57 protein-coding genes and 1 pseudogene (2 of these 58 running past the window's edge) are annotated in these 55029 nt (G+C 68.0%); 31 read left to right on the top strand and 27 right to left on the bottom strand.

Annotation, left to right across the window (positions count from 1 at the left end):
- On the top strand, positions 1 to 434 hold the 3' portion of the coding sequence (locus CWC60_RS18810) for an ABC transporter permease (RefSeq protein WP_109795459.1). The gene continues 7 nt to the left of window position 1, outside the view; only the last 434 of its 441 coding nucleotides appear in the window; the start codon falls outside the window, past its left edge; its stop codon occupies positions 432 to 434.
- On the opposite strand, the gene CWC60_RS18805 is transcribed toward CWC60_RS18810, so the two are convergent.
- The 15 genes from CWC60_RS18805 to phnF all read right to left on the bottom strand — a co-directional run bounded on the left by CWC60_RS18805 (position 431) and on the right by phnF (position 13869).
- Complete coding sequence (locus tag CWC60_RS18805; RefSeq protein WP_420891173.1) at positions 431 to 1414, bottom strand: zinc-dependent alcohol dehydrogenase family protein; 984 nt, start codon at positions 1412 to 1414, stop codon at positions 431 to 433. The genes CWC60_RS18810 and CWC60_RS18805 overlap by 4 nt on opposite strands.
- Positions 1415 to 1493: 79 nt before the next feature.
- A complete protein-coding gene (ureG, locus tag CWC60_RS18800) occupies positions 1494 to 2138 on the bottom strand; it encodes an urease accessory protein UreG (RefSeq protein WP_109795457.1) in 645 nt (214 codons plus the stop codon).
- Entirely contained in the window at positions 2135 to 2818 is a 684-nt protein-coding gene (locus CWC60_RS18795) for an urease accessory protein UreF (protein WP_206420036.1), read from the bottom strand. The genes ureG and CWC60_RS18795 overlap by 4 nt, the downstream gene beginning before the upstream one ends.
- Before the next feature lies 1 nt (position 2819).
- Positions 2820 to 3311: an urease accessory protein UreE gene (locus CWC60_RS18790; RefSeq protein ID WP_109795455.1), complete on the bottom strand. Its 492-nt coding sequence runs from the start codon at positions 3309 to 3311 to the stop codon at positions 2820 to 2822.
- 145 nt (positions 3312 to 3456) lie between these two features.
- Complete coding sequence (ureC, locus tag CWC60_RS18785) at positions 3457 to 5169, bottom strand: urease subunit alpha (protein WP_109795454.1); 1713 nt, start codon at positions 5167 to 5169, stop codon at positions 3457 to 3459.
- Positions 5169 to 5477 carry an urease subunit beta gene (locus CWC60_RS18780; protein WP_109795453.1) on the bottom strand — a complete coding sequence of 103 codons (309 nt, stop codon included), beginning with the start codon at positions 5475 to 5477 and terminating at the stop codon, positions 5169 to 5171. Before CWC60_RS18780 ends, ureC begins: the two co-directional genes overlap by 1 nt.
- A 9-nt stretch (positions 5478 to 5486) precedes the next feature.
- Positions 5487 to 5789 carry an urease subunit gamma gene (locus CWC60_RS18775; RefSeq protein ID WP_109795452.1) on the bottom strand — a complete coding sequence of 101 codons (303 nt, stop codon included), beginning with the start codon at positions 5787 to 5789 and terminating at the stop codon, positions 5487 to 5489.
- 19 nt (positions 5790 to 5808) lie between these two features.
- On the bottom strand, positions 5809 to 6681 hold the full coding sequence (locus CWC60_RS18770; RefSeq protein ID WP_109795451.1) for an urease accessory protein UreD: 873 nt from the start codon (positions 6679 to 6681) through the stop codon (positions 5809 to 5811).
- The gene (urtE, locus tag CWC60_RS18765; protein ID WP_109795450.1) at positions 6656 to 7351 is read right to left on the bottom strand and encodes an urea ABC transporter ATP-binding subunit UrtE; all 696 of its coding nucleotides are present in this window, start codon (positions 7349 to 7351) and stop codon (positions 6656 to 6658) included. Before urtE ends, CWC60_RS18770 begins: the two co-directional genes overlap by 26 nt.
- A 4-nt stretch (positions 7352 to 7355) precedes the next feature.
- A complete protein-coding gene (gene urtD / locus CWC60_RS18760; RefSeq protein WP_109795449.1) occupies positions 7356 to 8108 on the bottom strand; it encodes an urea ABC transporter ATP-binding protein UrtD in 753 nt (250 codons plus the stop codon).
- A 5-nt stretch (positions 8109 to 8113) separates the two neighbouring features.
- Positions 8114 to 9253, bottom strand: coding sequence for an urea ABC transporter permease subunit UrtC (urtC, locus tag CWC60_RS18755; RefSeq protein ID WP_109795546.1), 1140 nt, complete (start codon positions 9251 to 9253; stop codon positions 8114 to 8116).
- A 2-nt stretch (positions 9254 to 9255) separates the two neighbouring features.
- Entirely contained in the window at positions 9256 to 10860 is a 1605-nt protein-coding gene (gene urtB, locus CWC60_RS18750) for an urea ABC transporter permease subunit UrtB (RefSeq protein WP_109795545.1), read from the bottom strand.
- 139 nt (positions 10861 to 10999) lie between these two features.
- Positions 11000 to 12283: an urea ABC transporter substrate-binding protein gene (gene urtA, locus CWC60_RS18745; RefSeq protein WP_109795448.1), complete on the bottom strand. Its 1284-nt coding sequence runs from the start codon at positions 12281 to 12283 to the stop codon at positions 11000 to 11002.
- Positions 12284 to 12516: 233 nt separating this feature from the next.
- The gene (gene ppa / locus CWC60_RS18740; RefSeq protein WP_109795447.1) at positions 12517 to 13041 is read right to left on the bottom strand and encodes an inorganic diphosphatase; all 525 of its coding nucleotides are present in this window, start codon (positions 13039 to 13041) and stop codon (positions 12517 to 12519) included.
- A gap of 81 nt (positions 13042 to 13122) precedes the next feature.
- Positions 13123 to 13869, bottom strand: coding sequence for a phosphonate metabolism transcriptional regulator PhnF (gene phnF / locus CWC60_RS18735; RefSeq protein ID WP_109795446.1), 747 nt, complete (start codon positions 13867 to 13869; stop codon positions 13123 to 13125).
- 111 nt (positions 13870 to 13980) lie between these two features.
- On the opposite strand from phnF, the gene phnG reads away from it, so the two are divergent.
- The 7 genes from phnG to CWC60_RS18700 are packed head-to-tail and all read left to right on the top strand — an operon-like array spanning position 13981 to position 19239.
- Positions 13981 to 14454, top strand: a complete 474-nt coding sequence (gene phnG / locus CWC60_RS18730) for a phosphonate C-P lyase system protein PhnG (RefSeq protein WP_109795544.1) — start codon at positions 13981 to 13983, stop codon at positions 14452 to 14454.
- Positions 14451 to 15047 (top strand): phosphonate C-P lyase system protein PhnH, encoded by a 597-nt coding sequence (phnH, locus tag CWC60_RS18725; RefSeq protein ID WP_109795445.1) that lies wholly within the window; start codon positions 14451 to 14453, stop codon positions 15045 to 15047. The genes phnG and phnH overlap by 4 nt, the downstream gene beginning before the upstream one ends.
- 4 nt (positions 15048 to 15051) lie before the next feature.
- On the top strand, positions 15052 to 16155 hold the full coding sequence (locus tag CWC60_RS18720) for a carbon-phosphorus lyase complex subunit (RefSeq protein WP_109795444.1): 1104 nt from the start codon (positions 15052 to 15054) through the stop codon (positions 16153 to 16155).
- 4 nt (positions 16156 to 16159) lie between these two features.
- Positions 16160 to 17038 carry an alpha-D-ribose 1-methylphosphonate 5-phosphate C-P-lyase PhnJ gene (locus CWC60_RS18715; RefSeq protein ID WP_109795443.1) on the top strand — a complete coding sequence of 293 codons (879 nt, stop codon included), beginning with the start codon at positions 16160 to 16162 and terminating at the stop codon, positions 17036 to 17038.
- Positions 17035 to 17814 (top strand): phosphonate C-P lyase system protein PhnK, encoded by a 780-nt coding sequence (phnK, locus tag CWC60_RS18710; RefSeq protein WP_109795442.1) that lies wholly within the window; start codon positions 17035 to 17037, stop codon positions 17812 to 17814. Before CWC60_RS18715 ends, phnK begins: the two co-directional genes overlap by 4 nt.
- 10 nt (positions 17815 to 17824) lie before the next feature.
- Positions 17825 to 18529, top strand: a complete 705-nt coding sequence (gene phnL / locus CWC60_RS18705; RefSeq protein ID WP_109795441.1) for a phosphonate C-P lyase system protein PhnL — start codon at positions 17825 to 17827, stop codon at positions 18527 to 18529.
- Positions 18529 to 19239 (top strand): DUF1045 domain-containing protein, encoded by a 711-nt coding sequence (locus CWC60_RS18700; protein ID WP_164516632.1) that lies wholly within the window; start codon positions 18529 to 18531, stop codon positions 19237 to 19239. Before phnL ends, CWC60_RS18700 begins: the two co-directional genes overlap by 1 nt.
- 13 nt (positions 19240 to 19252) lie before the next feature.
- Here CWC60_RS18700 and CWC60_RS18695 read toward each other — a convergent pair whose 3' ends face one another.
- The 3 genes from CWC60_RS18695 to CWC60_RS18685 all read right to left on the bottom strand — a co-directional run bounded on the left by CWC60_RS18695 (position 19253) and on the right by CWC60_RS18685 (position 22648).
- On the bottom strand, positions 19253 to 20098 hold the full coding sequence (locus CWC60_RS18695) for an SMP-30/gluconolactonase/LRE family protein (protein ID WP_206420034.1): 846 nt from the start codon (positions 20096 to 20098) through the stop codon (positions 19253 to 19255).
- 10 nt (positions 20099 to 20108) lie between these two features.
- Positions 20109 to 22388 (bottom strand): arylsulfatase, encoded by a 2280-nt coding sequence (locus CWC60_RS18690; protein WP_109795439.1) that lies wholly within the window; start codon positions 22386 to 22388, stop codon positions 20109 to 20111.
- 80 nt (positions 22389 to 22468) lie between these two features.
- On the bottom strand, positions 22469 to 22648 hold the full coding sequence (locus CWC60_RS18685; RefSeq protein ID WP_206420033.1) for a helix-turn-helix domain-containing protein: 180 nt from the start codon (positions 22646 to 22648) through the stop codon (positions 22469 to 22471).
- A 269-nt stretch (positions 22649 to 22917) separates the two neighbouring features.
- Between CWC60_RS18685 and CWC60_RS18675 the strand changes: the two genes are divergently transcribed.
- Entirely contained in the window at positions 22918 to 23904 is a 987-nt protein-coding gene (locus CWC60_RS18675) for a sodium-dependent bicarbonate transport family permease (protein WP_109795436.1), read from the top strand.
- Here CWC60_RS18675 and CWC60_RS24430 read toward each other — a convergent pair.
- Positions 23901 to 23990: pseudogene (locus CWC60_RS24430) on the bottom strand (hypothetical protein); the annotation flags it as partial. The gene CWC60_RS18675 and the pseudogene CWC60_RS24430 overlap by 4 nt on opposite strands.
- A gap of 3 nt (positions 23991 to 23993) precedes the next feature.
- Positions 23994 to 24797, bottom strand: coding sequence for a shikimate dehydrogenase (locus CWC60_RS18670; protein ID WP_109795435.1), 804 nt, complete (start codon positions 24795 to 24797; stop codon positions 23994 to 23996).
- An 88-nt stretch (positions 24798 to 24885) separates the two neighbouring features.
- Here CWC60_RS18670 and CWC60_RS18665 point away from each other — a divergent pair, with 88 nt between their 5' ends.
- The 7 genes from CWC60_RS18665 to CWC60_RS18635 all read left to right on the top strand — a co-directional run bounded on the left by CWC60_RS18665 (position 24886) and on the right by CWC60_RS18635 (position 32122).
- Positions 24886 to 25662 (top strand): SDR family NAD(P)-dependent oxidoreductase, encoded by a 777-nt coding sequence (locus CWC60_RS18665; protein ID WP_206420032.1) that lies wholly within the window; start codon positions 24886 to 24888, stop codon positions 25660 to 25662.
- Between the two features lie 29 nt (positions 25663 to 25691).
- Complete coding sequence (locus tag CWC60_RS18660) at positions 25692 to 26495, top strand: ZIP family metal transporter (protein ID WP_206420031.1); 804 nt, start codon at positions 25692 to 25694, stop codon at positions 26493 to 26495.
- 81 nt (positions 26496 to 26576) lie between these two features.
- The gene (gene phnC / locus CWC60_RS18655) at positions 26577 to 27401 is read left to right on the top strand and encodes a phosphonate ABC transporter ATP-binding protein (protein ID WP_109795434.1); all 825 of its coding nucleotides are present in this window, start codon (positions 26577 to 26579) and stop codon (positions 27399 to 27401) included.
- A gap of 61 nt (positions 27402 to 27462) precedes the next feature.
- Positions 27463 to 28368 carry a phosphonate ABC transporter substrate-binding protein gene (phnD, locus tag CWC60_RS18650; protein ID WP_109795433.1) on the top strand — a complete coding sequence of 302 codons (906 nt, stop codon included), beginning with the start codon at positions 27463 to 27465 and terminating at the stop codon, positions 28366 to 28368.
- A 78-nt stretch (positions 28369 to 28446) separates the two neighbouring features.
- On the top strand, positions 28447 to 29295 hold the full coding sequence (phnE, locus tag CWC60_RS18645; RefSeq protein WP_109795432.1) for a phosphonate ABC transporter, permease protein PhnE: 849 nt from the start codon (positions 28447 to 28449) through the stop codon (positions 29293 to 29295).
- A complete protein-coding gene (gene phnE, locus CWC60_RS18640; RefSeq protein WP_206420030.1) occupies positions 29292 to 30641 on the top strand; it encodes a phosphonate ABC transporter, permease protein PhnE in 1350 nt (449 codons plus the stop codon). The genes phnE (CWC60_RS18645) and phnE (CWC60_RS18640) overlap by 4 nt, the downstream gene beginning before the upstream one ends.
- Positions 30642 to 30730: 89 nt before the next feature.
- Complete coding sequence (locus tag CWC60_RS18635; RefSeq protein WP_109795431.1) at positions 30731 to 32122, top strand: SLC13 family permease; 1392 nt, start codon at positions 30731 to 30733, stop codon at positions 32120 to 32122.
- 6 nt (positions 32123 to 32128) lie between these two features.
- On the opposite strand, the gene CWC60_RS18630 is transcribed toward CWC60_RS18635, so the two are convergent.
- Together CWC60_RS18630 and CWC60_RS18625 are read right to left on the bottom strand one after the other, a co-directional pair.
- Complete coding sequence (locus CWC60_RS18630) at positions 32129 to 32722, bottom strand: TetR/AcrR family transcriptional regulator (RefSeq protein ID WP_164516631.1); 594 nt, start codon at positions 32720 to 32722, stop codon at positions 32129 to 32131.
- Between the two features lie 22 nt (positions 32723 to 32744).
- Positions 32745 to 34076 carry a phenylacetate--CoA ligase family protein gene (locus CWC60_RS18625; protein WP_206420028.1) on the bottom strand — a complete coding sequence of 444 codons (1332 nt, stop codon included), beginning with the start codon at positions 34074 to 34076 and terminating at the stop codon, positions 32745 to 32747.
- A gap of 130 nt (positions 34077 to 34206) precedes the next feature.
- On the opposite strand from CWC60_RS18625, the gene CWC60_RS18620 reads away from it, so the two are divergent.
- The 5 genes from CWC60_RS18620 to CWC60_RS18600 all read left to right on the top strand — a co-directional run bounded on the left by CWC60_RS18620 (position 34207) and on the right by CWC60_RS18600 (position 38872).
- Positions 34207 to 35466 (top strand): aromatic ring-hydroxylating oxygenase subunit alpha, encoded by a 1260-nt coding sequence (locus tag CWC60_RS18620; RefSeq protein WP_109795429.1) that lies wholly within the window; start codon positions 34207 to 34209, stop codon positions 35464 to 35466.
- A complete protein-coding gene (locus CWC60_RS18615) occupies positions 35466 to 35957 on the top strand; it encodes an aromatic-ring-hydroxylating dioxygenase subunit beta (RefSeq protein WP_109795538.1) in 492 nt (163 codons plus the stop codon). The genes CWC60_RS18620 and CWC60_RS18615 overlap by 1 nt, the downstream gene beginning before the upstream one ends.
- A gap of 11 nt (positions 35958 to 35968) precedes the next feature.
- The gene (locus CWC60_RS18610) at positions 35969 to 36778 is read left to right on the top strand and encodes an enoyl-CoA hydratase/isomerase family protein (RefSeq protein ID WP_109795428.1); all 810 of its coding nucleotides are present in this window, start codon (positions 35969 to 35971) and stop codon (positions 36776 to 36778) included.
- 103 nt (positions 36779 to 36881) lie between these two features.
- The gene (locus CWC60_RS18605; RefSeq protein WP_109795427.1) at positions 36882 to 37823 is read left to right on the top strand and encodes a cyclase family protein; all 942 of its coding nucleotides are present in this window, start codon (positions 36882 to 36884) and stop codon (positions 37821 to 37823) included.
- Positions 37824 to 37834: 11 nt separating this feature from the next.
- On the top strand, positions 37835 to 38872 hold the full coding sequence (locus CWC60_RS18600) for a uroporphyrinogen decarboxylase family protein (protein ID WP_109795426.1): 1038 nt from the start codon (positions 37835 to 37837) through the stop codon (positions 38870 to 38872).
- Positions 38873 to 39107: 235 nt separating this feature from the next.
- Here the strand turns inward: CWC60_RS18600 and CWC60_RS18595 are convergent, their stop codons facing one another.
- The 3 genes from CWC60_RS18595 to CWC60_RS18585 all read right to left on the bottom strand — a co-directional run bounded on the left by CWC60_RS18595 (position 39108) and on the right by CWC60_RS18585 (position 42215).
- Entirely contained in the window at positions 39108 to 39449 is a 342-nt protein-coding gene (locus CWC60_RS18595) for a GYD domain-containing protein (RefSeq protein ID WP_109795425.1), read from the bottom strand.
- Positions 39450 to 39463: 14 nt separating this feature from the next.
- Positions 39464 to 40339, bottom strand: coding sequence for a TIGR03620 family F420-dependent LLM class oxidoreductase (locus tag CWC60_RS18590; RefSeq protein ID WP_109795424.1), 876 nt, complete (start codon positions 40337 to 40339; stop codon positions 39464 to 39466).
- A gap of 118 nt (positions 40340 to 40457) precedes the next feature.
- The gene (locus tag CWC60_RS18585; protein WP_109795423.1) at positions 40458 to 42215 is read right to left on the bottom strand and encodes a flavin-containing monooxygenase; all 1758 of its coding nucleotides are present in this window, start codon (positions 42213 to 42215) and stop codon (positions 40458 to 40460) included.
- A gap of 195 nt (positions 42216 to 42410) precedes the next feature.
- Between CWC60_RS18585 and CWC60_RS18580 the strand changes: the two genes are divergently transcribed.
- The 10 genes from CWC60_RS18580 (at position 42411) to CWC60_RS18535 (ending at position 53706) form a co-directional block, all read left to right on the top strand.
- Positions 42411 to 43214 carry a cysteine hydrolase family protein gene (locus CWC60_RS18580; protein WP_109795422.1) on the top strand — a complete coding sequence of 268 codons (804 nt, stop codon included), beginning with the start codon at positions 42411 to 42413 and terminating at the stop codon, positions 43212 to 43214.
- A 139-nt stretch (positions 43215 to 43353) separates the two neighbouring features.
- Positions 43354 to 44013, top strand: a complete 660-nt coding sequence (locus CWC60_RS18575) for a GntR family transcriptional regulator (protein WP_109795537.1) — start codon at positions 43354 to 43356, stop codon at positions 44011 to 44013.
- 333 nt (positions 44014 to 44346) lie between these two features.
- Entirely contained in the window at positions 44347 to 45966 is a 1620-nt protein-coding gene (locus CWC60_RS18570; RefSeq protein ID WP_109795421.1) for an ABC transporter substrate-binding protein, read from the top strand.
- Between the two features lie 13 nt (positions 45967 to 45979).
- Positions 45980 to 47008, top strand: a complete 1029-nt coding sequence (locus CWC60_RS18565; protein WP_109795420.1) for an ABC transporter permease — start codon at positions 45980 to 45982, stop codon at positions 47006 to 47008.
- Positions 47009 to 47011: 3 nt separating this feature from the next.
- Positions 47012 to 47854: an ABC transporter permease gene (locus CWC60_RS18560; RefSeq protein ID WP_109795419.1), complete on the top strand. Its 843-nt coding sequence runs from the start codon at positions 47012 to 47014 to the stop codon at positions 47852 to 47854.
- Positions 47855 to 47864: 10 nt separating this feature from the next.
- A complete protein-coding gene (locus tag CWC60_RS18555) occupies positions 47865 to 49613 on the top strand; it encodes a dipeptide ABC transporter ATP-binding protein (RefSeq protein ID WP_109795418.1) in 1749 nt (582 codons plus the stop codon).
- Positions 49614 to 49615: 2 nt separating this feature from the next.
- On the top strand, positions 49616 to 51448 hold the full coding sequence (gene atzF, locus CWC60_RS18550; protein WP_241147954.1) for an allophanate hydrolase: 1833 nt from the start codon (positions 49616 to 49618) through the stop codon (positions 51446 to 51448).
- Positions 51429 to 52112, top strand: a complete 684-nt coding sequence (locus CWC60_RS18545; protein WP_109795417.1) for a cysteine hydrolase family protein — start codon at positions 51429 to 51431, stop codon at positions 52110 to 52112. Before atzF ends, CWC60_RS18545 begins: the two co-directional genes overlap by 20 nt.
- Positions 52112 to 52315, top strand: a complete 204-nt coding sequence (locus CWC60_RS18540; protein ID WP_109795416.1) for a DUF4089 domain-containing protein — start codon at positions 52112 to 52114, stop codon at positions 52313 to 52315. The genes CWC60_RS18545 and CWC60_RS18540 overlap by 1 nt, the downstream gene beginning before the upstream one ends.
- Positions 52315 to 53706, top strand: coding sequence for an AtzE family amidohydrolase (locus CWC60_RS18535; RefSeq protein ID WP_109795415.1), 1392 nt, complete (start codon positions 52315 to 52317; stop codon positions 53704 to 53706). The genes CWC60_RS18540 and CWC60_RS18535 overlap by 1 nt, the downstream gene beginning before the upstream one ends.
- Before the next feature lie 4 nt (positions 53707 to 53710).
- Here CWC60_RS18535 and CWC60_RS18530 read toward each other — a convergent pair whose 3' ends face one another.
- Together CWC60_RS18530 and CWC60_RS18525 are read right to left on the bottom strand one after the other, a co-directional pair.
- Positions 53711 to 54628: an ABC transporter permease gene (locus tag CWC60_RS18530; protein ID WP_109795414.1), complete on the bottom strand. Its 918-nt coding sequence runs from the start codon at positions 54626 to 54628 to the stop codon at positions 53711 to 53713.
- Positions 54625 to 55029, bottom strand: partial view of an ABC transporter permease gene (locus tag CWC60_RS18525; protein WP_109795413.1) — the 3' end only. The gene runs 669 nt beyond the window's last position; 405 of the gene's 1074 nt are visible here — the last part of the coding sequence; its start codon lies off the right edge, out of view — the gene reads right to left on this strand; the stop codon is at positions 54625 to 54627. Before CWC60_RS18525 ends, CWC60_RS18530 begins: the two co-directional genes overlap by 4 nt.

The following is a 55029-nucleotide window of genomic DNA, read 5'->3' as shown; positions in this document are numbered from 1 at the left end:
ACGATCATCGCGGCCACGGCCATCACCACCATCACGGGCCCGGCCACAATCACGATCACGCCGCGCCGACCCACCTGCATTCCCACATGGAGGGTGAGGACCGGGCCGACGAGATCGCCATGCTGGCCGGGCAGTTCCTCGAGGGTTTCCGCGAAGCCTCCGACAAGGCCAGCTATCTGCGCCTCGCCGGGGTGCCCCTGGAAATCGGCAGCGAGAGCGGCGGCAAACCGCTCCGGCTGGTCGACGTAACCGTGGAATCGGCCTGGCAGGTCGGCGCGGCCTCGCCGGGCTTCGGCGGCGGCGATCTGGTCTACATGCCCTTTCCGGGGCAGATGATCCGGGAGCGGGTCAACTGTCGCCTGACCTATGTCTCGCTGACCGAGCGACGCGACGTCGACCTGCGCCGCTTCCTGGCGGAGAAGGTCCGGGATTAGGGAATGAGGACCGCCGCGCCGTTGATGCGGCCCTCGCGCAGGTCGTCCAGGGCCCGGTTGGCGTCCGCCAGCGGATACTCGGTGACGTGCGTCGCGATCGGCACTTCCGCCGCCAGACGCATGAATTCCTCTCCGTCGGCGCGGGTCAGGTTGGCGACCGAGCGCACCACCCGCTCGCCCCAGAGGATCCTGTAGGGAAAGGCCGGGATGTCGCTCATGTGGATGCCGGCGCAGACCACCGTGCCGCCCTTGCGCACCGCCCTGAGCGCCGCCGGCACCAGTGGCCCGACGGGCGCGAAGATGATCGCCGCGTCCAGCGGCTCGGCAGGGCTCTCGTCGGAACCCCCGGCCCAGGCGCAGCCGAGACTCCTGGCGAATTCCTGCGCCGCCGCGTCGCCTTCGCGGGTAAAGGCGTGCACCTCCACGCCCTTCGCGACCGCCACCTGGGCGATGATGTGGGCGGCGGCGCCGAAGCCGTACATGCCGAGCCGCTTGGCTTCCCGGACCATGGCCCAGGAACGGTAGCCGATCAGCCCGGCGCAGAGCAGCGGCGCGGCTTCGGCATCGCCGTAGCGGTCCGGCAGCGGGAACACGTAGCGAGCGTCGGCGACGCAGTATTCAGCATAGCCGCCCTGGATGGTGTAGCCGGTAAACCCCGGCGCGTCGCAGAGGTTCTCGAGACCCTCGCCGCAGTAGAAGCAGGTCCCGCAGCTATGGCCGAGCCATGGCACGCCGACACGGTCACCCTTTGCCAGATCCGACACACCGGAACCCAGCGCATCGACGGTTCCGACGATCTCGTGGCCGGGAATGACGCCCTGCGGCACGTCCGGCAGGTCCCCGTCCACGACATGCAGGTCCGTGCGGCAGACCCCGCAGGCGGCAATCTTCACCCGCACCTGACCTGGCCCGGGCTCGGGCAGCGGAACCCGGCTCGCGTCCAGAGCCGCACCGGTGCGTGGCAGCGTCATCGCAGTCATATCGGACATGGTATTCCCCGTCACGGTTCCTACCGGACCATCATCTGCCCCAGTGCACGCGAATCAAGCGACGTGTCGCTCAGCCGGCGAGGCGGTCGGACTCCGCGGCGCCGAGACCGCCGCGGCTGACGACGAAGTCGCGGATCGCCTCGACGCCCTCGCCGAAGCGGATGCGGGCGAAGACGAAGGGCCGTTCGCCGCGCTGCGCCTTCGCGTCCCTGTCCATGCGCCCGAGATCGGCGCCCACCAGCTCGGCCAGATCGGTCTTGTTGATGATCAGCATGTCGGAGCGGGTGATGCCCGGCCCGCCCTTGGCCGGGATCTTGTCGCCCGCCGAGACGTCGATGACATAGAGCGTGATGTCGGCAAGCTCCGGGCTGAAGGTCGCCGCCAGGTTGTCGCCGCCCGACTCGATCAGGATGACGTCCAGATCGGGAAACCGCTCCGTCATTTCGGCCACGGCGGCGAGGTTGATGGAGGCGTCCTCGCGGATCGCCGTGTGCGGGCAGCCGCCGGTCTCGACGCCCATGATCCGCTCGGGCGGCAGGGCGCCGGTGCGGGTCAGGATCTCGGCGTCCTCCTTCGTGTAGATGTCGTTGGTGATCGCGGCCACGGAGTAGTTCCGGGTCAGCGCCTTGGAGAGCTGCTCCATCAGGGCGGTCTTGCCGGAACCGACGGGACCGCCGATGCCGACGCGGAGAGGACCGTTGGGGGACTGGCTCATGAGCGGAACAACCTCGTTCTCTGGGTTTCGTGCTGCATGGATTTCAGGTCCGCGACGAAACCGGCGCTGGCGACGCTGGCGAGCGGCGTGGCCAGCGCGGCTCCCGCGACCTTCGGCAGAAGCGGCTCCACGGCGCGCGTCAGGCGCAGGCCGTCGGTCTGGCCCAGCGGCACCAGGCGCACCACCGCCGAGATCAGATTGCCGGCATAGGCATGCAGATAGGCCACCGCCGCCTCGGTCAGAGGCAGTTCATGGCCTGCCGCGGTGACGCCGACGGCCACGGGATAGGCCACGGGCCCGTCATGGACGCGCGCCAGCATTTCCAGCGCCGGCGTCGGCCAGGCGGCATCCACCGCCTTGAGGAAGGCGCGCCCCTGGGACTCGGTCTCCAGCGCCAGCTCCGAGGTGGCCGAGAGCGCCGCGGCGGTCTCCGCGGTTTCCGCCAGCAGCGACTCGTCGCCGTTCGTCACCGCCCGCCAGGCGTGGGCCAGCAGCGTGGCGTCGGTTCGTCCCGCGCCTCGCGTGACAAGATCGACGATCCACTCCTCCGCGCTCCGGCGGTCGCGGATCAGATTGTCCTCGACGGCGGCCTCCAGCCCGTGGCTGTAGGTATAGGCCCCGACGGGAAAAGCCGGGGAAAGCCAGCTCATCAGGCGAAGCAGGTTGATATCGGACGGCATCTCAATGACCTCCATGACTGGAACGCGGGGCATGGCCATGATCGTGCGCGTGGACTGGGCCGTGGCCATAGGCCCCGCCCTCGGGTTCGAACGGCGCGGTGACATGCGCCACCTCGCCGCCAAGCCCTTCTACCATCGCCTCGATGACATGATCGTGGCGGATGCGCAGCTTTTCCCCCTTCAGTTCCGTCGGCAGGTGGCGGTTGCCCAGATGCCAGGCGATGCGGACCAGGTGCGCCGCGTCGCGGGCCGTGATCTCGGCCAGGCGCTCCGGCGCGGCGGCGACCGCGACGATGCGACCGTCCGTGAGCCGGAGCCCGTCGCCCTCCTTCAGGGCCGGCACCTCGGCGAGATCGAGCAGAAAGGCCAGCCCTCCCTCGCCAGCGATCGACAGCCGCCGGCGCCGCCGGTCCTCCAGATCGAGGACGACGCGGTCCGCGGCAGCGGCCGGCTCGAACGATCCGGCAGGAATGGTCTCGTGGCATTTCAGCATGGCTTCGCTCCGGGACGGCGCCCCGGGCGAAAACCCGGGGCCCATGCCTGAGAACTGCAGCCTTTCCCATGCCCCCGGAAACGCTCCGGTATGGGTCCTCGGATCAAGTCCGGGGACGCCCCCGTACTGAATGCGGCACCCCCCATCAGAACAGGAAGTACCGCTGGGCCATGGCGAGCTCGGCGGCGGGCTCGCAGGTCAGCAGCTCCCCGTTGGCGCGGACCTCGTAGGTCTCCGGATGGACGTCGATCTCCGGCGTCATGTCGTTGAGCACCATCGATTTCTTGCCGATTCCGCCGCGCACGTTCTCTACCGCCAGCACGCGCTTGGCCAGCCCCAGGCTCCCGCCGATGCCGGCGTCCAGCGCCGCCTTCGAGACGAATGTCACCGAGGATTCGGTCAGCGAACGGCCGTAGGACCCGAACATCGGGCGGTAGTGCACCGGCTGCGGCGTCGGGATGGAGGCGTTGGGGTCGCCCATCTGCGCCGCGGCGATGGTGCCGGACTTCAGGATGAGGTCCGGCTTGACGCCGAAGAAGGCCGGCGACCAGAGCACCAGGTCGGCCAGCTTGCCCGGCTCGACCGAGCCGATATGGGCCGACATGCCGTGCGCGACCGCCGGGTTGATCGTGTACTTCGCGATGTAGCGGCGGACGCGGAAATTGTCGTTGTCGCCCCGCTCCTCGGGCAACGGCCCGCGCTGGCGCTTCATCTTGTCGGCGGTCTGCCAGGTGCGGATGATGACCTCGCCGACCCGGCCCATGGCCTGGCTGTCGGAGGCGATGATCGAGAACGCGCCCATGTCGTGCAGGATATCTTCGGCGGCGATGGTCTCGCGGCGGATGCGGCTTTCGGCGAAAGCCACGTCCTCGGGGATGTTCGGGTCCAGATGATGGCAGACCATCAGCATGTCGAGATGCTCGTCGATGGTGTTCACTGTGAAGGGCCGCGTCGGGTTGGTCGACGAGGGGATGACATTGGCCTCGCCGCAGACCTTGATGATGTCCGGCGCATGACCGCCGCCCGCGCCTTCGGTGTGGAAGGCGTGGATGGTGCGGCCCTTGAAGGCGGCGACCGTGTTCTCGACGAAGCCGGACTCGTTGAGCGTGTCGGTGTGGATCATCACCTGCACGTCCATCTCGTCGGCGACCGAGAGACAGCAGTCGATGGCCGCGGGCGTCGTGCCCCAGTCCTCGTGCAGCTTCAGCGACGAGGCGCCGGCCAGCACCATCTCCTGCAGGGCCTTCGGCGTGGACGCGTTGCCCTTGCCGGAAAGCGCAAGGTTCATGGGGAAGGCATCGAAGGCCTGCAGCATGCGCCCGATGTGCCAGGCGCCGGGCGTGCAGGTCGTGGCGTTGGTGCCGGTCGCGGGACCGGTGCCGCCGCCCAGCATGGTGGTCACGCCGCTCATCAGCGCCTCCTCGATCTGCTGGGGACAGATGAAGTGGATGTGCGCATCGAAGCCGCCGGCGGTGAGGATCTTCCCCTCGCCGGCGATGGCCTCCGTGCCCGGGCCGATGACGATGTCGACGCCGGGCTGGGTGTCCGGGTTGCCGGCCTTGCCGATGCCGGCGATGCGGCCGTCGCGGATGCCCACATCGGCCTTGATGATGCCGGTGTGGTCGATGATCAGAGCGTTGGTGATCACGGTATCGACGGCGCCATCGGCGCGGCTGACCTGGGACTGGCCCATGCCGTCGCGGATCACCTTGCCGCCGCCGAACTTCACCTCCTCTCCGTAGATCGTGCGGTCTTCCTCGACCTCCACGATCAGCTGCGTGTCGGCCAGGCGCACCCTGTCGCCGACCGTGGGGCCGAACATGTCGGCATAGGCTTCGCGTCCGATGCGATAGGCCATCAGTCCAGCCCTCCCATGATCTTCTGGTTGAAGCCGTAGACGAAGCGCCTGCCGCCGTAAGGCACCAGCGTCACGTCACGGCTCTGACCCGGCTCGAAGCGCACGGCCGAACCCGCCGGGATGTCGAGGCGCATGCCGCGCGCCTTGTCGCGGTCGAAGTCCAGCGCCGGATTGGTTTCGTGGAAATGGTAGTGGCTGCCGACCTGGACCGGCCGATCCCCGGTATTGGCGACGGTGATGGTGACCGTTTCGGCGCCGGCGTTGAGCTCGATCTCGCCCGGCTTGATGAAGTATTCGCCCGGAATCATGTGGTTCTCCTAGCGGATCGGCTGGTGGACGGTGACCAGCTTGGTCCCGTCGGGGAAGGTCGCCTCGACCTGGACGTCGTGGATCATCTCGGCCACCCCGTCCATGACCTGGTCGCGGCCGATCACCTTCGCGCCCTCGCTCATCAGATCGGCGACGGGCCGGCCGTCGCGCGCGCCCTCGACCACGAAGTCGGTGATCAGCGCGATCGCCTCCGGATGGTTGAGCCTGACGCCGCGCTCCAGCCGCCGTCTGGCCACGACGGCCGCCATGGCGACCAGCAGCTTGTCCTTCTCCCTGGGCGTGAGATTCATGCCCGTTCCCTCCCTCTCGTCATATTCTGAAGACCCGCGGCAGCCGCGCGGGCTGCCCCGTGACCACGCGGCGGAGCGCCGGTATCAGCGCCGCCAGCCGCAAACGCAGCGCATCGCCATCGGGCGCGGTCACACGGCCGACCACCAGCGGCCCCCGGCGGCTTGCGCCGCCGTCGGCGCCGACCCCTTCGCGGATGGCGGCGAGCACGGCGTCCGGCCCGCTCGCCTGTGCGATCACGGTGGCATAGGCGCCTGCGCCCGCGAGCACCGCCGGACGCGCGATCTGCGCGGCCAGATCGTCCTCCAGCCGGAACGCGTCCAGCCAGACCAGCCGCCCGCCGACCCGCACCGACCAACGGTCGGCGATCATGCCGGTGCGTATCGTCTCGCCCATGGCCTTGCGGCCGAGCACGACGCTCTCGACCGCCAGGAAGCGCGAGTGGGGATCCAGGTCGACCTCTGTCTCGCGGCGGAACCGGCCGGCATCGAACAGGATCGTCTCCTGCGGCAGCCACTCGGCCGCAGCCCCGGCGCCCGCGGTCAGGCGGTTGCGGATCAGCGCCGCGCCGCCGGAACTGCGGTAGATGCGCTCGGCCGCCTGGGTCGAGAAGCAGGCCTGCGCCCCTGCGCCCCATTCCACCGTGGTTTCCACATCGTCGCCGCCGGTCAGGCCGCCGGCGGTGTTGATCAGGATCGCCGTCAGCGGATCGCCGTCATAGGATCGCGGCAGGCGGGCCTTCATGCAGCCCTGCTGATGGAGATCGGCCAGCGCCGTCCGCGTGCCCACCCCCAGGAAGGCGATGCGGACGGCGCCGACCGATCGCGGCGGCCCCGGACTGCCTGCCTTCGAATTCGGGACCGCCGATTCAGACCGTGAGATGGCGGCGAACATCGTCCTCGTCCATCTCGTCGGCCTTGCCTGAAAGCACGATCTCGCCGCGGTCCATGACGTAGAACCGGTCAGCCAGATCGCGCGCGAAATCGAAATACTGCTCCACCAGAAGGATCGCCATGTCGCCCCGGTCGCGGAGCAGTTCGATGACCCGGCCGATGTCCTGGATGATCGACGGCTGGATGCCTTCGGTGGGTTCGTCGAGCAGCAGGACGCGCGGCCGCGTGACCAACGCCCTGGCGATGGCGAGCTGCTGCTGCTGGCCGCCGGAGAGGTCGCCGCCGCGCCGGCCCAGCATGTCCTTCAGTACCGGGAACAGTTCGAACAGGTCCTCCGGCACGTGACGCTCGGCGCGCGGCAGGCAGGCGTAACCCGTCTCGAGGTTCTCGCGCACCGTGAGCAGCGGGAAGATCTCGCGCCCCTGGGGCACGAACGCGATGCCGCGCCGCGCCCGCTCGAACGGCTTCATGGCGTTGACCGGGTTCCCGTCAAGACGGATCTCGCCCGAAGAGACCGGATGCTGCCCGACAATGGCGCGCAGCGTCGAGGTCTTGCCCACGCCGTTGCGGCCCATCAGACAGGTCACGGTGCCCGGCGCCACGTCCAGGGAGACGCCCCACAGCGCCTGCGAGGCGCCATAGGAGAGGTTGATATCGGAAACGTTCAGCATCCCCTCACCTCCCCAGATAGACTTCGACGACGCGCTCGTTGGCGCTGACGGTGTCGAGGGAACCCTCGGCCAGGACCGAGCCCTCGTGCAGCACCGTGACCCTGACGCCCAGATCGCGCACGAAGGTCATGTCGTGCTCGACCACCACGACCGAATGCGTCTTCGCGATGTCCTTCAGCAGGATCGCCGTCTCCGCCGTTTCGTCGTCGGTCATGCCGGCCGCCGGCTCGTCGACCAGCAACAGCTTCGGATCCTGCGCCAGCAGCATGCCGATCTCCAGCCACTGCTTCTGGCCGTGGCTCAACGAGCCCGCCAGACGGTCCCTGTGGTCGCCGAGACGCGTGATCGCCAGTATCTCGTCGATGCGCTGGTCTGCCTCCTTCGAACGCCGCCACAGCAGGGTCGCGAGGACCGAGCGGTCGGCCTTCAGCGCCAGCTCCAGATTGTCGAACACCGTCTGGGTTTCGAAGACCGTCGGCTTCTGGAATTTCCGCCCGATGCCGAGTTCGGCGATCGACGCCTCATCGTGTTTCGTCAGGTCGACGCTGCCTTCGAAGAAGACCTCGCCCTTGTCGGGGCGGGTCTTGCCGGTGATGACGTCCATCATGGTCGTCTTGCCGGCGCCGTTGGGGCCGATGATGGCCCGCATCTCGCCCCTGCCCATGACGAGCGAGAGATCGTTCAACGCCTTGAATCCGTCGAAGGAAACGCTGACGCCGTCGAGATAGAGAATGCTGTCGGTCAGTTGCTGCGCCATGGTTCCTACTCCGCCGGGGCCGGGCCGAGAGCCGGCTTGCCCGGATCCCTGCGTCCCGTCCGCCGCTCCCACAGCGCCCGCGCCGCGCCGACCAGGCCCTTCGGCAGGAACAGCGTGGCGCCGATGAACAGTCCGCCCAGGGCGAACAGCCAGACATCGGGCAATGTGCCCGTGAAATAGGTCTTGGCGTAGTTCACCAGGATGGCTCCGATCACCGCGCCGTAGAGCGTGCCCCGGCCGCCGACGGCGACCCAGACCACGATCTCGATGGAGACCGCGGGCGCGAACTCGCTGGGATTGATGATGCCGACCTGCGGCACGTAGAGTGCGCCGGCGACGCCGGCCATGCAGGCCGAGAGCGTGAAGACGGCCAGCTTGTAACGGTCCACCCGGTAGCCCAGGAAGCGCGTCCGCGCCTCGGCGTCGCGCACCGCAGCGATGACCTTGCCGTATTTCGACCGCGTCACCGACTTGCAGATCAGGAAGCCGAGCGCCAGGGCCGCGGCCGAGGCGAACAGAAGCCCCACGCGCGTCGCGTCGGACTGCAGATCGAATCCCAGGATGTCCTTGAAGTCGGTCAGGCCGTTGTTGCCGCCGAAGCCCATGTTGTTGCGGAAGAAGGCGAGCATCAGCGCGAAGGTCATGGCCTGGGTGATGATCGAGAGATACACGCCCGTCACCCGGCTGCGGAAGGCGAACCAGCCGAAGACGAAAGCCAGCGCGCCGGGCACCAGGACCACCATGGCCATGGCGAACCAGAACATGTCGAAGCCGTACCAGTACCAGGGCAGCCCATCGTAGTTCAGGAAGACCATGAAGTCCGGCAGGTCGGGATTGCCGTAGACTCCCCGGTCGCCGATCTGGCGCATCAGATGCATTCCCATGGCGTAACCGCCGAGGGCGAAGAACGCCCCGTGGCCCAGGCTGAGAATGCCGCAATAGCCCCAGATCAGGTCCACCGACAGGGCCAGCAGGGCATAGGTCAGGTATTTGCCCACCAGGCTGACCATGTAGGTCGGCGCGTGCAGCGGCGAGGACGCGGGCAGCAGTTGGTTCGACAGACCGAGGAGCAGGATCACGCCCAGCAGGATGCCGAGGAAGATCATCCCGCCGCGGTCAAAGGCGCGAAAGACGAAGCCCTTCATGATCATGACTCCACCGCGCGGCCCTTGAGCGCGAACAGGCCGCGCGGCCGCTTCTGGATGAACAGGATGATGAAGACCAGGATCAGGATCTTGGCCAGCACCGCGCCGGCGAAGGGCTCGAGGAACTTGTTGGCGATGCCCAGCGTCAGGGCGCCGACCAGTGTCCCCCACAGATTGCCGACGCCGCCGAAGACCACGACCATGAAGCTGTCGACGATGTAGGATTGTCCCAGGTTGGGACTGACATTGTCGATCTGGCTCAACGCCACGCCGGCGATGCCGGCGATGCCGGACCCCAGTCCGAAGGTCATGGCGTCGACCCAGTCGGTGCGGATGCCCATGGCGCCGGCCATGCGGCGGTTCTGCGTCACCGCGCGCATCTGCAGGCCCAGCGGCGTCCCGCGCAGCACCAGCATCAGCGCTGCCAGCACCACGAAGGCGAAGCAGATGATCCAGATGCGGTTGTAGGTCATCGTCATGGCGCCGATCTCGACCGCGCCGGACATGAAGGACGGATTGCCGACTTCCTGATTTGTGGGGCCGAAGATGGTCCGGACCGCCTGCTGCAGCACCAGGCTGACGCCCCAGGTGGCCAGAAGGGTCTCCAGCGGCCGGCCGTAGAGATAGCGGATGATGCCGCGTTCGATGGCGACGCCCACGGCGCCGGAGACGAGGAAGGCGAGCGGAATGGCGAGCGCCAGGCTGCCGTCGAACAGCCCCGGCGCATGATTGCGGATGACTTCCTGGACGACGAATGTCGTATAGGCGCCCAGCATCACCATCTCGCCATGGGCCATGTTGATCACGCCCATGACGCCGAAGGTGATGGCCAGACCGATGGCCGCCATCAACAGCACCGAACCCAGGCTGATGCCGTAGTAGATGTTCTGCGCCGTCGCCCAGAGCGCCAGCCGGTCCTTGATATCGCCGATCGCGGCGACGGCCGCCTGACGCAGTTCCGGCGGCGCGTCGGCCGGAAGCCGCTTGAGCATCGACATCACGTCGCGGCCGCCCTTCTCGGCGAGAATGCGCACAGCCTCGACCTTGGTCGCCGTGTCGAGGTCGGAACGAAGCACCGAAGCGGCGCGGGCCTGCATCATCGCCTCGAGTATGGCCTCGTCACGCTCGTTGGCGATCGCCTGGTCCAGACTGGCGATCGCCTCCGGATCGGGACTGCCGAACAGCGACGCCGCGGCGGCGCGGCGAACCTTCGGGTCCTTGGCCAGCAGCGTCAGCGCGCCAAGCGCGCTGTCGATGGCGCGCCGCAGGTTGTTGTTGACGCCGATGCGGCGGGCGTCGCGGCTACCGACATTCTCGACGAATTCGCCGGTGATCGGATCCAGCAGATCGCGGCCGCTTTCGGCCTTGCGGGCGATGAAGACCTTGCCGTCGGACTTGCGGGAATAGAGATCGCCGTCGCGGAAGGCGGTGAGCGCGCCGGCGGCCCGGGCGTCGCCGGTGGCGGCGATCTTCGCGACGATCGCCTCCTTCTCGGCGTAGTCGTCGGTGTTCAGTTGTTCGATCAGCCCTGTCAGGTCGTCCGCGCGCGCCTCGATCGCTGGCAGGCAGAGGCAGAGAGCGAACAGCAGGGCGAGAAAGCGGGCCATCATCAGCCGATCTCGCTTCGTTGTCTGGGGGTCTGGAACTCGTCTCGGTCGGTCGGGGACCGGCGGCGGCCGTCGCTCGGGGAGCGCAGGCCGCCGCCTGCCCGTTCGTCACGCCGCCATGAAGGCGGCGCCTCTCAGGTCAGGAACCCGAGCCGTATTTCGGCTTCTCGCAGCCGCCGCAGACCCAGGGATAGGTCCAGTTGGCGGTCAGCTTGGAGCTCTCCGGGATGAAGTCCGACCAGGCATCGCCCTTGACCACGCCTTCGGTCGACCAGACGGTCTGGAACTGGCCGTCATCCTGGATCTCGCCGATCAGCACCGGCTTCGACAGGTGATGATTGGTGTTCATCACCGCGACGCCGCCGGTGAGGTTCGGAACCTCCTGGCCGTACATGGCCTGGCGCACCGCATCGACGTCGGTGGTGCCGGCCTGCTGGACGGCCTGCACCCACATCTGGAAGCCGATGTAGTGGGCTTCCATCGGATCGTTGGTGACGCGGTCCTCGTTGCCGATGAAGGCGTGCCACTTGCCGATGAAGCTGTCGTTCTGCGGCGTGTCGACGCTCATGAAGTAATTCCAGGCGGCCAGGTGACCGACCAGCGGGCCGGTGTCGATGCCCGCCAGCTCTTCCTCGCCGACCGAGAAGGCGACGACCGGGATGTCCTGGGCGGCGATGCCCTGGTTGCCGAGCTCCTTGTAGAACGGCACGTTGGCGTCGCCGTTGATGGTGGAGACCACGGCGGTCTTCTTGCCCGCGGAACCGAAGTTCTTGATGTCCGCCACGATCGTCTGCCAGTCGGCGTGACCGAACGGCGTGTAGTTGATCATGATGTCCTCGGGCGCAACGCCCCTGGCCTTGAGGAAGGCCTCGAGGATCTTGTTGGTCGTGCGCGGATAGACATAGTCGGTGCCGGCCAGAACCCAGCGCTCGACGCCTTCCACGTTCATCAGGTACTCGACCGCCGGGATCGCCTGCTGGTTCGGCGCGGCGCCGGTGTAGAACACGTTCTTCGAGCTCTCCTCGCCCTCATACTGGACGGGGTAGAACAGCAGGCTGTTCAGTTCCTCGAAGACCGGCAGCACGGACTTGCGCGACACGCTGGTCCAGCAGCCGAAGACCACGTTGGCCTTCTCGACCTCGATCAGCTCGCGCGCCTTCTCGGCGAACAGCGGCCAGTTGGAGGCCGGGTCGACAACGACCGCCTCGAGCTGCTTGCCGAGCAGGCCGCCCTTCTTGTTCTGGTCCTCGATCAGCATCAGCATGACGTCCTTAAGGGTCGTCTCGCTGATGGCCATGGTGCCGGACAGCGAATGCAGCACGCCGACCTTGATCGTCTCCTCAGCCTGGGCCGCGCCTGATACCAGGCCAAGCGCCATTGCGCTCGCGGCTGCCAGGGCTTTCACCCTCCCAAATTTCAACATCGTCGAATCCACCTCCTGTGAGCGATTGGGCTAACGCTCTCCCTAGTCCAAGAGATGTGCCAGTCGTTGTTGCGCTCGCGAAGGCGAGATTAGTGATTTATTTACAATATGTTAGACGAATATGACTGAAAATCGGGCATCGCTGTAACTCGCCTTTATTTTGGGCATGACGACAGGACGTCGCCCAAAATTCATGCATACTCGCTGCCCGCACACGAATGAACCAGCAGGGATCAGGGGCCGGCCCCGATCGCCTTGTCGATGATCGCGGCGGCGTCCTCCGCGTCGACCCAGCCATGGACCTTGACCCACTTGCGCGGCTCCAGATCCTTGTAGTGCTCGAAGAAGTGACGGATCTGGTCGAGAAGAAGCTGCGGCAGGTCGCTGTAGGACGACACGCCGGCGTAATACGGATGCAGTTCGTTGACGGGCACGGACAGGATCTTCTCGTCCATGCCGGCCTCGTCCTCCAGCACCAGCGCGCCGACGGGCCGCGCGCGCACCACCGCGCCGGGAATCACCGCCGGCCGGCCCGCGACCATGATATCCAGCGGGTCGCCGTCATCGGCCAGCGTATGCGGGATGAAGCCGTAATTGCACGGGTAGTACATCGCCGTGTGCAGGAAGCGGTCGACGAACAGCGCGCCGGACTTCTTGTCCACCTCGTACTTCACCGGTTCGCCGCCGATGGGGATTTCGATGATGACGTTGACGTCCCAGGGCGGGTTCCGCCCGATCTCGATCTCGTTCACGTTCATCGCTGGATCGCCGCTCCCTTGCCGGTTCGATGGGCCCTGAAACCAGAGGTCGGGCCTGAGGCCGCGAAAGCAAGGGCGGGCTCAACCGCCGGCGACCGGATCCTCGCCCACCACGAACTGAACCCGGTCGGCGGCGAACAGCGCAACGCCGTATTCGACCGGCGCGCCGTCGGCGTCGACGTTGACGCTTTCGGTGCGCAGCAGCGGGCGGCTGCGCGGCAGCTCCAGCGTCTCGGCCTCGGCAGCCGTCGGCAACACCGCCTGAATCCGGGTCACTGCCCGGCGGTAATCGCCCAGCCCGCACTCGGCGAGCGCGCGGGAGACCGACAGCGTCGCCTCGAAGCGCTGCGCGATGTCGGGAAAGCGCGCCGCCGGGAAACTGTGGGTCGTCAGGCTGAGCGGCCGGCCGTCGACCAACGAGACCGTCCGGATCGCCCACAGCCGGGCGCCGCGGCGCAACCCGAGCGCGGCTGCGGCGGCGGTGTCGGCGGCGACCTTCCCGGCCGATAGCAGGCGCCTTGAGCGCTCGGCCTCGGGCCCGGACAGACTCTCGGAGAACCGCGTCCGCGGACCCACGGCATAGTCGCGCACGTGCTCGCGCACGAAGCTGCCCCGCCCCTGCTCGGAGCGGATCAGGCCCGCATCGTCCAGCGCCGCCAGAGCGCGGCGCACGGTGTGACGGTTCACCCCCGCGCCGCGCGAAAGCGCAGCCTCGGTCGGCAGACGTTCGCCCGGCTTCAGACCGCCTCCCTGGATGCGGACGGCGATCTGCTCGGCGATCTGCGCCCAGACGGGGGAAGCCCCGCCGCGTTCGATCTCGAATGTCATCAAGACGTCGTCGAATCCCTGTTGAACTGCATCGTGCAGATTGGTAGATATTCGATAGTTGTCTAGACATCTAGACAAATCTTCAGATTGTTCGGTTTTCGGGACGGCGCGATGACGGACTCCGCGGAACTCACATCAGGACAGCGGGACCGGCGGCGCTGGATGGGCGTACTGGCGAAGGCCGACCCGGCGCATCTGGCGGAACTCTGGCAGGCGGCCACGCGCGCCGGCGAACCGGCGCATGAGACGGTGCGCGCGCCGGAGATCGGCATGGTGATGACCCGCGGCCGGGCCGGCGGATCCGGCCAGGCGTTCAACCTGGGCGAGATGACCGTCACGCGCTGCGCCGTACGGCTGGCGGACGGCGCGGTCGGCCAGTCCTGGGTCGCGGGCCGGAGCAAGGAGCACGCGCGTCTCGCCGCGCTCTGCGACGGGCTGATGCAGGGCGATGCCGCGGCGAAGATCGAAGCGGCCATCGTCGCGCCGCTGGAGCGGGCCGAGGCCGAACGCCGGCGGCTGCAGGCCCGCAAGGCGGCGGCGACAAGGGTCGAGTTCTTCACCATGGTGCGCGGAGAGGACGAATGAGCCTTCAGGGCGAACTCCATGCCGGCCTCGCCGATCCGGTCTTCGATTCCCAACGGGTCTTCCGCGCGGTTCTCGATGCGCTGGCGCGTCCCGGCCGGATCGTCGACCTGCCCGGGACATGCGCCGCAGTCGGCGGACTTGCCGCGGAGCCGCTGGCGATCCTGCTGTCGCTGGCGGACAACACCACGGCGGTCTGGCTGCCCGAGAGCCTGCGCGGCGACACGCTGACGCGCCACCTCGCCTTTCACGCGGGCATCGCGCTCACCACGGAACCGGCGAAGGCCGCATTCGCCGTGATCGACGGCGCGGTGGACGCAGCCTTCATCGACCGCTTCGCGATCGGCGCGCCGGACTATCCCGACCGTTCGACGACGCTGATCCTGCCCTGCGCCGACCTGACGGACGACGCCGGCTGGAGCCTTGCCGGGCCCGGTATCGAGACCACGGCGCGCCTCGGCATCGAGCCCGCGCACCCGGCGCTGGAGACGGCGATCCGCCGCAACGCGGCGCTGTTCCCGCTGGGCCTCGACGCGGTCTTCACCGCGCCCGGCCGTATCGCCGCCATCCCCCGTTCCACCCGGCTGGAGGAGTGATCGCATGTATGTCGCCGTCAAGGGTGGCGAGAAGGCCATCGAGAACGCGCACGACTGGCTGGACGAGGAGCGCCGCGGCGACCGGGAATTGCCGCGCATCACGCCGGAACAGATCGACCAGCAGCTCCGTCTCGCCGTCGACCGCGTGATGACCGAGGGCTCGCTCCACGACCGGAAGCTGGCCGCGCTCGCCATCCGCCAGGCCCGGGGCGACCAGATCGAGGCGATCTTCCTGTTGCGGGCCTATCGCACCACCCTGCCCCGCTTCGGCGAGGCCGAGCCGATCGATACCGCGGCGATGCAGGTCAAGCGGCGCATCTCGTCGACCTTCAAGGACCTGCCGGGCGGTCAGGTGCTGGGGCCGACCTTCGACTACACTCACCGCCTGATCGACGTGGACGACGACGGCGAGAGCGCAGTCGCCGCCGAGGCCGAAGCCGAGGAAGCCGCCGCGCCCCGCGTGGTCAACCTGCTGGACCGCGAGGGGCTGATCGAGGCCGAGAAGCCGGCCGGCGCAGAGACCGAACCCGCCGACATCACGCGCACGCCTCTGGAGTTCCCGGCCGGCCGCGACGCGCGCCTGCAGCGCCTCGCCCGCGGCGACGAGGGCTATCTGCTGGCGCTCGGCTACTCCACCCAGCGCGGCTATGCCCGCAGCCATCCTTTCGCCGGCGAGATCCGCCATGGCGCCGTCGCGGTCGAGTTCGCGCCGCCCGAGCTCGGCTTCGCGATCGAGATCGGCGAGATCGACGTCACCGAGTGCCAGATGATCACCCAGTTCTCGGGGTCCGAGACCGCCCCGCCCCAGTTCACACAGGGCTACGGCCTTACTTTCGGTTTCTGCGAGCGCAAGGCCATGGCCATGGCGCTGGTGGATCGCGCCTTGCGGGCCAGCGACTTCGGCGAGGAAGTCACGGCGCCGGCCCAGGACGAGGAATTCGTCCTGGGCCATTGCGACAACGTGCAGGCGACCGGCTTCGTCGAGCACCTGAAGCTGCCTCACTATGTCGACTTCCAGTCCGAACTGGAGCTGGTCCGCAAGCTGCGCAGGGAGCACGCCGGGCGGCATGCGGCCGGCGCCAGCGATCAGTCCATGGCCGCGGAGTGACGCGATGAGCAAGTGGACGGAAACGCCGGGCCGCTGGGATCCCGCCTACAATTTCGCCTATCTGGACGAGCAGACGAAGCGGATGATCCGCCGCGCGCTGCTGAAGGCGGTGGCCATTCCCGGCTATCAGGTCCCCTTCGCCAGCCGGGAGATGCCGATGCCCTATGGCTGGGGCACCGGCGGCATCCAGGTGACCGCCGCCGTGATCGGCCGGGAGGACCGGCTGAAGGTGATCGACCAGGGCTCCGACGACACCACCAACGCCGTCAGCATCCGCCGCTTCTTCCGCCGCACCACGGGTGTGGAGACCACCGAGCGCACCGCCGAGGCGACGATCGTCCAGACCCGCCACCGCATTCCGGAGAAGCCGCTCACGGAGGACCAGATCCTGGTCTACCAGGTGCCGATTCCGGAGCCCCTGCGCTTCCTGGAGCCGCGAGAGACCGAGACGCGGAAGATGCACGCGCTGTCCGAATACGGCCTGATGCACGTCAAGCTCTACGAGGACATCGCCCGCCACGGCCACATCGCCACCACCTACGCCTATCCGGTCAAGGTGAGCGGGCGCTACGTCACCGATCCCTCGCCGATCCCGAAGTTCGACAATCCGAAGTTGGACAACATGCGCTGTCTGCAGCTCTTCGGCGCGGGGCGGGAACAACGCATCTACGCCATCCCGCCCTTCACCAGGGTCGCCAGCCTGGATTTCGAGGATCATCCCTTCGAGGTGCAGACCTGGGACGAGGCCTGCGCGATCTGCGGTGCGGCCGAAAGCTTCCTGGACGAGATCGTCACCGACGACCGGGGCGGGCGGATGTTCGTCTGCTCCGACACCGACTATTGCGCCGCGCGGCGCGGCGAGAAACCGGAGGACGCGGCATGACGGCGGTTCCGCCCCTGCTCGAGGCGCGCGGCGTCTCCAAGCGTTTCGGCCGCATCGAGGCCTGCCGCAACGTCTCCTTCTCGATCCGTCCCGGCGAGGTGCTGGGCGTGGTCGGCGAATCCGGCTCGGGCAAGACGACCCTGCTGCGCTGTATCTCCGCCCTCATGGAGCCGAACGCCGGGGAAGTGCTATACCGCATGAACGACGGCGAGACCCGCAACGTATTCGGCCTTTCCGAGCCCGAACGGCGGCTTCTGATGCGGACGGACTGGGGCTTCGTCCACCAGAACCCGCGCGACGGGCTGCGCATGGGCGTCAGCGCCGGCGCCAATGTGGGCGAGCGGCTGATGGCCGTCGGGCAGCGTCACTACGGCAATATCCGCAGCGCGGCGATCGACTGGCTCGACCGCGTGGAAGTGTCGGCGGACCGCATCGACGACCGGCCTGACACCTTTTCCGGCGGCATGCAGCAGCGCGTGCAGATCGCGCGCAATCTGGTCACCCACCCGCGGCTGGTGTTCATGGACGAGCCGACGGGCGGACTCGACGTCTCGGTGCAGGCGCGGCTGCTCGACCTGCTGCGCGGCCTGGTGGCGGAGCTCGCCCTGTCGGCCATCGTGGTGACCCACGACCTCGCCGTGGCCCGGCTGCTCTGCCAGCAGCTCATGGTCATGCGCCAGGGCGAGATCGTCGAGCAGGGTCTGACCGATCAGGTGCTCGACGACCCGCAGCATCCCTACACGCAGCTGCTCGTCAGCTCCGTCCTGCAGCCCTGAGGCCGATCCCATGAACGACATGCTCCGGGTCGAGAACGTCGCCAAGAGCTTCACGCTCCACTTGCAGGGTGGGATCGAACTCGCTGTTCTGGAAAATGTTTCCCTGTCCGTGAGCGCCGGCGAGTGCGTCGCCCTTGCCGGCGATTCCGGCAGCGGCAAGAGCACGCTGATGCGGATGATCTACGGCAACTACCGCTGCGACGAAGGCGCCATCCGCGTCCGTCATGGCGACGCGTGGGTCGATCTGGCGAAGGCCGATCCCTGGACGATCACCGAGGTTCGCCGGCGCACCCTGGGTTATGTCAGCCAGTTCCTGCGCGTCATCCCGCGCGTGCCGACGCTGGAGATCGTCGCCGAGCCGGCCATGGCGCGCGGCGTGGGGCGTGACGAAGCGCTGGACCGAGCCCGGCAATTGCTGGAACGGCTGCGTGTGCCGGAGCGGCTCTGGTCGCTGCCGCCGGCGACCTTCTCGGGCGGCGAGCAGCAGCGCATCAATGTCGCCCGCGGTTTCATCGCGCGCTTTCCGGTCATGCTGCTGGACGAGCCGACGGCGTCGCTGGACGCCGCCAACCGCGCGACCGTGCTGGAACTGATCGAGGAGGCGAAATCCGCAGGCGCGGCAGTGGTCGGCATCTTCCACGATGCGGACGCGCGGACGCAGGTCGCCGACCGAAGCTTCGCGGTCGCCGCGCGCGCCGGCGCGGGCGCCGCATGATGACGAACGGGGCCCGCTATGCGATCTACTTCGTGCCGGAGCACGGCAGCATGCTTGCCCGCCGCGGCGCATCCTGGCTGGGCCGGAACGCGGTGACCGGCGAGGCGGTCGAGCAGCACCGCCCCGGCGGGATCGACCCGGCCACCTTCGCCGAGAAGACGGAATCGGCCCGGCGCTATGGTTTCCACGCCACGCTGAAAGCGCCGATGCGCCTGACGCCGGGGGTCTCCGAACGGCCCTTCCGCGCGGCGGTCGCCGAATACGCCGCCCGCGTCCGGCCCTTCGACCTGGGCCCCCTGTCGCCGAAATGGATCGGGGCTTTCCTGGCCCTGACGCCGGACAGCGCCGATCCCGAACACATGCGGGCGCTCAAGGACTGGGCCTTCGGCGTCGTCCGGGGCCTCGAACCCTTTCGGGCGCCGATGCCGGGCGAGGAATTCGAACGCCGCGCCAGGGGCCTGGACGACCGCCAGCGTCAGCTTCTGGAGCGCTGGGGCTATCCTTATGTGTGCGACGAATTTCGCTTCCACATGACGCTCTCGGCCCCGGTGCCGGAGGCGGAGCGCAGCGCCTGGCGGGCGGCCGCAGACCGCTGGTTCGCCCCGGCGCTCGCGCAGGATGTGGTGATCGACGCCATCAGCATCGCCGTGGAGCGCGACCCGCCCGGCCCTTTCGTGGAACTGGCCCGCTACCCGCTCGGCGACGGCTGAACAAAGCCCGGCTTCAGGGCAGCCCGGCGCCGGGAATGTCGACTTCCGTGACCTCGACGCGGCCCGCCGTGCGCTCGGCGACACCGGGACCGCTGTCCTCGTTGGTGATGACGAACAGATGCCGCTTCTCCGGCCCGCCCAGCATGCAGGCATAGGCGCCACGGCCTTCCAGCGCGATTTCCTCGGCCACCCGGCCGCCCTCCAGGATGCGCTGCACGCGACACCCGCGCGGATCCGCGACCCAGATGGCGCCCTCCTCGTCCAGGCAGATTCCGTCGGGCACGCCGCCCGCCATCTCCGCCCAGACGCGGCGGTTCGACAGCGCACCGTCTTCCGCCACGTCGAAGGCGGTCAGGCGGCTGGCGAAGGTCTCTCCCACGATCAGCGTGCCGCCGTCGGGCGTGATCACCGTGCCGTTGGGAAACATGAGGTCACCCGCCGCCTCGTGGATCGAGCCGTCCGGGTCCACGCGCCACATGCTGGTGGTCTTCGGCGACTGGCCCTTGTGGCGTTCGAAGCCGAAATTGCCGACATAGGCCCGGCCCATGGCGTCGACGACCATGTCGTTGCAAGGCGCGTCGACCCTGTCCGACAGGTCGGCGTGCTCGGTCAGCTTGCCGTCCTTCAGCCGCAGCAGCCGGCGGTCGAGCATGGAGACGATCAGGCACGAACCGTCCGGCATGAAGCCGAGGCCGGAGGGCTGGTTGGCGACGTCGACCACCTCCGCCACCCGGCCCTGCAGGTTCACCCGTCGCACGTGATGGGCGTAGAAGTCCGAATACCAGAGCCAGCCGTCGCGCCAGCGCGGGCCCTCGCCGAACTTCAGCCCCTCGACCAGCGTTTCAAGTGTCCGCATCATCCGTCGCCTCCTATTGCCTCGTCATGGCCGCACGCGCCTCGGCGCTGGCTTCCGCCGCGCGGTCCTTGCCTGTCATGGGCTTCGGCAGGTCGAAGATCACCCGCGCGATCCGTCCCGGATACTCGAAGGGCGCGCGGTAGTCGTCGGTGACCGGCGCCATGGAGCGCCCGAAATCCATGCCCGTCGACGACAGGATCCGGACCAGCAGCGGGATCGCCGCCCGCCCCGCTTCGGCCCCGTCGATGCGGAGAACCGCCTCGGCCGCGTGGTCGCCGGTGCGCGTCACCGCAACCTCGACCACATGATCGCCGGGCGCAAGCGGTTCGGCGGCCTCGATCCGGCTGTGATCGCGGAAACAGTTGTAGTCGAAGACCACACGCCCGCCCTGGACGAACAGGACATAGCCGGAATTGATGGTGCCGCGGGCGATCAGCGCGCCGTCGCCGCCCGCCTCGGGATAAGTGATCTCCGCCGTCATGGTGAAGTCCCGCGCGGCGCTGGGACAGGCGTCGGCGACGATATGGCTGAGCGGCGGGTAATAGGTGAAGCGGCTGCGCGCCGTCGGTGTGCCCGCGCGGCGGGACGCGCGGAAGAGCTGCGCCGCGCCCCGGTCGTCCAGCGGCAGGACGCCGTGCTTCTCCGCCTCCTGCCACCAGAGGTCCACCATCTCCTTGACTTTCTCCGGCTGCGCCCCGGCGAGGTCGTCGCTTTCCGAGAAGTCCTCGTCCAGGTGATAGAGTTCCCAGCGGTCCTCGTCGAAACTTTGGCGGCGGTCGTGGCGGGTCACCGCCTTCCAGCCGTCACGCCAGATGCCGCGGTGACCCAGCATCTCGAAATACTGCACCGCCCGGTTCGGCCGCGCCGCCGGATCGGTCAGCGTCGGCAGCAGGCTGACGCCGTGCATGGGCATCTGCTTCACACCGGCGACCTCCTCCGGCGGTTCCAGCCCGGCGGCGTCGAGGATCGTCGCGGCAATGTCGGTGGCGTAGGCGAACGGCCGGCGGAACTGTCCCTCCTGGCCCTTCAGTTTTTCCGGCCAATGGACGATCAGGGGGTCGCGGACGCCGCCGCCATGGGTGTTCTGCTTGTACCATTTCAGCGGCGAGTTGCCGGCCTGCGCCCAGCCCCAGGGGATGTTGGAATGGCTCCGCGGGCCGCCGATCAGGTCCAGATGCTTCACTGCCTCGTCAACATCTTCCTTCAAGCCATTGAAATAACGCATTTCATCGAAGACCCCGGTCGCCCCGCCTTCCTGGCTGGCGCCGTTGTCGGACATGACGATCAACAGTGTGTTGTCGAGCTGGCCCACCTCTTCGAGGGCGCTGACGAAGCGCCCGATCTGCTGGTCGGTGTGATCCAGCATGGCCGCGAAGGCCTCCTGCAGGCGGTTGGAGAAGGCCCGTACGTTCTCGGAAAGGTTCTTCCAGGGCCGCACGCCGGGATTGCGCGGCGCCAGCTTCGTACCCGCCGGAATCACGCCCATATCGAGCTGGCGCGCGTACCATTCCTCACGCACCGCATCCCAGCCGGCGTCGTAGCGCCCGCGGTACTTCTCCATGAAGTCCTTCGGCGCATGGTGCGGCGAATGGGTCGCGCCGAACGCCATGTAGAGGAAGAACGGCCGTTCCGGTACCAGCGAGGTCATGTCGCGCACCATGCGGATCGACTGGTCGACCATGTCCTCGGAGAAGTGATAGCCCTCCTCCGGTCCCGCCGGCGGATCGACGAAGTGATTGTCGTGGGTCAGCTCCGGATGGAACTGGTCCGTTTCCCCCTGCAGGAAGCCGTAATAGCGGTCAAAACCCTTCTGTAACGGCCAGTTATGGAACGGTCCTGCTGCAGAACATTCACTCATCGGCGCCAGGTGCCACTTGCCCGTGCACATCGTGGCGTAGCCGCTCTCGCGCAGGATCTCCGCCACCGTCGCCGCCGAGCGGGGCATGGCGCCGCGCATGTTCGGGAAGCCGGAATCCATGTTGGAGATGGCGCGCATGCGCACGGCGTGATGGTTGCGCCCGGTCAGGATGCAGGCCCGCGTCGGCGAACAGAGTGCGGTCGTGTGGAAACTGGTGTAGCGCAGGCCGTTCGCGGCCAGCGCGTCCGTGTTCGGCGTCTCGATGGTGGAACCATAGCTGCCGAAATGCGCGAAGCCGGTGTCGTCGAGCACGATCAGGACGATGTTCGGCTTGCCCTTCGGCAGCGTTTCCCGGGGCCACCACGCTTCGGATTCGTCGACCGTGCGGCCGATCCTGCCGCCGAAATCGGGTTCCCCCGGATGCGTGTAGCCCATCGTCGTCCCTCCCCGGCGTATTGGCGCTATGGGGAGTGTGCCGTCAACCGCCCGCCGCCGCAAAGGAAGAGAGCACAGGGCTACTCCGTATCGGGTGCGGGCCGGTTGGCGCGTTCCTCCACGAACCGTTCCAGATCCTTGAAGGCGACGCGCCAGTCGCGGCCGAATTTCACCGCCCGCAGCGAACCGTCGTTGATCCAGCCGCGCACGGTCGTCTCCTTCATCTTCAGGAGTTCGGCCACCTCGTGAATTGTGAGCATCGGTCGTGACAGCATGGTTCAAACCATATGATCCACCGGTTCCGGTGAGGCAAGGCTGATATCAGTTTGAATCAGTTTATTGACATTCATATCTGTTTCTATATCTCAGCGTCGATTTTCACCAGCAAGAGAGACTCCGACATGATAACGCGCGCGATTGAGAAGTTCATCAATCAGACCGTATCCACCCCGGTCGCCGTGACGCGCGTTTCCCGCCGACGCCCCGCAGAAGGACAGGCCCGCCCGGCGCTCGACTGAGGGGGGCAGACATGACCGAGATACTCTCGCTCGCGGCCGGCAACCTGCTGAGTCCGATGGTTCTTTTCTTCGCGCTGGGGCTAGCCGCCGGTCTGGCGCGCTCCGACCTAGCGGTCCCGGAAGTGCTGGCCAAGGGCATGGCCCTCTATCTCATGCTCGCGATCGGTCTGAAGGGCGGCGTCGCCCTGTCGGAGACGGGGCTCACACTGGCCGTTATCGCCATGCTCGCCCTGGGGGCGGCGCTCAGCTTCCTGCTGCCCTTCTTCGCCTTCTTCCTTCTGCGGGCCACAACAGGCATGTCGGCAACGGATGCCGGATCCGTCGCCGCGCACTACGGCTCCATCAGCGTGGTCACCTTCGTCGCCGCCAGCACCTTCCTGACCGAGGTCGGCGTCGCCCATTCCGGCGCCATGGTGGCGGTGGTCGCCCTCATGGAGACGCCGGCCATAGCCGCCGGTCTCCTGCTGGTCCACATGAACCGGCAGAAGACCGCCGACAGCGAACCGGAAGTGGGCGGCAGGCTGGTCCGCGAGATCCTGCTGAACGGTTCGATCGTGCTGCTGATGGGCTCCTTCGTCATCGGCTGGATCACCGGCTCGGAGGGTCTTGAGGCCGTCTCGCCCTTCGTCGTCGATCCCTTCAAGGGCGTGCTCTGCCTCTTCCTGCTGGACATGGGGCTGGTGGCCGCCAGCCGCCTGAGAGAGGCAAAGGGCATCGGACCTTCGGCGCTGCTGTTCGGGATCTACATGCCGCTCATCTCGGCGGCTGTCGGCTGCGGCCTCGCCGCCCTGCTGGGGGTCCAGGCGGGCGACGTCATGCTGTTCGGCCTGCTGGCCGCCAGCGCATCCTATATCGCCGTTCCGGCGGCGATGCGTCTGGCGCTGCCTGACGCCAACCCCTCGATCAGCCTCTGCCTCAGTCTCGGGATCACGTTCCCCTTCAACCTCGCCATCGGCATTCCGCTTTATCTGGGCTTCGCGCGCTGGCTGACCGGCTAGGACCGGATTTCGTCGAAGCGTTCGAAGGCCCGGCGCATGACGGCGACGTCCGGGTCGACCCCGGTGAACAGTTCGAAGGCGCGGACCGCCTAGTGGATCGCCATGCCCTCCCCCGACAGGGTCTGGCAGCCGAGCGCGCGCGCGGCCCGGAGGAACTCGGTTTCCAGCGGCAGGTAGACGATGTCGGCGGCCCAGTGGGCGGAGCCGAGCAGATCGAGCGGCAGCGGCGCGCCGGGAAGCTTGTCCATGCCGACCGGCGTCGCGTTGACGATGCCGTCGGCCGAGGCGGCTTCGCCCGCCACATCGGCCGCCATGCGAACGCGGTCGGCGCCGAAACGCCCCGCCAGGCGCCGGACAAGTTCGTCGGCCCTGTCCGGCTCGACGTCCAGCAGGACAAGCTCTCCGACGCCGCAGTCGAGCAACGCGCGCGCCACGGCTGCCCCGGCCCCGCCGGCCCCGAGCTGCAATACCCGGCGGCGTACGACGCCGGTCATCCGTTGCTGGAAGCTCACCCGGAAGCCCCAGTAGTCGGTGTTGTGACCGGTACTGCGGCCGCCGCGGAAGACCACGGTGTTGACCGAGCCGATCTCGTCGGCTTCCCGCGCCACATCGTCGAGCAGCGGCAGCACCGCCTGCTTGTAGGGATGCGTGATGTTGAGGCCGGAGAAGCCGAACATCGCCGCCTGGTCCAGCAACTGCCCCAGGCCGGGCCGCGCCGGCCCCATCCGGTCCGTGTCCAGCAGGCGGTAGACCAGAGAGCGCCCGAGGTGCCGCGCCGCGGCCTCATGCATCGCCGGCGTGCGCGAGAGACCGATACCGCTGCCGATCAGGCCGACCAGCACGCCCGCCACCGCTTCCGCGCCGCCCCGGGTTTCCGTGTTCTTCCAGTTCATGGACCGGCCTCCGCCATCACGCTGGCTGACATGTGTTGTCCCGTCCGCCCGGCGACTATAGTGCGGCGGATCACAACGGGAGGAGCGGATGCTGGATCTGGGACTGGAAGACAAGGTTGCCATCATCACCGGCGGCAGCGACGGACTGGGACGGGCCACGGCTCACCGCATGGCCGCCGAAGGGGCGAAGGTGGTGATCTGCGCGCGGCGCGGGGATTATCTGCAGACGGTCGCCAGAGAACTTGCCGACGACACCGGCGGCACGGTGCTGGGCGTGCAGGCCGACGTCTGCAGGGCCGCCGACTGCGAGAAGCTGATCGAGGCGGCGCGCGAGGCCTTCGGCGGCGTCGACATCCTGGTCAACAACGCCGGCGCCTCGGCCGCGGCGGGCTTCATGGACGTCACCGACGAAGGCTGGCAGGCGGACTTCGATCTGAAGATCATGGGCGCGGTGCGCATGTGCCGCGGCGTCATCCCCATGATGCGGCAACGCGGCGGCGGGGCGATCGTCAACGCCACCATCGGCTGGGGCAAGGCGCCGGGCTCGGCCAAGCTGCCGACCAGCCTGTCGCGCGCCGCGGGCATCAACCTGACCAAGTCGCTGGCCAACGAATACGCCGCCGACAACATCCGCGTGAACACGGTCTGCATTGGCCTGATCAAGAGCGCCCAGTGGACGCGGCGCGCCGACGGTGACGCGGAACTGGCGGCACTCTACGATCGGATGTCCGGCCAGGTCCCGCTCGGCCGCATGGGCGAAGCGGAGGAATACGGCGATCTCGTCGCTTTCCTCTGTTCGAAGCGCGGCGCCTACATCACCGGCACGGCGATCAACCTCGACGGCGGCATGTGCCCGGTGGTGTAGGACCGGGGAGGCGACCGTAGCGTGCGGCGATGCCCGACTTCCTGAACAGCCTGGCCGGAATGCCAACGCCCCTTGCGGGCTTTCTCGGCAGCCTGGCCGCCGGGTTGATGAGCGGCGTCGGCGCGGTGCTGATCCTGCTGGTCGACACGCGCAACGAGCGCGCCGAGGTGCTGCTGCTGGGTTTCAGCGCCGGGGTGATGCTGGCCGCGACCTCCTTCTCGCTGATCGTGCCGGGCGTGGATGCGGCCCTCGCCGGCGGGTCCAGCGCCATGGACGCCGCCTTCATCATGGCCGCCGGCCTGATGCTGGGCGGCGTGGCGCTGTGGCTGATCAACGCCTATGCACCCCATGAGCACTTCGTGGGCGGCCACGAGGGGCCGCCGGCCGAGAGCCTCAGCCGCATGTGGCTGTTCGTCATCGCCATCACGCTGCACAACTTCCCCGAAGGCCTGGCGGTCGGCGTCGGTTTCGGCGGCGACAAACTCTCCGACGGCGTGCCGCTGGCGGCGGGCATCGGCCTGCAGAATATCCCGGAAGGTTTCGTCGTCGCCCTGGCGCTCGCCTCGGAGGGCTATTCGCGGAGCCGAGCCATCGGGATCGGCCTGCTCACCGGGCTGGTGGAGCCCGTCGGCGGGCTGGTGGGCGCCGCCGCGGTGACCCTCAGCGCCGCCGTCCTGCCCTGGGGCATGGCTTTCGCCGCGGGCGCCATGCTGTTCGTCATTTCCGGCGAGATGATCCCGGAGACGCACCGGGAAAAGCGCGGCGTTCTGCCGACCTTCGGCATCCTCATCGGCTTCGCCGTCATGATGGTCCTCGACATCGGACTGGGCTGACGGGCTGTCACGGAACCGATCCGAACTGTCATCAACGAGTCACAGCGAATCGCTATCACCGCCTCAAACAGGAGGTGAGCGTTGCTGGAAGTCTCGCAGATCAGAAAGGAATTCGGCGGCCGCGTGGTGGCCGTCGACAATGTCAGCTTCGGTGCCGACAGGCCCCAGATGATCGGCGTGATCGGGCGCTCCGGCGCCGGCAAGTCGACCCTGCTCAGGATGATCAACCGCCTGACGCCGGCGACCGCCGGCGAAGTCCTGGTGGAGGGCCGCGACGTCCTGCGTCTCAAGGGCGCCGAGAAGCGGGCCTGGCAGCGCGACTGCGCCATGATCTTCCAGCAGTTCAACCTGGTGCCGCGGCTCAATGTCGTCACGAACGTGATGCTGGGCCGCCTGAACGGCCACGGCGCGCTCCGCAGCCTGTTCTCTATCTTCGGTGACGACGACATCGAACGCGCCCTGTCGGCGCTGGACCGCCTGGGCATTGCGGGCCAGGCGCTGCAGCGCGCGGAGACGCTGTCCGGCGGCCAGCAGCAGCGCGTCGCCATCGCCCGGGCCCTGACCCAGAATCCGAGGATGGTCCTGGCCGACGAGCCCATCGCCTCGCTGGACCCGCTGAGCGCCGAGGTGGTGATGAAGTCGCTGCGCGAGATCCACGAGCGCGACGGGCTGATGGTCATCTGCAACCTGCACACCCTGGACACGGCGCGCGCCTATTGCGACCGGGTCCTCGGCATGCGGCAGGGCAAGCTGGTGTTCGACGGCCTGTCGAGCGAACTCAACCCGGCCGTTGTCCGCGACATCTATGGCGCAGACCACGAGATCAACGAGGCGACCACGTCCACGTCGATCGGCCCGGTGCCGCGTCCCGCAGAGCATATCGGCCCGGCGGCCGTACCCGCCTGAGGACAACGCCGCGCCGCGACAAACATCTTCGTTCGAGTCCAAATCCGAGAGGGAGACGACCATGAAGTACACAACCATCCTGGGAGCCGCCGCGGCGGCGATGATCTCGACCGGCGCGCTCGCGCAGGACAAGATCGACGAGTTCCGCATCGGCATCCTCGGCGGCGAAAACGCCTCCGACCGCCTGCGCTCCAACGCCTGCCTGGAGGAGAAGACCGAGAAGCTGCTGGGCGTGCCCGTCAAGCTGTTCGCGCCGGCCGACTACAACGGCGTCATCGAAGGCCTGCTAGGCGGCAATCTCGACATGGCCTGGCTGGGCGCGTCCGCTTACGCCAAGGTCTACCTGACCAACCCCGACGCGGTGGAGCCGGTGCTGACCAAGATCAATACCGACGGCTCCTTCGGCTACCACTCGATCGGTTTCGCCCGCATCGACAGCGGCATCGAGAACCTGGACGACATGAAGGGCAAGAAGTTCGGCTTCGGCGACCCGAATTCGACCTCCGGCTACCTGATCCCGTCGGTCGAAATCCCGAAGGCCGGCTACTCCATGAAGCCGGGCGATCACTTCGGCGACGTCATATTCACCGGCGGTCACGAACAGACCATCGTCGCGGTGCAGAACGGCGATATCGATGGCGGCGTGAGCTGGGCCGACGGCCTCGGCAACTGGGAAGACGGCTTCAACTCGGGCGCCTTCCGCAAGGCGGTCGACGCCGGCCTGGTGGACATGACGCAGCTCAAGGAGATCTGGCGCTCCAAGGTCATCCCCGAGGGCCCGATCGTGCTGCGCAAGGACCTGCCCGAAGACGTCAAGCTGAAGGTCACCGGCTTTCTGGCAAGCCTGCCGTCCATGGATCCGGAATGCGCCTACGGTTTCATGGCCGGCGAGATCAAGGCCATCGCGCCGATCTCCCACGCCGACTACGAGAGCATCGTGGCCGCGCGCCAGGCGAAGTCCAACTGATCATCGTCTGACCAGAGTAACGGGCGGTCCGGATCGCCGGGCCGCCCGCGCTTTTCCTGCCAGCGGCGGCCCCCACCCATGAACACGTCTCCGTTCCACGAAGAACTGCTGCGGATGAAGCGCCGCCGCCAGCTCTACTCCATGGCTGTCGTGGCCATCGTCGCCGCGGTCATCGTCGCCGGCTACGGCCAGGCCAATTCCATGAACTCCGGTGGCTTCCTGAGCGGTCTGCAGCAGTTCTTCGACTATCCCGGCGAGATTGTCGTGGAGGCCTGGCAGGCAGGCCCTGCCTTCTTCGGTCTGCTCATCCGGTTCCTGCCGGCCCTGATCGAGACGCTGAACATCGCCGCCGTCGCCACGATCCTGGGGGGCCTGGCGGCCGTGATCTTCGCCTTCCTCGGCGCCTCCAACCTGAATGTCTGGCCGCCGGCAGTCCCGGTGGCGCGACGACTGATGGATCTGTTGCGCGCCTTCCCCGAACTGATCGTCGCGCTGTTCCTGATCTTCGTCCTGGGTACCAGCCCGGTGCCGGCGATGATCGCCGTCGCCCTCCACACCACCGGGGCGCTGGGCAAGCAGTTCTCCGAGGTCAACGAGAACATCGACCGCAAGGCCATCGAGGGCCTTGAGGCGGTCGGCGCGAGCTGGTTCCAGCGCATGAAGTTCGGCGTCCTGCCGCAGGTGCTGCCCAACTATCTGAGCTATTTCATGATGCGCTTCGAGATCAACGTGCGCGCTTCGGCCATCCTCGGCTTCGTCGGCGCCGGCGGCATCGGCTCCGAGCTTCGCCGCACCATCGGCTGGGGACAGGGCAGCGGCGACGAAACCGCGGCGCTCTTCCTGCTGCTGATCATGGCCATCTTCGCCATCGACCAGGCGTCATCCTGGATGCGCCACCGCGTGTCCGGCGGAGGACTGCCGGCATGAGCGCCCCGGCGATGAGCATGGACACCGGCGAGGCGGTCCCGACGCGGGGCCGGATCGCCCGCGCCGTCCGCATGCAGTCCCGGATCGGCTTCGCCATGCTGGCCGGCGTGCTGGTCTATCTCGCCTACGCCTGGTTCGCCTTCGACGTCAGCGGCCTGATCGCCAGCGCGCGGCCGGAGCGGGCGGCCCTGCTGGCCACCGACGCGGTCGCCCACAAGGTCCATGTCGAGAAATCGTTGCGCTTCGGCGACGTGGTGATCGCCGTCGAGGGCGAGCGCACGGCGACCTACAAGACGCCGCCCGAGTGGGTGGACATCGACGGAGAGCGAGTCCGGGTCGATATGGGGGACGGTTACACGGCCCTGATCGAGGGCCGCACGGTCGTCCTCGACGCGCCGGACTATGGCCGGATCCGGGTGACCGCCACGAAGGACGGCGTCGAGACGGAATTGCCGTCGGGCGAACAACCGGACTGGCTGCGCGCCACCGACGCCAAGTTCGACGCCCGGCCCAGCCTGGCGCAGCGCGTGCAGGTCTCCCGCGCCAAGATCGAGGTGCACCGGTATTTCCTCGGCTGGGAGAATTTCTTCTTTCCATTCGACTCGCCGCTGGCCGCCCTGTCCTTCGGCGAAGTCACGGATCTGGTCTTCGACGACCGGCGGCTGAACCCGGAAATCTCCAACGCCACGCTGGTGTTCCGCAGCTTCTGGGAGAACCCCGACTGGCAGCACGGCAACGTCTTCGTCGCCCTGCTGGAAACCCTGCTGATGGCGGTGCTCGGCACCTTCACCGCCGCCTTCGTCGGGCTGCCGCTGGCCTTCCTGGCGGCGCGCAACTTCACGCCCTCGGGCGCGCTTCGCTTCTTCGTCAGGCGCGTGTTCGACTTCCTGCGCGGCATCGACATGCTGATCTGGTCGCTGATCTTCATCCGCGCCTTCGGCCTGGGGCCGCTGACCGGCGCGCTGGCCATCGCCTTCACCGACACGGGCTCGCTGGGCAAGCTGTTCTCCGAAGCGCTGGAGAACATCGACAGGAAGCAGGTCGAAGGCGTCAACGCGACCGGCGCGTCGAAGCTGCAGACCTATCGCTTCGGCGTCATCCCTCAGATCCTGCCGATCTTCGTCTCCCAGGGCCTCTACTACCTGGAATCCAATACCCGTTCCGCGACCGTGATCGGCGCACTGGGCGCCGGCGGAATCGGCCTGATGCTGGTGGAGACCATGCGCACCTCGCGCGACTGGGAGAACACCCTCTACATCATCATCCTGACGATCCTGCTGGTGATCGCCATGGACAACCTGTCGGGCCTGCTGCGCCGCCGGTTGATCCAGGGCAAGCCGGACTGACCGTCCGCCCCTTGCGGCAGATCAAGACAAGCGCCCTGTGAACCTGAGAGACTGGCCCCCGTTCGCCACCGCGAAGAGGGGAAGGAACCGTGAACCGGTTGAGCCGATTTGTGGTCATCGCCGCCGTCCTGGCCGCTGCGACGCTGCTGTGGCTCCCGCCCGCGACGAGCCTGTCGCCGGCGGCGCTCGCGGTTGCGGCGACGGGCATCGTGATGGCTGCGCTGTGGATGACGGAAGCGCTGCCGCTGGCGGCCACCGCGTTGCTGCCGCTGGTCATCTTCCCGCTGCTGGGCGTCATGCCGCTCGACGCGCTCGGCCGATCCTACGCGCACCCGCTGATCTTCCTGTTTCTAGGCGGCTTCATGCTGGCGGCGGCGATCGAACGCTGGGGCCTGCACCGGCGGCTGGCGCTGGCGGTGATGCGGCTGGCCGGAAAGCGGCCTTCGGGGGTCCTCGCGGCCGTCATGGCGGCGACCGCCTTCCTCAGCCTGTGGATCTCCAATACCGCCTCGGCGATGGTGATGGCGCCGATCGCGGCCGCGATCGCAGCCCGCGAGGGCGCGAACTCGCCCTTCGCCACGGCGCTGATGCTCGGTGTCGCCTACGCCGCCACCATCGGCGGCATGGGATCGCTGATCGGCACGCCGCCCAACGCCCTTTTCGCCGCCTACATGGCCGAGAGCCACGGCATCGAGATCGGCTTCGCCGACTGGCTCGCCGTCGGCCTGCCGGTGGTGGCGATCATGCTGCCCGCCGCCTGGCTGCTGCTCGGACGCGCGCTCTACCGGCTGCCCGACTCCTTCGACGCACCGCCGGAAACGGCCCTGCCGCCCTGGACCACGGGCGAGCGGCTGGTCGCCATCGTCGCGGGGCTTACGGCGCTGGCCTGGATCACGCGTCCGCTGACCGCGTCGCTCCTTCCGGCGATCGAAATCAGCGACGGCGGCATCGCCATGGCCGCGGCCGTGGCCCTGTTCGTGCTGCCGGCCGGGCGCGGCTCCCGCCGGCGTCTGCTGGACTGGCCGACGGCGGCGGGCATCCGCTGGGACGTGCTGCTCCTCGTCGGCGGCGGGCTGGCGCTGGCGTCAGGCATCGAGCAGTCGGGGCTCGCCTCATGGATCGGCGCCCAGTCGTCGGCTCTGAAGTACTGGCCTGAGTTCCTGGTGCTGCTGGCGATCGCGGCAACCATCGTCTATCTGGGCGAACTGGCCAGCAACACGGCAATGGCTGCGATCTTCCTGCCCGTCGCCGGCGCCATGGCCATCGGTACGGGGGCCGACCCCCTTACCTTCGCCCTGCCCGTCGCGCTCGCGGCCTCCATCGGCTTCATGCTGCCGGTGGCGACACCGCCCAACGCCATCGTCTTCGGCAACCCCGCAGTGGGCCGCGTCGACATGCTCCGCGCCGGCGCCATACTGAACCCCATCGGCCTCGTCGTGGCTCTCGCCGCCGGTATGATCATCGGACCACTGGTGTTCTGAGACCGCTCAGCCGGCACCTCGGCCCTTGAGCCAGGTGTCGGCGGCCATGTCGGCGTATTCCTCGGGGCCGACCGGGCCCGACGGATCGTACCAGATGTAGGTGTAGTTGATCATGCCGACCAGCATCATGGTGCGCGCCGAAAGCGTCCGGCGGTCCCGGCCCGCAGCCGGATCGCAGGCGGCGATCAGGTCGCGCACGACGGCGAGGATATCGCGCTGCTTCGCTTCGATGGCCGCGCGGTCGTCCTCGGCCAGGTTCTGGAGATCGTGCAGCAGGGTGACCTGTAGATCCTTCGAGGCGGCGTTGATCCTGACGAAAGTGCGGACCGTGTCGCGGAAACGCATCTCCGCGCCGCCCTCCCCCGCCGCGGCGCGGCGGACCGCAGCCAGCATCATGTCCAGATGCTCGTGCAGCATCTCCGAGAGCAGCGCCTCCTTGGAGGCGAAGTAGTGGTAGAGCAGGCCGCGCGAGATGCCATTCGCCCTCGCCAGATCGGCGATCGAGGTATTGGCGTAGCCCTGCCCGGCGAAGACCGTCGCCGACCGCCTCAGGATCCCCTGGCGGATTTCGTCGTAGTTTTCTGCCTGCGTGCGCGCCATCCGTCCGCCTTGTCTCCGCCGGTCAGCTCCGAACCAGAACCCGCTGCGCCTTGGCTTCATAGCGCGGCAGGGCTCCCGCCGGATGACACTCCACCGGCACCTTCAGTCCCAACCGGCTGGTGAGGCTGCGGCCGACCGCAGCGGCGAGGTCATCCGGGTTGCCGTTGTAGCCGTTCTCCTGCTCGATCGCGACCGTCACGCTGTTCGGCGAACTCCCCGGCTGGTCGACATAGATCTGCCAGGCTTCCTTGACCGTTCCCGGCGTGGCGGCCACCACGTCCTCTATCTGTGACGGATAGACGATGACGCCACGAACCTTCAGCATGTCATCCGATCTGCCGATGATGCGCCCGATCGCGCCCATGCCCTTGCGGCCGCACGGACAGCCGCCTGAATGCTCGGCCACGCGCACCAGATCACGGGTGCGCCACCGCACCACCGGCGACGCCTCCTTGTCGAGCGTGGTCACGACAAGTTCTCCCACTTCTCCCGGACCGACCGGGGTCAGTGTCTCGGGGTCGAGTATCTCCACCAGCACACTGTCTTCGTTCATCAGGTGCATCTCGTCGCGCTCATGGCTCCAAGGACAGGTGCTGGCGACAATGGGGCCGCCGGCTTCGGTCGTGCCATAGGTGTTGAAAGAGCGGAATCCCTCCGGCATCTCGGCTTCCAGTTCGTCCCGGAACGCGCGGGAAACCGACTGGCCGCCGATCACCGCATGCTGCAGTTTCCAGTGGCGTTTCGGATCGATGCCCTTTTCCTTCGCCGCGCGTATCAGACTGGAAAGAAAGACGGGGGATACGGTCGCCAGCGTCCACTCCATGTCCTTCAGCCATTCGACAACGAGATCGCTGCGGCCGGGGCCGAGGGGGAAGTTCGTCACCCCCAGTTCCGCCATGCCGATGTCATAGGCCAGGCCGCCAGCCCAGAGCCCGAACCCGAAGCCGTTGTAACCGCGGTCCCCCGGCCTGACCCCGTGGCTGTAGAGCTGCCGGGCGACCTGCCGGGCCAGCAGGTCGATGTCGTTGTCGGTGAACCCGAACAGGACCGGCAGGCCGGTGGTGCCCGACGTGGCGCAGAAACGCTGCACAGCGGCCGTCTCGACCCCCAGCATGGGCAACGGATAGCGTTCCCGAAGCTGCGACTTTTCCAGGAAAGGGAGCGCCTCCAGCGCCTGGCGGTCGGCAAGATCCCCGGGCTTCAGACCGGCCTGACGAAAATGCTCGACCCATTCCGGCGACCGGGCGAGGCGCTCGCCCAGCGCCGCCAGCTTGCCGTTCTGGAGTTTCAGAAGATCGTCCCGCTCCAGGGCCTCGATTTCGGGTTCGAGCATGGTTTCGTTCGGCTTGCGCATCGCGTTTCGTCCTCCCCGTCAGAATACCGTCCGCCACTTCCCAGCCGGCGCACTCGCGACCGTTGCGCCCTGGGTGGCGTTGTATTATAAACCGGACGACCGTTCAATGTATAACAGCGGGACGCCAGCCATGAACCTTTCGGTACAGCCGACCGATCTTTCCGACCGTATCCGGGGCGAGCACATCCACGGCTCCCTCTACACCGACCCGGCGGTGTTCCAGGAAGAACTGGAGAAGATCTGGTACCGGACATGGGTCTATGTCGGGCACGAAAGCGAAGTGCCGGAGACCAACGATTTCGTGTTGAAGTCGATCGGCCCGCAGCCCGTGATCATGACCCGCGGCGCCGACGGCGAGGTCCACCTCCTGCAGAACCGCTGCCCGCATCGCGGCAACCAGGTCTGCACGCGGGCGAAGGGCAACGCGCGGCGCTTCACCTGCCCCTTCCACAACTGGACCTTCGAAAATGACGGCCGGCTCGCCGCCTATGCCTTCCCCGAGGGTTATGCGGACCGCGACATGTCGGAACTGGGCCTGGGCCGCGTGCCGCGGGTCGCCAGTTACCGTGGCTTCGTCTTCGGTTCCTTCGCCGGGACCGGCCCCACCCTGGCGGACCATCTGGGCGGCGCGGCGGAAACCATCGACCGGCTCTGCGAGCATTCGCCCGAGGGCGAAGTGGAACTGACCGCCGGCTTCCTGCAGCACCGGGTGAAGGCGAACTGGAAGTTCGTGCTGGAGAACGAGACCGACGGCTATCACCCGGCCTTCGTCCACGCCTCCATCTTCAAGGTCGCCGAGAGCGGCCTCGGCGGGCTGTACGGGGACAGATCGACGGCGCTCACCCGCGATTTCGGCAACGGCCACACCGAGATCGACCTTCGGCCCGAGTTCCGCCGCCTGGACAGGCCCATGGGCTGGTTCGGCACGACGCCGGAGAAACTGCCGGACTATGCGTCGGCGATGGCCGCGGCTCACGGCGCGGACAAGGCGCGCGAGATCATGATCGACGGCACGCCACACGTCATGATCTTTCCCAACCTGTTCATCGCCGAGATCCAGATCTTCGTCATCCAGCCGCGGGCCGTCGACGACACCGTCCAGCACGTCACGGCCTTGCAGTTGAAGGGCGGACGGGAGATGAACCGCCGCCTGCGGCAGCAGACCATGGGCTCGGTCGGCCCGGCCGGTTTCCTGCTCGCCGATGATTCGGAGATGTATGAACGCACCCACCGCGGCGTGCAGAGCCTGCAGCCCGAATGGCTGTTCCTTGGCCGGGGCGACCACCGCGAGCGCCGCGATGCCGACGGCTACATGGTGGCGCACGCCACCGACGAGGTGCCGTCGCGCGGCATCTGGCAGCACTACCGCCGCCTGATGGAGGCGGCATGATGCTGGCGCCCGCGACCGACGAGGCCCTGCTCCGCCGGGTGGAGCGGTTCATCTACCGGGAAGCCCGCCTGCAGGACGAACACCGCTACGAGGACTGGGAACATCTCTGGGCCGACGACGCCATCTACTGGGTGCCGGCCAACGGGGCCGACATCGATCCCGAACAGCAGATGTCGATCATCTATGACAACCGCAGCCGCATCGGCGTTCGCGTGCGCCAGCTCCTGACCGGCAAGCGCTACACCCAGGAACCGAAATCCTCGATCCGCCACTTCGTCACGAACATCGAGATCGTCGGGCGCAGCGGCGCCGACATCGCCGCTGCCTGCAACGTCATGGTCTACGAGTCGAACCTGCGCGGCGAAACCATCTGGGCGGCGCGCACGGACTACACGCTGCGCGAGGCGGACGGCGCGCTGAAGATGGCGCGCAAGAAGGTGGCGCTCGTGAACAACGACAAGCCGCTCTACACCCTGTCCTTCCTGATCTGAGGAGCCGACCGATGACCGACCTGCCGATCACCGAGGGCAATGTCCTGCTCTCGGTCGAGGACCACATCGCCCATGTCCGGCTGAACCGGCCCGAGTCGGCCAACGGCATGTCGGTGGAACTGCTGCGCGACTTCTACGAGACGGTGATGATGGTGCACGGGGCCGACGACGTCCGCGCCGTGGTGATCACCGGGGCAGGCAAGAACTTCTGCGCGGGCGGCGACATCAAGGCCTTCCATTCCAAGGGCAAGCATGGTCTGCCGGCCTACAACCGCCGCGCCACGGCCTATCTGCAGGACGCGATGCAGGCGCTGATGCGGCTCGACGCGCCGGTGATCGCTGCGGTGCAGGGCTACGCCACGGGCGGTGGCGGTTTCGGCATGGTCTGCGCCGTCGATCTGGTGGTGGCCGCGGAGAGCGCGAAGTTCCTGGCCGGCGCGACCAGGGTCGGCATGGCGCCCGACGGCGGCACGACAGCCACCCTCCCCGCCATCGTGGGCCAGCGCCGGGCGATGGAAATCCTTCTGCTGAACCCGACCATGAGCGCGGCGGAGGCGAAGGGTCTGGGCATCGTCAACCGGGTGGTCCCGGATGGGACCGAGTTCGATGCGGCCATGGAAATCGCACGGACACTGGCCGCAGGTGCGCCGCTGGGTCAGGCGGCGGTGAAGCGGGAACTCCGCAACCACGGCAAGCTGCCGGTCGAGGCCGTCTTCACCGAGGAGGCCCGGATCGTGGCCGAGCTTTCGGGAACCGACGATGCGATGGAAGGCCTCGCCTCGATGATCGAGCGACGCCCGGCCCGCTTCACGGGGCGGTAGTTCTCTATCGGAGCCTCGTCCGCACGCGCGCGAACGGGGATGACAGCAAGAGGAGCGCCCCCTAGCCTTCCTCGCGGGGAGAAACGCCGCGGGGAGGTGCAAGGTGACCTGGAAGCTGCCGGACTATGACGACCTGCCGGTGATCGAGAAGATCGGCCTGCGCCACGCCTGGGGCGTCTTCGGCGAGAATGACGAGCTGGGCTGCATCAACCTGCTGACGCCCGAATGCCGGCTGGCGGCGGCGAAGGAGATCCGCCAGGGCCGGGTGGTGAACCTGTCATTGCCGCTGAACGAGCCCGATCCGCCGCTTTTCGGCCGCCAGCCGCTCCGTCACGAGATATTCAACCTGGACCGCAACACGCTGGACGACCGGCTGGACTCGCTCTACCCGCAGGCTTCGAGCCAGTGGGACAGCCTGCGCCATGTCCGCGCCCGGGAATTCGGCTACTGGGGCGGCGTGACGGAGGACTTCAAGCCCGGCCCGGGCCGGCTGGGGATCGAGCACTGGGTCGAGCACGGGATGGTCGGCCGCGGCGTCCTGCTCGACGTCGCCGGCTGGTTCGCTGACCGTGGCGAAGATTACCACGCGTTGAAGCCCCGCGCCGTGACCGCCACCGAGCTGGAAGCCGTCGCCGCGCATCAGGGCGTCACTATCGAGCCCGGCGACATGCTCTGCCTGCATTTCGGCTGGGTCGAGGCCTACCGCGCCCTCGACCGCACGGCCCGGGAGAACTACGTCGGCAACATCAGTCACGCCGGCCTGAACGCCTCCGAAGAGGAAGCACGGCGGCTGTGGAACTGGCACCCGGCGGTGCTGGCCTGCGACAACCCGGCGGTGGAGGTCATACCGGGCGATCCGGCGATCGGCTCGCTGCACCGCCGCGTCCTGCCGCTGATGGGCTTCTGCCTGGGGGAGATGCTGGACTTCAGCGCGCTCACCCGGGAGTGCCGCGCGGCCGGCAAATGGACCTTCATGATGACCGCGGTGCCGCTCAACCTGCCCGGCGGCATCGGCTCGCCCGCCAACGCCATCGCCATCATCTGAGGAGAGGCGCCATGTTCGACCGGCTCATCCCGACCATGCTGGTCGGCAGCTATCCCCAGCCGGCATGGCTGGTCGACCGCGACGCCCTGCTGGGCAGCGCCCCGCCACGGGTGCGGATGGCGCAGGTGTGGCGGCCTTCGGCGGACGTTCGCGAGGAAGCGCAGGACGACGCCACACTCGTCGCCCTGCACGATCAGGAGCGTGCAGGAATCGACGTGGTCGGCGACGGCGAAGTCCGGCGCGAGAGCTATTTCAACCACTTCGCCAATGCCCTGGAGGGAATCGACATCGACAATCCGGGCACCGTCCCGGGCCGCACCGGCAAGCCGACGGAGGTCCCCCGGGTCGTCGGGCCCATCCGCCGCACGCAGCCCGTGCAGGCGCGCGAGGTCGCCTTCCTGCGCGGCCAGACGGAGAAACCCATCAAGATCACCCTGCCGGGCGCCTTCACCATGGCGAAGATGGCCAAGGACGAACATTACGGCGACCAGGAAGCGCTGATCGCGGCCTATGCCGACGTCCTGAACGCAGAGATCCGCGATCTCAAGGCGGCCGGCGCGGACGTCATCCAGCTCGACGAGCCGCACATGCAGGCCCACCCGGAGGAAGCGCGCCGCTTCGGCGTCGCCGCCATCGACCGGGCGCTGGAAGGCATCGCAGGACCGACCGTGGTCCATGTCTGCTTCGGCTATGCCTATGTCGTGAAGGACAAGCCCTCGGGCTACTCGTTCCTCGCCGAACTCGATGCCTGTTCGGCCGACGCCATCTCCATCGAGGCCGCGCAACCGAAGCTGGACCCGGCCATCGTCGAGCGCCTGCCGTCCAAGCGGATCGTCTACGGCGTGCTAGATCTGGGCGACGAAGCCGTCGAGACGCCGGAAACCGTCTCCCGGCGGCTGCGCGGCGCGTTGCAACACCTGCCGGCGGAACGGCTGATCGCGGCGCCGGACTGCGGGATGAAATACCTCGCGCGCGATGTCGCTTTCGGCAAGCTCAAGGCGCTGGCCGAGGGCGCGGCAATCGTGCGCCGCGAGGTATCAGGCGTCTGACCGTTCAGAACATCCCCACGACCACCATGACCGCCAGAAGGGCCGCCAGACCCACGGTGATGTAGATGAAGTTCTGCATCTCTCGGCCTCCACTCATTGTTCCCGCCTTCATTGGCCGACAAGGAAGGCGCGCTACGCTGATCCATTCATGGGGAGAGGTTGGCCGCCGGGCGGCGCGCTTCAATGAGCCACCGCCCACGTAAGCGGTGCGTCACATCCGCCGGACCGAGACGGTCTATTCGCCGGCGGGGCTGTAGTCGGTCGGCGTTTCGTCGGCCAGGGCCATGGAGCGGACGAAGTCCTCCATGTCCATCAGCGGGATGGCCTTGCTGTATTTCGCCAGCCCGAACGAGTCGGTCAGGTGGAGGTTCGCAACCAGGGCCGCGTCGTCCGGCATTTCGTAGATGTAGACCATGTCGTATTCGCCATAGCTGCCGAACTGGGCGATAGGCCTGCCGCCGAAATCGGCGATGGCCTTGCGGTGGATCGCGGCGCGGTCGCGCATGTCGGGGTTCTTCACCATGGCGCGTTTCTGGTCGTTTTCGTACTTGACCATGTAGAGGACGAGCTGGCTCATGACCCGCGCCCTCCCTATTCGAACGGCGCGAAGGCGGCCAGCATCCGGCCCGGCGCCTTCACATCGTCGGGGGCGTGCACGGGCTGGATGCAGACATGGTCCGCGCCCGCCTCGAAATGCGCGTCGACGACGGCCCGGATCGCCGCCTCGTCGCCATTGGCGACCATGGCGTCGAGGAAATGGTCGTTGCCCCCGTCGGCCAGCTCGTCTTCCGTGAAGCCCAGCCTGAGCCAGTTGTTGCGGTAGTTCGGCAACGGCATGTAGCGCTCCAGCTCCTTCCGGGCCAGGTGGCGCGCGCGCGCCTTGTCCGTCTCCAGGCAGATCTTCTGCTCGACGCAGAGCCACTTTTCCGGCCCCAGCGCTTCGCGGGCGCGGCGGGTGTGCTCGGGTGTGACGTTGTAGGGGATGGCGCCGGCGGTCATCTCACGCGCCAGGTCGAGCATCCTCGGCCCCAGCGCAGCGACAAAGGTCGTGCGCGAGGGATCGTCGAGGCCCGGTCCATCCTTGCCGCGCAGCGCCGTCAGATACTCCCGCATGGCCGCGAGCGGCTTGCCGTAGCTGTGGCCGCGCAGCCGCTCCACCATGGGCGCGTGGCTGACTCCGAGCCCGAGCATGAAACGCCCGCCGGAGATCGCGTTCAGCGTCATGTGGCCCTGACGGGCGGCGAAGGCGTCGCGGGCGTAGATGCTGGCGATGGAGCTGCCGACCAGCAGGCGCTCGGTCTGGCCCAGCAGGAACGCGCCCTGGGCCATGGATTCGTAGCCGACCGATTCCGGGTACCAGAGCGCGGCGTAGCCCAGCGCCTCCACCTGCCGCGCGAAACCCCTGAGCTGTGCCGCGTCGAACTTGTGCGTGGCGTACCAGACGCCCAGCCGGCCGATCTTTTCCATCGCTTCGCCTCCCCTGTTTCAGAGGGCGATGGTCGCCGCTTGCGCCGCGCGGTTCAAGCGGCGAGCGAGACGGGAGAGTTTCACGGGCGCGTGCTGCAACGTCTTCTGTCCGCGGAAGCTAGCCGGTCAGCCCTTCCTCCTGGGCCTTGATCTGCAGCGCGAGGTATTTCGAGTAGATGCGGCACTGCGCCAGACTGCCGGCGATGAACCACAGCCCCGGCTGGCCCGTGCGGCGGAACATGGCCCGTAGCTCCTGGTCCTCGCCGAAGCCCCAGATCGGTCCCACCCGGTCGGCCACCGCATCGCCGAACAGGCGCCGCACCAGCCATTCCTGTTCCCGGTAGCCGGTGGCCAGCACCATCAGATCGGCATCCCGCCGTCCGCCGTCGCGCAACATCATACCGCGCTCGTCGAAACACTCGATCTCGTCCCATTGCACCAGCCCGATCTCGCCGGCGGCGATCAGGTCGGAACAGCCGACATTGAAGTAATATCCGCCGCCGCGGGTCAGGTACTTGAACTGCCAGCCGGTATCGTCCTCGCCATAGTCGAGGCGGAAGCCGGCGCGTTCCAGCCCGTCGAGCAATTCCCGGTCGATTTCCCGGGATCTCGCGGTGAAGGCCTGGTGCGCCTTTCGCGCCAGCGCCAGTGGCGTGCTCGCGACGATCAGATCGCAATCCTCCAGCGGCGGGCCTTCGGAATAGAGCGCGTAGGGAAGCTGGGCGCTCGGCTCGATGTTGACCACCATGGTGGGGTTGCGCTGGACCATGGTGACGCGTGCGCCGCTGGAATGGAGATCCTGGGCGATGTCGTGGCCGCTGTTGCCCGTGCCGATGACGATGGCATGCCGGCCCGCGAAGTCTTCCCCGTCGCGGTACTCGGCGGAATGCATCACCGGCCCGTGGAAGTTCTCCAGCGACGGGATCTCCGGGCGGTCGGGAATGCCGCTGACGCCGGTGGCCATGATCACGTGGCGCGGGTTCATGGTCCTGAGCGAACCGTCCTCTCGGCGGAGCGAAACCGTCCAGCGGCCCGCCGCCGCGTCCCACTCGCCGCCTTCGAACTCGGTTCCGGTCCAGACGTTGAGCTCCATGGCCTCGGCATAGGCCTCGAACCAGCCCGCCAGCTTGTCCTTGGGGATATAGGTGGGCCAGTTGGGCGGAAACGGCATGTAGGGAAGGTGATTGACCTGCACCTGATTGTGCAGCGTCAGGGCGTGGTAGCGCTTGCGCCAGTTGTCGCCGACGCGCCAGTGCCGTTCGACCACCAGCGTGTCCACGCCAAGCTGGCCGAGGCGGGCCGCGATGGCGAGTCCGGCCTGGCCCGCGCCGACAACGATCGCCGCCGGATCGTGCTCCGCATAGGCGGCAGCCGCCTGCCGCTGGTCCAGCCAGTTCGGCCCCCGGAAATCGCGGGAATGGGACTGGCCGGTGGGGCGGTTGTCGCCCAGCTTCTCCTCGTGGCCCTTCAATTCGTCGAGTGCGGTGAGCAGGGTCCAGGCCCTGGGTTCGCCATCCGCGCCAGCGCGCAGCCGCAGAATGCCGGTGCCGACGCCGAGGCGGGTCTCGAAATCGAAGAATGCCTCGACGCACTCCGCGCCCGCGCGCTGCACCGTCCGCGGCGCTGTCCGGTCGCGTGCGGCCCGGAAGCCCGAGGGGCCGGTTTCAGTGGCGTGACCCGCCAGAGCGCCGGCGACGTCGGCGCGGCCGCTGACCGTTCCGATCGTCCATGTCAGCGCCACCACGTCGCGCCAATGGCAGTCCTCGGTGAACAGCGGCGCGATCGCCGCCGCCTCGCCCGAGGCCAGCGCCCGCTCGAAACGGCCGAGCCATTCGTCGATCGCATCCGTCTGCCGCGCGGGCGCCGTGTCGGCCATGCCATGTCTCCAGAACGTCTCCGGACAAGCCTAGGGAAATTGCGCCGGCCGACGCAACTCGTTGCACGCCGGCGGGGCATGCGTGGCCATTTTGTGGGCAGTGCCGGGTCCCCGATGGCCGCGTAGGTGCGGTCCCCACTGGTGCGGGTCTTGCAGCCGGTATGGACGGAAAATCCTGTGAGGGAGGGATCGGGAATGAACAAGCCGCCGACAGATGCGGGCAGGGCGCGGCGCCGGCTTGGCGCGGGCGACAGCTATCACTGGCGCGTCGACGAGACCGTTGTCGACATGGCGATGCCGCTTCCCGAGCCGCGCCGCGCCGCCATCGCTGCCGAGCCGCAGTCGGTGGTCTGCGACCTGAACCGAACCGCGCTGGTGGTCATCGACATGCAGAACGACTTCTGCGCCCCGGGCGGCTGGGTCGACCATCTGGGGCAGGATTACACGCCGGACAGGCGCCCCATCGAGCCCCTGAACAAGCTGATTCCGCCCCTCCGCGAAGCCGGGGTGCCGATCGTCTGGGTCAACTGGGGCAACCGGGCGGACCTGGCCAACATGCCGCCGAACCAGATCCACCTCTACAAGCCGGACGGATCGGGCATCGGCCTGGGCGAGCCCCTGCCCGCCAGCGGCGCACCCGTGCTGCAGAAGGACAGCTGGGCCGCCGCCATCGTCGACGAGCTCGACACCGATCCGGGCGACATCTTCGTCGACAAACACCGCATCAGCGGCTTCTGGGATACGCCGCTGGACAGCATCCTGCGCAATCTGGGCACGCGGTCCATCCTGTTCGCCGGGGTCAACACCGACCAGTGCGTGCTGCATTCGCTGACCGACGCCAACTTCCTGGGCTATGGCTGCATCCTGCTGGAGGACTGCTGCGCCACCACCTCGCCGGACTTCTGCACCGAGGCCACGGTCTGGAATGTCAGGAAATGCTTCGGCTTCGTCAGCGATTCCACGCGCGTCCTGGCGGCCCTGCGCGAGATGGAGGGCTGAGAACCCCGGCGCCCGCCGCGAAAGAGGCTGGCGCCGGCGCGCGCCGTTGCGCATCCTCGCCGGGCATCGGAATCGGGAACGGGTGGCGCGCGTGGCAAGGACGGCCGCCGGCAGACCGCCCGGGCGCGGCGGCGGCCGTATGACCCGGGTGGAACTGCTGACACAGAAACTCGCCGAGGACATCCTCGACGGCCGGCTGAAGCCTGGCGCGAAGCTGGACGAACAGGGTCTGGCCGACCGCTTCGGCGTCTCCCGCACGCCGGTCCGGGAAGCCATCGGTCAGCTGGTCGCCATGGGCATGCTGGAAAAGCGCCCCCATGTCGGCGCCGTCGTCCGCCAGGTCACGGCCGAGCGCCTGAGCCAGATGTTCGAGGTCATGGCCGAGCTGGAAGCCGCCTGCGCGCGCCTGGCGGCCGAACGGATGACCGCAGCCGAACTCGGCGAACTGCTGGCGCTGCACGAGGAGACCCGCATCGCCGTGGAGAACGGCGACCACGAGGCCTACGAGGTGCTCAACCGCCGTTTTCACAATGCGATCTACAGCGGCACTCACAACGACATGCTGGTGGACACGACCCTGGAGGCCCGCCGGCGGGTGGCGCCCTATCGCCGAGCCCAGTTCTCGGTCGCCGGCCGCGTGGCGGCCTCATACGACGAGCATGGCGACGTCGTGGCCGGCATCCGGCGGCGCGACGGCGAACGGGCCTATCAGGCCATGCGCGCGCATATCCGGACCGTGAAGGACGCTTCCATGAGCTATGTCGCGCAGACGCTCAATCTCGATACGGATCGATCCTGATTTATTATTTGAAATCAATATATTGAATTGTACTGCATACAAAATGCCGAATTCGCCGACACTGTGCGACCGAATTGTGCAGCGCACATATTTTCGCCATCGATCAGACCAGATCGACGTAATATATTGAATTCATTGAAATATTTACAAACCCTTCTGGCAGGTCGCGCCGAGGTGCTGCGCCCGCACTGCCGAAGGAACGGGCGCAGGCATTCGATAATTGCATGCAATATTTCCTAATCATTTGTTTTTTAATATGAATTTTTCTGGCCTGTTGCTTGCTAGCTCCACCTCAGGGTCGCGGCGTCCGCCGCGGAGACAGGGAGCAGAACAATGGACAGGCGCAACTTTCTCAAGCTGACGGCATACGGCGCGGGCGCGGTTGCGGTGCCGATGCTGGCGCCCTTCGGCGCGCCGCAGGCGGCGGGCCGCGCGGACACGCTGCTGGTCGTCGTCGGCAGCACCGTCAACAGCATGGACATCCACCGCGCCGGCACCAACCGGCCGAGCTATGCCATCGCGGTCAACCTGTACGACCGCCTGGTCGGCTTCGGAACCAAGACGCTGGCCGACGGCACGGAGATGTACGACTACCAGAATCTCACGCCGGAACTGGCCGAAAGCTGGGCGTTCGCGGCGGACGGCACTTCGGTGACCTTCAAGCTGAAGCCGGACGCGGTCTTCTGGGACGGGTCGCCGGTGACGGCCGAGGATGTGAAATGGTCGTTCGACCGGGCCGTTTCGGTCGGCGGCTTCCCGACCACGCAGATGCGCGCGGGTCTGCTGGAGAAGCCCGAGCAGTTCACGGCGGTCGACGAAAAGACCTTCCGCATCGATTTCCTGCGTCCCTCCAAGCTGACCATGCCCGATCTGGCCGTGCCCGTGCCGATCATCATCAACTCGAAAGTGGCGAAGGCCAACGCCACCCAGGACGACCCCTGGGCGACCGAGTACCTGCACCGCAATCCCGCGGGCAGCGGCGCTTTCATGCTGGAGCGCTGGGATCCGGGCCAGCAGGTGGTCTACAAGCGCTTCGACGACTGGAAATGCGGTCCCCTGCCCGGCGTCGAGCGGGTCATCATGCGCGAGATTCCCTCGTCCTCGACCCGCCGGGCGCTGCTGGAGCGCGGCGACGCAGACATCTCGCTGGACCTGCCGCCGAAGGATTTCGCCGAACTCATGGCCTCGGGCAGGTACACGGTGGCCGCGGCGCCGATCGAGAATTCGATGATCGCCATCGGCCTCGACACCACCTACGGCCCCTTCCAGGACAAGCGGGTGCGCCAGGCCGTGGCCTACGCCATTCCCTATGAGCAGATCTTCAAACAGGCCGCTTTCGAGCGCGGCATTCCCATGTGGGGCGGCGCATCCTTCGAGCCGGCCGACATCAGCTGGCCGCAGCCCTTCCCCTACTCGACCGACTACGACAAGGCGAAGGCACTGCTGGCGGAGGCCGGATACGCGGACGGTTTCGAGGTGCCCTTCGCCTTCAACCTCGGCTTCGCGCAGTGGTCCGAACCGATGGCCCTGCTGGTTCAGGAAGGACTCGGCAAGGTCGGCATCCGCACCGCGGTCGAGAAGGTGCCGGGCGCCAACTGGCGCACCCAGGTGCTGATCGAGAAGAAGTGGCCGATGCACATCAAGAACTTCGGCGGCTGGCTCAACTACCCCGACTACTACGCCTTCTGGGTCTATCAGGACGGGCGGCTGTTCAACTCCATGAAGTACCGCAACGAGACCGTCGAGACGGTGACCGAAGAGGCCCTGCATCTGCCGGTGGAGCACCCGGACTACGCGCCGAAGATCAAGCAGCTCATCGCCACCTTCTTCGACGAGGTGCCGCTGATCCCCGTCTTCCAGCCCTATCTGGACGTGGCGATGCAGCCGAATGTCTCGGGCTACAAGTTCTACTTCCACCGCCAGCTCGACGCCCGCTGGCTGAGCAAGGCCTGAGGGGGCGCGGCGCATGGCCCGGCGCTCGACCGTTGCGCTGATCGGGGGACGGCTGCTGCAGGCCGTCCCCTCGATCGCCGGCGTCATCATCGTCACCTTCATCCTGACCCGGGCCCTGCCCGGCGATCCGGCGGTCTACTTCGCCGGACCGGCGGCCGACGCCCAGTCCATCGAGCAGGTGCGCCAGGCCCTGGGCCTCGACCGCAGCCTTCCTGAACAGTTCCTGATCTATCTGGGCGACCTGTTCACCGGCGACCTCGGCCAGTCGATCAGCACCGGCCGCCCGGTGGTGGAGGAGCTGATCCGGCGCATGCCGGCCTCGCTGGAACTGACCTTCCTGGCGCTGCTCTTCTCTCTGTCGGTGGCGCTGCCGCTCGGGATCCTGGCGGCCACGCGCCCCAACAGCTGGATCGACCATCTCTGCCGCGTGGTCGTCACCGCCGGCGTCTCCCTGCCCGTGTTCTTCACCGGGCTGTTCCTGGTCTATGTCTTCTATTTCATCCTCGGCATCGCGCCCTCGCCGCTGGGGCGGATCGATATCTTCTATCTCGACCCGCCGCACGTGACGGGTTTCTTCACCATCGATTCCCTGCTGGCGGGCGACATCGACACCTTCGGCGCGGCGCTGGCGCAGCTCGTCCTGCCGGCGATCACGCTCGGCCTCTTCACCCTGGCGCCGCTGGCGCGCATGACCCGCGGCGCGATGCTGGCCGTGCTGTCGAGCGATTTCATCCGCACGGCACGGGCCTCCGGCCTGTCGCGGCCGACCGTGCTCTACACCTACGCACTCCGCAACGCGATGCTGCCGATCCTGACCACGCTCGGCATGGTCTTCTCGTTCATGCTCGGCTCCAACGTGCTGGTGGAAAAGGTCTTCGCCTGGCCGGGCATCGGCTCCTTCGCCATCGAGGCGCTGATCGTCTCCGACTACGCCGCCGTGCAGGGCTTCGTGCTCGCCATGGCATTCCTCTACGTGGCGCTGAACCTGGTGATCGACATCCTCTACACCGTCGTCGACCCTCGCATCGGACTGGAGGGCTGAGCCATGCGGGAGTTCCTGAAGCACCTGCGCTACATCCTGACCGAGAATCCGGTCACGCTGGTCGCCGGGTCGATCTTTGCGCTGCTGGTCCTGTTCGCGTTGTTCGGGCCCTGGATCGCGCCCTACGACCCGCTGGCAAGCTCCGCGAACGCGCTGCAGCCGCCCAGCGCGCGGCACTGGTTCGGCACCGACCAGCTGGGCCGCGACGTGCTCAGCCGGGTCATCGTCGCCACGAGGCTGGACCTGACCATCGCCGTGGTGGCGGTCGCGCTCTCCTTCATGGCGGGCAGCGTGCTGGGCTCGGCAGCCGGCTATTACGGCGGCTGGATCGACCGGGTCGTCGGGCGCCTGACCGACACCATCATGGCCTTTCCCCTGTTCGTGCTGGCCATGGGCATCGTCGCGGCGCTGGGCAACAGCGTCGAGAACATCATCTACGCCACCGCGATCATCAATTTTCCCTTCTACGCCCGCGTCGCCCGCGCCGAGGTCAACGTCCGCCGGGAAGCGGGCTTCGTCCTGGCGGCCCGGCTGGCGGGCAATTCCGACATCCGCCTGCTGGCGACGCAGATCTACCCTAATGTGCTGCCGCCGATGATGGTGCAGGTCTCGCTCAACATGGGCTGGGCGATCCTCAATGCCGCCGGCCTTTCCTTCATCGGCCTCGGCGTCCGCCCGCCGACCCCGGAATGGGGAATCATGGTGGCCGAGGGCGCCGGCTACATCGTCTCCGGCGAGTGGTGGCTGGCGCTGTTCCCCGGCGCGGCGCTGATGATCGCCGTGTTCTGCTTCAACCTGCTGGGCGACGGTCTGCGCGACCTGATCGACCCGCGCCGGCGCACCTGAGGAGGCGGCCATGACCGAACCGAAGGATCCCGTTCCCATCCTCTCAGTGGAGGGTCTGAGCGTCGACTTCAGGACCCGGGGCGGCGTCGTCCACGCCGTGCGCGGCGTCGACTTCGAATTGTACCGCGGCGAGACCCTGGGCGTCGTCGGCGAAAGCGGTTCCGGCAAGTCCGTCACCGCCTTCAACATCATGGGCATCCTGGAGGCTTCTGGCCGGGTGGCGGCGGGGCATGTCCGCTTCCGCGGCCTGGACCTGACCACCGCGTCGGAGCGGGCGCTGCGCGAGATCAGGGGCCGCGAGGCCTCCATGATCTTCCAGAATCCGCGCGTCGCGCTGAACCCCATCCGCACCGTCGGCGACCAGATCGAGGACGTGCTGCGCCGACACACGACGATCCATTCCCGCGACCTGAAGAAGAAGGCCATCGACGCACTGGATGCCGTGCGCATCCGCAATCCGGAGCTGCGTTACTCGGCCTATCCCTTCGAGTTGTCGGGCGGCATGTGCCAGCGCGTCATGATCGCCCTGGCGCTGGCCTGCGACCCGCAACTGCTGATCGCGGACGAGCCGACCACCGGCCTGGACGTCACCACCCAGAAGACGATCATGGACCTGATCCGCGACCTGGGACGGGAGCGCAATCTGGCCACCGTGCTGATCACCCACGATCTGGGACTGGCGAGCCAGTACTGCCAGCGGCTGGTGGTGATGAAATCCGGCGAGGTCGTGGAAGCGGCCGCCACGCTGGAGCTGTTCGCCAATCCGCAGCATCCCTATACGCGGAAACTCATCAAGGCGACGCCGCGCCTCGACAGCCGCCTCGAGGATCTTTCGGATGAGCCGCCCGCCAGCCGTCCGAGTCCGGTCGCCGCACCACCCGCCGCCGACGGGCCGCCGCTGCTGGCCGTGGAAAACCTGGTCAAGGAATTCAGCGCCGCGTCCGGCAGCGGCTGGTGGCGGCGGCTGACCGGCCGGGAGGCGGACGAAACGCCGCCCTTCCGTGCCGTCGACGACGTCAGCTTCCACCTCCGCGCCGGCGAAAGCGTCGGCCTGGTCGGCGAATCCGGCTGCGGCAAGTCCACGACCTCAAACATGATCACGCGCCTGATGGACCCGACCGCCGGCCGCATCCTGTTCGAAGGCCACGACCTGGCGGCGATCCCGGCGGCGGACTTCGCGCTCAGACCGGAACGGCGGCTGATCCAGATGGTCTTTCAGGATCCCACGGAGAGCCTCAACCCGCGGTTCAGCGCGCGCCGCTGCATCGCCGATCCGCTGATGCGTCTCGACGGCATGCGCAACGCCGCCGAGCGCGGGGCGCGCATCGTCGAACTGGCCGGCATGGTGGGCCTGCCCGAAGATCTGCTCGGGCGCTTCCCGCACCAGCTCTCGGGCGGCCAGAAGGCCCGCGTCGGCATCGCCCGCGCCATCGCGGTCGCGCCGAAGCTGCTGATTCTGGACGAACCGACTTCGGCGCTCGACGTGTCGGTGCAGGCGATCGTGCTCAAATTGCTGGCGGACCTGAAGCGCCGCCTGGGCATGAGCTATCTGTTCGTCAGCCACGATCTGAACGTCGTGCGCCTGCTCTGCGACCGGGTGATCGTCATGAACGCCGGCCGGATCGTTGAGCAGGGTCCGGCGGACGAAATCCTGTCCAGTCCGAAGGATGACTACACCCGCGCCCTGATCGAGGCCGTGCCGCACCTGGAGATGGACAGCGCCGCGGCGAAGGCCCGGCTGGCGGAGGAAGTCTCTTGAGCGTGCTGGACGATGAAATGCTGACCATCGAGGCGCTGCGCCGCGCCCTGCTGGCGGGCGATATCCGGCCCAGCGAGATCGCCGCTGAAGTCGCGCGCCGCTGCGACGCCGCCGACCCGGCCATCTGGATCAACCGCATGTCGGCGGACGCCCTCATTGCGGAGGGGCGCCGCCTCGACGGGCTCGACCCCGCGACGCACCCCCTGCTCGGCATCCCGTTCGCGGTGAAGGACAATATCGACGTGGCCGGCCTGCCGACCACGGCCGGTTGCCCGGCCTTCGAATATGCGCCGGAACGTGACGCGGAGGTCGTTCGGCGGCTGCGCGAGGCGGGCGCGCTGATCGTCGGCAAGACCAATCTGGACCAGTTCGCCACGGGCCTCGTCGGCGTGCGCTCACCCTATGGCGTGCCCGGCAACAGCTTCGATCCGGCCTTCGTCCCCGGCGGCTCCAGTTCCGGTTCCGCGGTGGCCGTGGCGAAGGGTCTCTGCGCCTTCTCGCTGGGCACGGACACGGCGGGTTCGGGCCGCGTCCCGGCGGCCTTCAACAACCTCGTGGGCTGGAAGCCGAGCAAGGGCCTGCTTTCGACCACGGGACTGGTGCCGGCCTGCCGCTCGCTTGACTGCATTTCCGTCTTCGCGCTGACAGCGGCCGACGCCGCAGCCGTCGCCGACATCGTCGCCGGCTTCGATGCGGCCGATCCATTCTCCCGCGCCATGCCGAAGGACGTCACGGGCCCGTCCGACTGGCGCGGCGCCCGCCTCGGCGTGCCCCTGGCGGCCAATCTCGACTTTTTCGGCGACGGCGATTGCGAAAAGCTGTTCCACGAGACCGTCGCCGCCGCGGAACGGCTCGGTGGCGAGCCGGTCGAAATCGACATCACGCCCTTCCTCGACGCGGCGCGGCTGCTCTACGAAGGGCCGTGGGTCGCCGAACGCTATATCTCGGTCCAGGAGTTGATCGAGCGCGACCCGGAGGCGCTGCACCCGGTCACGCGGGAGATCACGCTCGGCGGCCGTGACCCGAAGGCGACCGATCTGTTCCGCGCGGAGTATCGCCTTGCCGAACTGCGCCGCGCCGCCGGCGACATCCTCGCCGGGCTCGATCTGATGCTGCTGCCGACCGCGGGCACCATCTACCGCATCGCCGAAGTCGAGGCCGACCCGATCCGTCTCAACAGCAATCTCGGACGCTATACCAATTTCATGAACCTGCTCGATCTCGCAGGGGTGGCCGTACCGGCCGGGTTCCGGCCCGACGGCATGCCCTTCGGGGTGACTCTGGCGGCGCCGGCCTTCCATGACCGCCGCCTGCTGGCGCTGGCCGGCGCGCTGCATGAGGAGACCTCCCCCCTCATCGGCGCTGCGCGGTCCCCGCTCGCCGCGGCGCCTCCGAAACACGGCAGCGAAACGGACGTCCTCGAGATCGCCGTCTGCGGCGCGCACATGTCCGGCCTGTCGCTCAACGGCGAGTTGAGGGACCTGGGGGGAACGCTGGTCCGTCCGGCCAGGACCGCAGGGAATTATCGTTTCTATGCCCTCGCCGGCCCCGAGCCGGCCCGACCCGGACTGGTCCGCGTCCCGCAAGGCGGCGGCGCGGTGGAAGTGGAAATCTGGCGTCTGCCCGCGTGCGCGGTCGGCGCCCTGCTGGCGGCGATCCCCGCCCCCCTCGGCCTGGGGTCCATCGCCCTCGCCGACGGCGGAACGGTGAAGGGCTTTCTCTGCGAGGCCGCGGCCACCGGAGACGCCCGCGACATCACCGCTTTCGGAAGCTGGCGGCGCTATCTCGACGCGCGGCACAAAGGGAGCGCCGAACTTGCCGAAACCGCTGATTGAAGCCCGGCCGGGCGCCATCGAAATCGACCCGGCGCGCACGGCGCTGATCATCATCGACATGCAGCGGGACTTCCTGGAGCCCGGTGGCTTCGGCGAAACGCTGGGCAATGACGTCGGCCTGCTGGCGGCCGCCATCGGTCCGTGCGGGCGCGTGCTGGAGGCGGCGCGGCGGGCCGGCCTGGCGGTCATCCACACCCGGGAAGGACACCGCCCCGATCTCAGCGATGCGCCGCCGGCCAAGATCGAGCGCGGCGCGCCCGCCATGCGGATCGGCGACCTCGGCCCCATGGGCCGTATCCTGGTGCGCGGCGAGCCCGGTCATGAGATCATACCCGCGCTTGCGCCCGCACCGGGAGAGCCGGTGGTCGACAAGCCCGGCAAGGGCGCCTTCTACCAGACCGATCTGGAGCTGATGCTGCACAACCGGGGTATCGAGGCTCTGCTGGTCTGCGGTGTGACGACCGAGGTCTGTGTCCACACCACCGTACGCGAAGCCAATGATCGGGGATTCCGCTGTATCGTCGTCGGCGACGCCTGCGGCTCCTACTTCCCGGAGTTCCACGAGGCGGGGCTCAGAATGATCGCCGCGCAGGGCGGCATCTTCGGCTGGGTCACCGACGCCGCCGCGGTGGTTCGGGCGCTCGAGGCGGTGGAGACCGACTGATGGCCAAAGCGTTCGACGCCGAAACCCACATGCGCGCCATGGCGGCGGCGCTGGACCTCGGGATAACGCCCGCTCAGGAAGCCGGCGTCCGGCAGTTTCTGGAACTCGCCGCGCGGATGAACACGTTGCTGGAAGCCGCGCCCGTGCCTGCCGACAGCCTGGAACTTGCGCCGGTATTCACCCCGCCGGAACGGGACGCCTGATGCTGCCGCCCTACATGACCGCGGCGGCCATCGCCGGCCGTGTCGCCGCAGGCGAGATGAGCGCCGTCGAGGTCGTGCGCGGGCACCTGGAGCGGATCGAACGGCTCAACCCGCTGCTGAATGCCTATACCGATATCACCGCCCGCCGGGCGCTGAGCCGGGCCGCGGAGATCGACCGCAGGCGTTCGGCCGGCCAGGCCGTCGGTCCGCTCGCCGGCGTGCCCTTTGCGGTCAAGAACCTGTTCGACATCGAGGGTCTGACCACGCGCGCGGGTTCGAAGATCAACCGTGAGAACCCGCCGGCCCGCGCCGACGCGGAACTCGTCCGCCGTCTCGAGGCCGCAGGGGCCGTGCTGCTGGGCGCGCTCAACATGGGCGAATACGCCTACGACTTCACCGGCGAGAACGCTCATGACGGCGCCTGCCGCAATCCGCACGACACAAACCGCATGTCCGGCGGCTCCAGCTCGGGCAGCGGCGCGGCGACGGCGGCCGGGCTGGCGCCGATCAGCCTCGGCTCCGACACCAACGGCTCGATCCGCGTGCCCGCGTCCCTCTGCGGCATCTTCGGACTGAAGCCGACCTACGGGCGGCTGACGCGGCACGGCACCTTCCCCTTCGTCGACAGTCTCGACCATGTGGGGCCGTTCGCCCGCTCGGTGGGCGATCTCGCCCTCGCCTACGACGCCATGCAGGGCCCGGACCCGCGCGATCCGGTCGTCGCCGGCAGGCCGGCCGAGCCGATCACGGCCGATCTGGACAAAAGCATCGAGGGCCTGCGTATCGCCATCGCCGGCGGCTGGTTCGGCACCGGCGGCCTGCCCGACGCCGCGGCGGCGGTGGAAACGGCGGCGAAAGCTCTCGGTGCGGACCGGATGGTCGACGTGCCCGGCGCCGAAGCGGGCCGGGCCGCCGCCTTCATCATCACCAACGCGGAGAGCGCGGCCCTTCACCTGAACCGGCTGCGCCAACGCCCCGACGATTTCGACCCCGACACGCGCGACCGCTTCCTCGCCGGCGCGATGCTGCCGACCGGCTGGCTGGTGCGGGCGCAGCAGGTGCGGCGCTGGTATCTGGAGCAGGTCATGGCGCTGTTCCGCGAAGTCGACCTGCTGATCGCGCCCTCGACGCCGTTCAGCGCGCCCCTGATCGGACAGAAGACGATGAATCTGCGCGGCGAGGAGCTGGCGGTCCGGCCCAATCTGGGGCTATTCACCCAGCCGGTGTCCTGCATCGGACTGCCGGTCGCCGCTGTGCCCATCGAATGTGGCGCCGCGATGCCCGTCGGCGTTCAACTGATCGCGCCGCCCTGGCGCGAGGATCTGGCGCTCAGGGCCGCGCGTCATCTGGAACGCGAGGCCGCCGCCGCCGCCCGCACGCCGAAACTCTGAACGGCTACTTCCAGTAGGGCTGGGCCAGGGTCCGGGGCGCGCTCTGGCGGCCGACCAGGCCGGAGACGGCGATGAAGGCCAGCAGGTAGGGCATCATGATCAGCAGCGCGTTGGGCGCGTCGATGCCCAGCGCCGGCAGCTGGAACTGCAGCGCCGTCGCCGCGCCGAAGACCAGGCACGCCACGATGGTCTGGCCCAGCTTCCAGTTGCCGAAGATCACCGCCGCGATGGCGAGATAGCCCGCGCCGCGCGTCATCCCCTCGGTGAAGGTGTGAATGTCGCCGATGGAGAGGAAGATGCCCCCCAGCGCCGCAAGCAGGCCGGTCGCCATGATGACGCCATAGCGGATCAGCGTGACCGACAGCCCCGAATGAGCGACCGTCCGCGGCGCCGCGCCGGCCGCCTTGATGGCGACGCCCAGCCCCGTGCGGGCGAGCAGATACCATACCGCGATGGCGACCGGAATCACCAGATAGACCAGCCAGACCTGTTCGAAGATCGTCTGCCCGATCACCGGGATGTCGCCCAGAATCGGCGGGTTCCACTTGTCGAAGCCGGGAATGACCTCCCGCGAGCGCGCGCCGAACAGCTCGCGGTAGCCGAGCGTCGTCGCGCCCAGCACGAAGATGTTGATGCCCAGGCCGGTGACGATCTGGTTGGCGCGCAGCGTGTTGGTCAGGAACGCCTGCAGCAGCGACAGCGGAATGACAGCGACCAGCCCGCAGACCAGCCCCATGACAGGGCTGCCCGAGAGCGACGCGCCCGCAGCGGCGGCGAAGGCGCCGGTCAGCATCATGCCCTCGACCGACATGTTGAGGACGCCGGCCTTCTCGCTCAGCAGTTCGCCGATCGCGGCCAGCAGCAGCGGCGTGGCGAGCCGGATGGTCGAGGCCACGAAGACCGCCAGCAGTTCCTCGTTCATCGGCTCGCTCTCCTGTCCATCCAGTAGGCCGCGCCGGCGATCGAGATCACGATCAGGCCCTGTACGATCTGCACCAGCGCCGTCGGCACGCCCGCCGCCATTTCCATGGTGATGCCGCCCGAGCGCAGGAAGCCGAACAGCAGCGCGCCGGCAATGACGCCGGAAATGCGGCCCCGGGCCAGCAGGCCGACGACGAGGCCGTCGAATCCGTAGCCCGACGAGAAGCCCGTCTTCAGCGAGTGCTGTTCGCCCAGCAGCATGATCGCGCCGGCCAGTCCGCCCAGCGCGCCTGCGATGAACAGGGCCAGGACGGTCATGCGCTCGACCGGAATGCCCGCGCGGGCGGCGGCGATCGGGTTGAGGCCGACGAAACGGAGACGAAAACCGAATACGGAGCGCGC

It is taken from the genome of Minwuia thermotolerans (assembly GCF_002924445.1).
In the GTDB taxonomy this organism is placed as follows: domain Bacteria; phylum Pseudomonadota; class Alphaproteobacteria; order Minwuiales; family Minwuiaceae; genus Minwuia; species Minwuia thermotolerans.
The sequence above is the reverse complement of the archived record's forward strand: the minus strand, read 5'-3'. Positions and strand labels throughout refer to the sequence as shown.

Excerpts from the sequence above, each read along its gene's own strand:
- CWC60_RS18805 (WP_420891173.1), bottom strand. The coding sequence starts at position 1,414 with ATGACTGCGATGACGCTGCCACGCACCGGTGCGGCTCTGGACGCGAGC.
- ureG (WP_109795457.1), bottom strand. The coding sequence starts at position 2,138 with ATGAGCCAGTCCCCCAACGGTCCTCTCCGCGTCGGCATCGGCGGTCCC.
- CWC60_RS18795 (WP_206420036.1), bottom strand. The coding sequence starts at position 2,818 with ATGCCGTCCGATATCAACCTGCTTCGCCTGATGAGCTGGCTTTCCCCG.
- CWC60_RS18790 (WP_109795455.1), bottom strand. The coding sequence starts at position 3,311 with ATGCTGAAATGCCACGAGACCATTCCTGCCGGATCGTTCGAGCCGGCC.
- ureC (WP_109795454.1), bottom strand. The coding sequence starts at position 5,169 with ATGGCCTATCGCATCGGACGCGAAGCCTATGCCGACATGTTCGGCCCC.
- CWC60_RS18780 (WP_109795453.1), bottom strand. The coding sequence starts at position 5,477 with ATGATTCCGGGCGAATACTTCATCAAGCCGGGCGAGATCGAGCTCAAC.
- CWC60_RS18775 (WP_109795452.1), bottom strand. The coding sequence starts at position 5,789 with ATGAATCTCACGCCCAGGGAGAAGGACAAGCTGCTGGTCGCCATGGCG.
- CWC60_RS18770 (WP_109795451.1), bottom strand. The coding sequence starts at position 6,681 with ATGTTCGCCGCCATCTCACGGTCTGAATCGGCGGTCCCGAATTCGAAG.
- urtE (WP_109795450.1), bottom strand. The coding sequence starts at position 7,351 with ATGCTGAACGTTTCCGATATCAACCTCTCCTATGGCGCCTCGCAGGCG.
- urtD (WP_109795449.1), bottom strand. The coding sequence starts at position 8,108 with ATGGCGCAGCAACTGACCGACAGCATTCTCTATCTCGACGGCGTCAGC.
- urtC (WP_109795546.1), bottom strand. The coding sequence starts at position 9,253 with ATGAAGGGCTTCGTCTTTCGCGCCTTTGACCGCGGCGGGATGATCTTC.
- urtB (WP_109795545.1), bottom strand. The coding sequence starts at position 10,860 with ATGGCCCGCTTTCTCGCCCTGCTGTTCGCTCTCTGCCTCTGCCTGCCA.
- urtA (WP_109795448.1), bottom strand. The coding sequence starts at position 12,283 with ATGTTGAAATTTGGGAGGGTGAAAGCCCTGGCAGCCGCGAGCGCAATG.
- ppa (WP_109795447.1), bottom strand. The coding sequence starts at position 13,041 with ATGAACGTGAACGAGATCGAGATCGGGCGGAACCCGCCCTGGGACGTC.
- phnF (WP_109795446.1), bottom strand. The coding sequence starts at position 13,869 with ATGACATTCGAGATCGAACGCGGCGGGGCTTCCCCCGTCTGGGCGCAG.
- phnG (WP_109795544.1), top strand. The coding sequence starts at position 13,981 with ATGACGGACTCCGCGGAACTCACATCAGGACAGCGGGACCGGCGGCGC.
- phnH (WP_109795445.1), top strand. The coding sequence starts at position 14,451 with ATGAGCCTTCAGGGCGAACTCCATGCCGGCCTCGCCGATCCGGTCTTC.
- CWC60_RS18720 (WP_109795444.1), top strand. The coding sequence starts at position 15,052 with ATGTATGTCGCCGTCAAGGGTGGCGAGAAGGCCATCGAGAACGCGCAC.
- CWC60_RS18715 (WP_109795443.1), top strand. The coding sequence starts at position 16,160 with ATGAGCAAGTGGACGGAAACGCCGGGCCGCTGGGATCCCGCCTACAAT.
- phnK (WP_109795442.1), top strand. The coding sequence starts at position 17,035 with ATGACGGCGGTTCCGCCCCTGCTCGAGGCGCGCGGCGTCTCCAAGCGT.
- phnL (WP_109795441.1), top strand. The coding sequence starts at position 17,825 with ATGAACGACATGCTCCGGGTCGAGAACGTCGCCAAGAGCTTCACGCTC.
- CWC60_RS18700 (WP_164516632.1), top strand. The coding sequence starts at position 18,529 with ATGACGAACGGGGCCCGCTATGCGATCTACTTCGTGCCGGAGCACGGC.
- CWC60_RS18695 (WP_206420034.1), bottom strand. The coding sequence starts at position 20,098 with ATGATGCGGACACTTGAAACGCTGGTCGAGGGGCTGAAGTTCGGCGAG.
- CWC60_RS18690 (WP_109795439.1), bottom strand. The coding sequence starts at position 22,388 with ATGGGCTACACGCATCCGGGGGAACCCGATTTCGGCGGCAGGATCGGC.
- CWC60_RS18685 (WP_206420033.1), bottom strand. The coding sequence starts at position 22,648 with ATGCTCACAATTCACGAGGTGGCCGAACTCCTGAAGATGAAGGAGACG.
- CWC60_RS18675 (WP_109795436.1), top strand. The coding sequence starts at position 22,918 with ATGACCGAGATACTCTCGCTCGCGGCCGGCAACCTGCTGAGTCCGATG.
- CWC60_RS18670 (WP_109795435.1), bottom strand. The coding sequence starts at position 24,797 with ATGAACTGGAAGAACACGGAAACCCGGGGCGGCGCGGAAGCGGTGGCG.
- CWC60_RS18665 (WP_206420032.1), top strand. The coding sequence starts at position 24,886 with ATGCTGGATCTGGGACTGGAAGACAAGGTTGCCATCATCACCGGCGGC.
- CWC60_RS18660 (WP_206420031.1), top strand. The coding sequence starts at position 25,692 with ATGCCCGACTTCCTGAACAGCCTGGCCGGAATGCCAACGCCCCTTGCG.
- phnD (WP_109795433.1), top strand. The coding sequence starts at position 27,463 with ATGAAGTACACAACCATCCTGGGAGCCGCCGCGGCGGCGATGATCTCG.
- phnE (WP_109795432.1), top strand. The coding sequence starts at position 28,447 with ATGAACACGTCTCCGTTCCACGAAGAACTGCTGCGGATGAAGCGCCGC.
- phnE (WP_206420030.1), top strand. The coding sequence starts at position 29,292 with ATGAGCGCCCCGGCGATGAGCATGGACACCGGCGAGGCGGTCCCGACG.
- CWC60_RS18630 (WP_164516631.1), bottom strand. The coding sequence starts at position 32,722 with ATGGCGCGCACGCAGGCAGAAAACTACGACGAAATCCGCCAGGGGATC.
- CWC60_RS18625 (WP_206420028.1), bottom strand. The coding sequence starts at position 34,076 with ATGCGCAAGCCGAACGAAACCATGCTCGAACCCGAAATCGAGGCCCTG.
- CWC60_RS18620 (WP_109795429.1), top strand. The coding sequence starts at position 34,207 with ATGAACCTTTCGGTACAGCCGACCGATCTTTCCGACCGTATCCGGGGC.
- CWC60_RS18615 (WP_109795538.1), top strand. The coding sequence starts at position 35,466 with ATGCTGGCGCCCGCGACCGACGAGGCCCTGCTCCGCCGGGTGGAGCGG.
- CWC60_RS18610 (WP_109795428.1), top strand. The coding sequence starts at position 35,969 with ATGACCGACCTGCCGATCACCGAGGGCAATGTCCTGCTCTCGGTCGAG.
- CWC60_RS18600 (WP_109795426.1), top strand. The coding sequence starts at position 37,835 with ATGTTCGACCGGCTCATCCCGACCATGCTGGTCGGCAGCTATCCCCAG.
- CWC60_RS18595 (WP_109795425.1), bottom strand. The coding sequence starts at position 39,449 with ATGAGCCAGCTCGTCCTCTACATGGTCAAGTACGAAAACGACCAGAAA.
- CWC60_RS18590 (WP_109795424.1), bottom strand. The coding sequence starts at position 40,339 with ATGGAAAAGATCGGCCGGCTGGGCGTCTGGTACGCCACGCACAAGTTC.
- CWC60_RS18585 (WP_109795423.1), bottom strand. The coding sequence starts at position 42,215 with ATGGCCGACACGGCGCCCGCGCGGCAGACGGATGCGATCGACGAATGG.
- CWC60_RS18580 (WP_109795422.1), top strand. The coding sequence starts at position 42,411 with ATGAACAAGCCGCCGACAGATGCGGGCAGGGCGCGGCGCCGGCTTGGC.
- CWC60_RS18575 (WP_109795537.1), top strand. The coding sequence starts at position 43,354 with ATGACCCGGGTGGAACTGCTGACACAGAAACTCGCCGAGGACATCCTC.
- CWC60_RS18570 (WP_109795421.1), top strand. The coding sequence starts at position 44,347 with ATGGACAGGCGCAACTTTCTCAAGCTGACGGCATACGGCGCGGGCGCG.
- CWC60_RS18565 (WP_109795420.1), top strand. The coding sequence starts at position 45,980 with ATGGCCCGGCGCTCGACCGTTGCGCTGATCGGGGGACGGCTGCTGCAG.
- CWC60_RS18560 (WP_109795419.1), top strand. The coding sequence starts at position 47,012 with ATGCGGGAGTTCCTGAAGCACCTGCGCTACATCCTGACCGAGAATCCG.
- CWC60_RS18555 (WP_109795418.1), top strand. The coding sequence starts at position 47,865 with ATGACCGAACCGAAGGATCCCGTTCCCATCCTCTCAGTGGAGGGTCTG.
- CWC60_RS18540 (WP_109795416.1), top strand. The coding sequence starts at position 52,112 with ATGGCCAAAGCGTTCGACGCCGAAACCCACATGCGCGCCATGGCGGCG.
- CWC60_RS18535 (WP_109795415.1), top strand. The coding sequence starts at position 52,315 with ATGCTGCCGCCCTACATGACCGCGGCGGCCATCGCCGGCCGTGTCGCC.
- CWC60_RS18530 (WP_109795414.1), bottom strand. The coding sequence starts at position 54,628 with ATGAACGAGGAACTGCTGGCGGTCTTCGTGGCCTCGACCATCCGGCTC.